The sequence below is a fragment of the Granulicella sp. dw_53 genome (assembly GCF_018449545.1).
GTDB lineage: Bacteria > Acidobacteriota > Terriglobia > Terriglobales > Acidobacteriaceae > Edaphobacter.
Map to the genome: position 1 here is coordinate 115,022 of NZ_JAAVUR010000002.1, position 57,671 is coordinate 172,692.

Here is a 57,671-nt window from a genome sequence, read left to right on the forward strand (position 1 = left end):
CTAGTTATATTTATGACGCTCTGGGTAGAGTCAAAACTCAAATACAACCGGACAACAACACGCAGCAGTGGTTGTATAGTGGTGCCGTCACTACATTTACTGATGAGTCTGAACATGCTTGGCGACGCACTCTCGATACCCTAGGCAGATTGACAAAGGTTATAGAACCGAATGGAGCAGCAACGACCTATAGCTATGATGCACTAGACGATTTGAGGTGTGCAGATCAGTGGGACGTAGGGCAAGTAGGTTTGCCATGCTCCAGTAGTCGCTACCGTCAATTTGTCTACGACTCCTTGTCACGCTTAACGAGCGCCCATAATCCTGAGACGGGAACTATTGTCAATGGGTACGACGGTAACGGAAATCTTTCGGTTAAAACGGATGCTAGAGGGATAACGCAGCTATATCGTTATGATGCTCTCAACCGATTGTTGTCGAAGACATATCGGAATGATCCGTTTGGTACAGCCTCCTCCTGTTATCAGTATGATAGTGCCCCGGGGGGCATCGGCTTACTTGGTGCCGAATGGACCCAGGCAGGTGATTGTCCTGTAGCTGTGCCCACAGCCGGAGCGAAGACCAAACGGACGATTCTGGCTTATAGCCCGGTTGGACGTGTGACAAGCGAGCAGCAGTGTGTCTTGTCGAGCTGTGCGGCTTCGCATACCGTCTCCTATGGATACGATCTAGCCGGTAACCTTACCAGTTCAACGAATGGGACAGGTTTGCTTGTATTCACGAATCAGTACGACGGTGCGAGCCGGCCGCAATCGATAACGGTGACGAGTCCCTGGACTGATATCACACATCCTGCGACGTTGTTCTCCAACCCGGTTTACGGGCCTGCTGGGCTATCGAGTGCGGTGCTCGGCGCAACCATGACCATCAATCGCACCTACGACAATCGTCAGCGGGTTCTCAGTGAGACTGTAAGCCGACCGTAAAGTCCGCTGCCTCCTTGATTCGTATTATTCAGGACTTGTCCCGAAATTGACGGTGCCTTGGTTCACCCAGTACGGAGAGAATATATGTCCCTCTTGAAGCGATCTTTCGGCTTGATCTTAATCGCAGTGTTGAGTCTTGGCGGACACGCGTTTGCTGCCACCACCGGAGCAATTGCCATCACCGGCGGAGAACAATCTGTGGGTGGAACCCTGTGGGACGCCGGGACGCTCACCGTCACGGTCGATGGAACTTATTCCGTGACGATCGCTTATGGTCAGTTCTCTACCGTAGGGTCAGTCGCGTCGGGCCTGGCGGCAAAGATCTCCCAGGACTGTAATGCCCCAGTCAGGGCGAGGGCAAATGGCGCTGTGATCAGCTTCAAGCTGAGAGGCTCAACCAGCTCGGTTACCTCCATTAGTGTTTCGACCACCTATGATAGCTTCAATTTTGCGCATTCCTCCTTTCAGGGAAACGCAACGACTCTGTTGACTCCCTCGGTAGACGTGACCTGTGCCGCAAACCCGCTCATCGTAGAATCTACAACCTCATGTACGGCGATTGTTGGGGGAGCAGCCACTGGAACGATTTCGTTTAGCGTGGACGGAGCACTCTGGGCGAATGTAGCCTTGACTTCAGGAAGTGCTACCGCATCGAACGGTCTTGGCAACGCCGCAGTAGGAAGTCACCTTGTTACGGCGCAATACTCCGGTGACGGGACCTACGCCCAAACAAGCGGTACGTACTCCGTTGTCGTCGCGACGAGCCAGCCTACCTCGGGCCCCATCTACAGCTATAGCATCCCCTCCTCTGGAGGGTATGCCCCCAGCGGCAACATCGTATCCTACACAGATTCTGTCATGGGAACCTGGAATCTAGGTTACGACGGCCTCAACAGGCTGACATCGGCGAATTCGAACACGACAATTTTAGGAAACCAGTATTTTTGCTGGGGATACGACTCCTTCGGCAACCGTACGATCAGCGCCAAGTCGTCATCCCCATGCGTGAGCACTCCCCCTCAGTCGTTACCTACAATCAGCTATGATGTCAACAATCGCGTTATCAGCACTCCGGTTAGTCCATCGTTGGTCAATGTCTATGACGCGGCCGGGAACGTTACGGATGACGGACGGAACCAGTATCTCTATGATGGGGATGGACGGATCTGTGCCGTTCGTTTCTACCTAACTGGAGCCATGACGCAATATCTCTACAACGCCGAAGGACGGCGAGTAATGAAAGGTTCTATTACGTCCTTCAGTTGCGGCGATAATAATGGGTTTGTGGCACAGACTGAAGAGATTCTGGGACCGGGCGGCGAGCAGGTCACGGAACTGGGACCTACAGGAAATTGGCTCCATACCAACGTGTGGAGCGCTGGGAGGCTGCTTGCAACCTATGGCGATGACAACCAGGGCGTTCACTTCAATCTGGCCGATTGGCTGGGGACTAAGCGAGCGCAGGTGAATTACGCTGGACAAATCGATCACGTTTGCCAGAGTCTTCCCTTCGGAGATGATCTCTCGTGTAGCGGAACGGTAGACGAGGCCACAGAACATCACTTCACCGGCAAAGAAAGAGATGCTGAATCAGGACTCGACTACTTCGGAGCTAGATACTACAGCTCGAATGTAGGACGATGGATGAATCCGGACTGGGCGGACAAACCTGAAGCTGTACCGTACTCATCTCTTGACAATCCGCAGTCGCTGAACCTCTACGGCTATGTTCTGAACAACCCTCTCAGCAAGGCTGATCCCGATGGACATGCAGGTTGCCCTCCGGATTGCGGTGATTCGACATGGCCAACTAGCGTCGCATCACCTGCCCCGTCATTGTGGAATCGATTTGTGGACGCCAATGTGTCTTTTCTCCACACTGCTGCGGTCTTGTATTCAGACTTAATGAACCCCACGAGAAATTGTCCTAACTGCAGCATAGGCATAGTTCCGTTGGGAATGCCAGAGGGTCTCGCTGCTAAAGGAGTCAGCGCATACGAAGTTGGCACATATGGCGAATTAGCTCCACGTTCAATTGGTGATGGGCTTGCCATCGACCATATACCGTCAAACGCATCAAATATCGCGCGTGAAGAAGCGCAATTAGGCCGACCGTTGACTGCGCCGGAGAGGGCAGTGGTACGCGATCAGGGGACGGCTGTAGCGGTTCCAAGTGATTTGCATCAATCAACAAGTCCTACATTTGGGGGGAGAAACACTCCTGCCCAAATACAGGCTGACGCAGCCAATCCGCGAGCAGCGGCAGTTCGTGACACTCGAACGATGGTCAACGCAGCAAGTGCGTCTAATAAGCAGGCAGCGCAGGTGGCCGCCCAAAAGATATGCACAGCGATAGGATGCCAATGACCATGAGTACACATTTTAGTTTTGAGCAGCTCGTGTCTCTGTTAGGCCGCTCTGAGAATGACCCGCTAGTAAGAAACTTCTTTGGGCACGAAATATCCAATATCCATCGTGATGAGTATTACGGATCATTGGAGTTCAAGCCTGAAGGGGTAGATGTTGTGTTCAAGGAGGCTCCTTGGGTAGTGCCTTCAGAGAAGATTACTGATCCGAAGATATTATGCGTTGCAGCTTTTCATTTGCACCGTGAAGGCCATGAGGGCTTTTCAGGATATTCGGGGCAATTGCCAGATGGCGTTGCCTTAGGCGATTCCGAGACTGAACTGCTTCGTAAGATGGGAGAGCCCATAAGAAAAGGAGGTGGCGGTACGAGCTCCGTACTGAAGCGATCTATCCCTCGTTGGTTTTGGTTTCCGGTGAGCGAGGCGATCCTCCACGTCCAGTTAGACTCGACGGGGCGGATTGACATGGCGACACTGCAGACTCCTGGGATCAAACTGGGCTGATGGCGAATGGTCCGAGTTTCGACTGCGATTCGCCCATCGAACGAAAGTGCCTAGGTCACAATCGCGAGACTTGGGATATCGATACGATGTGGGGAGGCACAGATACGATGATCTCCGTCGCATGTTCCGCGAGCGCGTGTCTTCTGCGACTTCGTTATACCGGTAAAGAACAGCAAGCAGAAGCGGCTTAGATTGCCTTTCCATCGATGGATCGGGACTCGTAAAGCGGTCTATCGGCGAACCGAAGTAGTGAGCGCCGAAGTTTCTCTATCTTCTAGTTGTCGCTGCCAGAAGCAGCAGCCAAAAATAGGAGTCAGCTTCTAAATGCCGAAGCTATGCGAGTTGACTTTGTCTAATCGGCGCTCCTAGCGATTACTAATAGACGTCTAAGCCATCTTGAAAGATCTATCCTGCAGATGATTTTTGAATGCTTTCCCATGTGGAGATCTATCCGACAGGGAAGAGCCTTTGTGTGATCGTGATGGTTGCTAAGTTTTAGCTGACGCCTTAAGGAAGTCTTAAGGTTCAAACTTTACTCTTTCTCTATGCCTATTTTCGAGGATTCAATTTGCTTCAAGGTGGGCCGCATTCTTATCTTCATTGGATGTTCGCTTATAGGAATGATTTTTTCTGTAGGGTCTGCTCAGTGTCTTGCGCAGGATGTGACAATAGCGCAATCTGCTCCTGTGATTACGTTGGACGAGGCGATTCGGAGGGCTCAATCGAATGAGCCGGTGTTTGCCGCGGCGCTCGCCGATAAAAAGATAGCTGCACTCGACCGCTCGATTGCTCGCACGGCGTTTCTTCCGTCTGCTGTTTATCACAATCAGATGCTCTACACGCAGCCGAACGGCCAGAGCAATCAGGGTGGGCAGGCTGGCTCACAACCTGCTCCGATCTTCATCGCCAACAATGCAGTTCATGAGTACACCAGTCAGGCCGTGGTCAACGAGACGATAGGGCTGCAGCAGGTTGCGGGCCTTAAGGCGGCAACGGCAGTTGCTGCAAGAACAGAGGCGGAATTCGAGATCTCGCGTAGAGGTCTTGTGGCGACGGTTGTAGCACTGTACTACGGTGTGGCGGATACAGAGAGTAAGGCAGCTCTTCTCGATGAGGGTTTGCGGGAGGCGACGGAGTTCACCGATCTGACACGGAAGAGGGAGGCAGCCCGCGAGGCGGCGCACGCAGATGTTGTGAAGGCTCAGCTACAACAACAGCAGCGGCAGCGAGATTTGGCGGATGCACGCTTGTTAGCGGACAAGACTCGACTGGAACTGGCGGTGTTACTCTTCCCCGATCCGCATACACAATATGTCACCGAATCTGGAACAGTTGTGCGGCCACTTCCTGAACGAAGAGAGGTGGAGGTGGCGGCCGGCAACAATAACGCCGAGTTGAAGAGTGCGTTGGCGAGTCTTCACGAGAGTGATGCAGCGGTGCTCTCCGCGCGGGCCGCGTACCTTCCCGATCTCGCATTGAACTTCAACTACGGTATCGACGCTCCGCAATTTGCCAAGCGGGGTCCTGATGATGTTCGGAATCTCGGTTACTCGATGAGTGCGACCGTCGATATTCCAGTATGGGATTGGCTTTCGACTCAAAAGCGGATCAAGCAGAGCAATATTCGACGGGATGCGGTTAAGGTCGCTCTCTCGAATACTCAGCGCCGTCTTATTGCAACTTTGGATGATGCGTATGCCGAGGCCGCTGCGGCGCACGCGCAGATCGATCTCCTCGAGGAGAGCTCTCGCACGGCCGAGGAGAGTCTTCGGTTAACCAAGCTACGGTACAGCAGCGGCGAAGGAACGGTGCTTGAAGTGGTGGACGCGCAGAATGCACTTATCGTGGCGAGGAGTGCAGAGGCGGATGGGACTATGCGCTACGAAAATGCATTGGCAACTCTACAGACTCTGACTGGAACACTATGAGGAAAGCCGTGAGCTTAGGACGACATACGATATTAGTGTTGCGGGAGACTGGTCTATTTGCGCCAAAGATCTGGCTGCTGAGTGGCGCGCTTGCAATTTCAGGTCTCTGTGGATGTAAGAAGACAGCAGAGACCGTGGATGTCTCTGAGGTGAGTGTTAAGGCGGAAAGGCCCGAGCAGGGCGATATCTCCGAGCACATCATGGCCGATGCGACGTTGTCGCCGTTGGCGCAAGCCGCTATCTCGCCAAAGATTACGGCGCCCGTCCGACGATTCTATGTTCAGCGTGGTTCACCTGTTCGGAGCGGGCAACTCCTGGCTGTCTTGGAGAATAGTGATTTGGCCGCCGCCGCTCTCGATAACAAAGGCAGCTATGCAGCAGCACAGGCGGCCTTTCATATGCAGACGGAGGCGCAGGTCCCTGAGGATTATCAGAAGGCGCAGCTCGATGTGGCGCAGAGCAAGGCCACCCTGGATCTGAATCAAAGCATCGTCAGTGCACGTCGGCAGCTCTTCGCTCAAGGTGCTATACCAGGCAGGGATTTGGACATGGCTACCGCTGCTCTCGTTCAGGCGAACGCAGCGTACGATGCAGCGACAAGGCATCTGCAATCCTTGCAGATGGTAAGCAGGAAGGCCACTCTTGAACAGGCTGAGGGGCAACTTACATCGGCGAAGGGTAAGTATGCTGGCGCCGAGGCCCAGGTATCTTACTCTGAGATACGAAGTCCTATCGATGGGATCGTAACCGACCGGACTCTTTTTACAGGTGAGACGGCTGCCGCTGGCAGTGCACTGCTAACGGTGATGGATACGTCGGCGCTACTGGCAAAGCTTCACCTTTCGCAGATCATGGCTCAGCGGCTCAAGCTAGGTGACGACGCGACTGTGATGGTTCCCGGGGTAGCTGAACCTATACCGGCAAGGGTGGCTCTTATTAGTCCCGCGCTGGATCCTGGAAGCACGACGGTCGAGATTTGGCTCCGGATCGACAACCGAGATGGAAGCCTCAAGGCAGGAACGCCGGTGCGAACCTCGATCACCGGCCGCACAGTTCCAGCGGCTATCAAGATTCCGCTGGCCGCGGTGCTGACGGCTCAGGATGGAAGTAAGTCGGTTATGAGGATCGGTTCCGATGGTACGGCCCATCGCAAGAGCGTCAAGCTGGGGATTCAGAATGGCGAGGAGGTACAGGTGCTCTCCGGTTTGGTGATGAGCGACTTGGTCATCACGGAGGGTGCCTATGGACTCGACGATGGTACGAAGGTAAGTGTAGCCAAGGATGAAGACGAGAAGCCTGCGGCTGGCCAGGGTGGACAGTCAAAATGATTCTTCAAGAGAGCAGCCCTGTAGTGCATGACGATGAGAACTTCTGGCTCTTAAGGTACCGAGGACCGATCTTCTTTTTTCTTATAGTGCTATCGCTGGCTGGTGTCTACCTGGCGCAGAGGGTACCCATTTCTGTCTTTCCAGAGACGAATTTTCCGCGAGTCGTCATTGGTGTCGATAACGGAGTTATGCCGGTCGAGCAGATGCAGGTGACTATTACAAAGCCGATTGAGGACGCCATTAATTCGGTCCCGGGGCTACTTACTGTGCGTTCCACGACTAGCCGAGGGTCGGCAGAGATAAGTCTATTCTTCGACTGGAATCAGGATATGTTTCATACGCTTCAGTTGGTGGATGCGGCTCTCAGCAAGGTCGGGCAGGCACTTCCAACGACCGCTAAGATTACGACGAATCGACTTACTTTTGCGACGTTTCCTATCCTTGGTTATAGCCTCAGTTCGGATACCTTGTCGCCTACTCAGCTATGGGAGCTGGCTACCTATCAGTTGAAGCCGCCGATCAATAGGGTGAGTGATGTGAGTACGGTAACAGTGCAGGGAGGGAAGGTCCCGGAATTTCATCTGACTCCGAATCTAGCTCGCATGCAGGCAGCAGGTGTGACGATTCTTGATTTGGTTAATGCGGTGCAAGCCTCCAATATCATCGACTCTCCTGGGCTATACGAAGCTGACCATCAGCTGATCCTGGGCCTCGTGGGAGCTCAGGTGCATGATGCGGTTCATCTTGGTCAATTGGTGGTAAAGATGACAGCGGGCGGGGCGCCGGTAAGAGTCGCGGACGTCGCAACTGTTCAACCGGGGACTCTTCCTGTCTACACCGCTGTGACAGCGAATGGCAGACCATCGATACTTCTCAATATTGCGCGTCAGCCTTCCAGTAACACGGTGGCCGTCGCCGATGCTGTTGCCACGGAGGTGGATCAGCTCAAAAAAGTATTACCCGCTGGGGTTAAGTTAGAGCCGTTTTACGATCAGTCCGCCCTCGTTCGCGAAAGCATCAGGAGCGTGCGGGATGCGATTATGATTGGCTTGCTGCTTGCCTGCATCATTCTCTTTCTATTTCTGGGGGATTGGACGTCATCACTGGTTGCTGGCTTGGTCATCCCAGTAACCGTTGCAATCACTGTGCTTTTCCTGTGGCTCATCGGCCAGAGCTTTAATCTAATGACCCTCGGCGGCTTGGCAGCCGCGATTGGTCTGGTTATTGACGATGCGATCGTTGTCGTCGAAAACATCGTCTTGCATCGCGACGCAGGGGAGAGCCGAACTCAAGCTGTTCGTCTGGCTTTGCGTGAGATTATGGCGCCGTTGATCGGCTCCACCATCACTCCGGTTGTGGTCTTCCTTCCTTTGATCTCAGTCACTGGTGTTACCGGCAGCTTCTTTCGCGCGCTGGCAATCACGATGACGGCTTCTCTATTGACCTCCCTCCTTCTAGCTCTGACCTGGACTCCGGGGCTGAGCCTTGTTCTGCTAAGAGATCGCCGATCTCCCCTTCCAGAAGACACTCAACACGCGCAACCTGGTCCAGGTCGCATTATGAGCCGTGTCCTCCATTGGCATGGAATCGCGCTCGAATGGTCACTCCGGCGGCCAATGGCTCTGCTGGGTATTTGTGTGCTGTTGGTAGGCGGAACGTACGTTGCGTATCGAGGATTGGGTTCCGATCTGCTCCCCGAGATGGACGAGGGCGGTTTTATTCTCGACTACATTATGCCCGCTGGCAGTTCTCTCAGCGAGACGGATCGGGTTCTTACTCATGTCGAAAAAATTCTGCATGACATGCCGGAAGTAGAGACCACGTCGCGAAGGACCGGCCTGCAGATGGGCCTGGCGGCAGTGACGGAGGCAAATACCGGCGATATGACGGTTCGCCTCAAGACTTCACGCAGCCGCGGAATCGATGAGGTGATTGCAGATGCCCGCGCTGAGATCAAGAAGACTGAGCCCGAATTAGATGTGGAGTTCACGCAGGTGCTGCAAGACATGATCGGGGATCTCTCTAACGCTCCGGAGCCGATTCAGATCAAGATCTTTGCAGGGGATCCAGCGCTTCTGCAACAACTGGGACCACGGGTCGCGACAGCCATCGGAAAGATCAAGGGAGTCGTCGATGTGCAGAACGGAATCGACAATACCATCAGCGGTCCAGCGACTAGCTTTGAAGTCGATCCGGTGGTGGCGGCTCGGCTGGGGTTCACGCCGATGGAGGTCGCCGAAGACGCTACTTCTATCTTAGATGGCGTCACGACGACAGATCCGGTGATCGCGAACGGCCACCCCTACACCATTCGAGTGCGGCTCGGCGATGAGACGCGAACGTCCTTAGATGCGATTGAGAATACGGTCTTCAATAGCTCCAGCGGTAAGACTGCATCCTTGGGTTCGCTTGCCCAGATTCAGCAGTTGCCGCCTCAAAATGAGATTCGCCGGGAGAACCTTCAGCAGCTAGTTGTCGTCACAGGACGGTTGGAAGGCTCGGACCTTGGCACGGCGATGGTCCAGGTACAGAAGACGGTCATGGATATGCATCTGCCGACTTCTGTTCGAGTTGAATACGGCGGCACTTATCAGGAGCAGCAGAGGTCTTTCCGCGATTTGCTACAGGTACTGTTTCTTTCTCTGGCTCTCGTTTTTGGGGTCCTGCTCGTTGAGTTCCGTAATTTCTTTGCTCCGCTAGCGATTCTTATCTCTTCGATCCTCTCGATCGCCGGAGTTGTCTTTGCCCTGCTGATCACGAATACGACTTTTAATGTCGCCTCGTTCATGGGCGTCATCATGGTGATCGGTATCGTTGCCAAGAATGGCATTCTCTTGCTCGACGCGGACGAACGGTTTCGTAAGGAAGGCATATCTGCCCGCGATGCGATGGTACATGCCGCGCAACGCCGGCTGCGCCCTATCGTCATGACAGCTACCGCAGCGATCTGCGGCATGCTTCCGCTGGCCTTTGCCCTTGGGGCGGGGTCTCAAATGTTGCAGCCGCTCGCGATCGCTGTTATCGGTGGCCTGCTCATCTCCATGTTGCTGAGCCTGATCGTCACACCAATCGTTTACTACCTTCTTACAAGCGGCCGCGAAGCCACTAAGTTGGAAGCTCTATAGAGCCAGGTAAGGCCCGAAGTTATGCTCCGGGCCTTACCAACAGGAATCATGGAAAGACTACCGTCCTATAACCAGCACAGTAAAGCTCCCAGGGATCACGGCGGGACGTGGATGAGGAACCGCCACAGTGGCCGCAGGAGTAGGACCGAACTCCGCGGTGACTAAGTAGAGGCGACCTGTACCCGGATCGAGAGTCATGGTACGCGCTCCTTTTGCTGTCTTAAGTGTCTGCGTCGTCGGATATTTTCCAGAGCTAGTGTCGACGACAGAGAGCGTCGCATCGCCTCCGTTGGAGGAGAAAGCTACGTTGTATCGCGCGTCGAAGCCTGCGGCATCGGGAGAGTCTCCGATTGTTGGTGTTGCCAGAACTTTGCCGCTGAGGGAGTCCGTTACTGCCATCTTGCCTCCGTCGCAGACCGAGAATAAACGATGTCCGGGTATATCGAACGCGAGACCCGATGGAGATTCGCATCCAGCGAGAGGCCAGTTTTCCAGGACCTTTTTTGTCCGCGCATCCATTTTTACGATCTCATTTTTATCTTCGATGTTGACGTATACAGCTCCTCTCCCATCTACCGCCGGGAACTCAGGCTTGCCCGGGAGGGAGATCGTTGCGACGATCTGACGGCTGGTGGCATCGACCACGCTGACGTTTTTGCTTCTTCCATTGAAGGCCCACACCGTGTGAGTTGATGGTTCAAAGGCGATACCATCTGGGTTGGTCCCTACCGGAATGGTAGCAAGGGTTTGGAGATTACTGCGATCGAAGACAACCACGGCGTTACCTGCGCCGTCACTAATGTAGCCAATTTTTCCATCCGCATCCAATGCGACGCCGTGGGTACTCTTCATGCCAGTTACGGCACCTATGACTTTGCCAGTTTGTATGTCCAGAACCTCTACCCGCGCGTTATGTGTCACGTAAAGTCTGTGTGCAGGTCCATCAGCGAGGAGATAGTCCCAGCTACCTTCGCCGCCAATCTTCCATCGGTCGATGATGTGATATTGGCTCTGACCATGCAACGAAGGTGGACAGAGAATTGCAAGACTACCGAGAGCAGCCAGAGAGAATAAAAGTTTACGAGAACGGGAATGGCGTGACATAAACTGCTCCGAGAGGGGCTCGGCAGAGTGGCGCTGCCGGCAGCACCAGTCTCGCATTGCAAGCTTAAGACAGCCTGAAGGTAAGCGGTATAAATTAGGGCTTTGTCTGAATCCGCGACGGCAATCGAACTGAGACGCGGGTACCTCTGCCAACTACGCTGCTGATCGTAATACTTCCTCCAACCCGATCACATATCGCTTTACAGATTGCCAGTCCCAGGCCGGTTCCGCCGCTCTTGCGATCGCGTGAGGAGTCTGCCCGGAAGAAAGGCTCGAAGATACGTGGGAGAACTTCCTCGGGGATGCCTTCTCCTTCATCTTTAACGGACATCGTCATAAAGCCATCCATGTCTTCCAGGTTGATCGAAACCAAGGATTCGGCAGAGCTGTGTTGCAGGGCATTATGGAGCAGGTTTGAGGCGAGAAGTCTACACTCTTCTCCGTCGATACAGACTTGCGTCGATGTGGTCCTGGTAAGGTTGACAGATATTTTCTTAAGCTCGGCGAGGGAAGAAAAGCGATGAATTGTCTCCTCAGCAAACATTGCCATATCGACTGGTTCATTTGGTAGAGAGATGCGGTGATCTGACTCGTATTCAACTCGCGCTAGAGTCAACATCTCGAGAACGGCACTTTCAAGGCGGCCGCAATCTTCAAGGCACACGGCAAGTCCACTCCGATAGTCTTCTGCAGTGCGCTCTCGCATCGTGAGTAGTTGTAGAGACGATTTTATGATCGCTACATCGGTCTTCAATTCATGTGCGGCGTCGCTCGTAAATCGTCGTTGCTGAGAGAAGGATTGTTCGAGCCGGGCCAAGGTGGTTTCTATTGCTTTTGTGAGTGGTGCGAGCTCGCGCGTTGACCGGGCGATATCGGGTGGATTGAATGACCATTGTTTGATAGAGATTCCGGCAGCCTCAGATGCAAGCTGATGCAGCGGAGCGAGCGCTCGTTGCAGGAACCAAGCAATTAGCACCGCGGTGGTGATGAGAAGGAGCAGAGACAAGAAGGAGTAAAAGCGAACTGCTTCGTATATCTCTCGCCAGACTTGTGTGGTGGGAGAGCCATATAGCACAGTAATATTCCGTCTGATCCCCCCGTGTTCGCCGGGGTCGACAATCCTGACGGTGTCTATTCGCACAAAGCGGTAGTCCAGCTTGTTTATCGTTGTATGGTATACGCCTCTTTTGCTTTTGGACCCGATCACTTCGGCAGTGACTTCTTGCGGCCATGTCTGCGAGTGACCGAGGGTACGGCTGTTGTCTTCCTGGACTGCAAATAGATCGCCACTGGGGACGGTGATACTGCGCGTATCGAGCACCAGGTTATCGTCTGCGTCGTCAGCATCTGCTACAGCTCCCAGCAGAGATTCGGCCCGCCCGTGAAGCATAACGTCAAAGGCGCGAAAATGAATGTGGCGCTCATAAAATACACTCGTCACAGTCACCGCAAGAGCGGCGATTGTCTCTGCGAAGAGAACGCCGGCGATGATCCTGCGGGAGATGGATGTGAATTTCAAGACGAAGGCTCCTGGATTGCATCCAGCCGGTATCCACGTTGACGTACGGTCTCGATCAAGCTTCGAGCGCTATCCGCATTGAGCTTGCGCCTTAGATTTGATATGTGAGCCTCAATGACGTTTGAGTGATGAGCCCAGTTGTAATCATAAAGGTGTTCGAGCAACTCCTGTTTTGATACCAGGGCGCGGGGACGGTGCATGAGGTATTCGAGGATTCGGTATTCTGTCCGAGTTAGGTCCAATAGCCGGCCACTTCGGAGTGCTGTCTGTTCTACCGTATTTATTTCGAGATCGAAGATCTTAAGTTGGGAGCTGGCTCCCCCCTTGCCACGTCGAATCAAGACCTTAACTCGTGCCATCAGTTCTCCCAAGTCGAAAGGCTTGGTCAGGTAGTCGTCTGCACCGGCGTTTAGAAGTTGAATGATGGATTCTGTACCCTCGCGGGCGGTTAAAATTAGTACGGGTGTCATGTTCTTACGGGCGCGAATATGCCGCAACATCGAAAGACCATCCTGTCTGGGGAGCATGAGATCCAGAATAATTGCGTCGTAGTGATCGTTCAGTGCCAGATGCTCTCCTTCTAGACCGTCTCTTGCGTGGTCAACAGCGAAGCCAGCTCCTTCACGCAATGCCGATCCTAGATTTTCGGCAAGTCTGAGCTCATCTTCAACTATGAGAACGCGCAAAGTATCACCATTTGGCAGAAACGAATTTTGTAAGTCATGTCGGCTTGCTCGAAGTTAGAAATCGATATCGCGGCGTGTACGATTAAACGTCTTTGGCCTCTCCAGGCCGATAGAAGGACTATCAACCACTCAAGTGTAACCATCGAGGCAAACAAGCGAAATCAATATGACGCCGGAACCTAGCAGCTCATTCCATAATGCCGAACCCTAGCTTAAGACAACCTGAAGACGAACTCGATTGGCCGATTCGCATCAGAACGGGCCAAGGCGATATGCAGCAATGAAAGAGAGAAGCGCCAGCATTTAAAGGTGTTCAAATCGGCAGGGAAGATTCGGCGCGAGAGGTAGGCCATAAGGCCTACGCGAACCTGTGGAATTTTGCCTATAGTCGACTGAAATGTCGAAGTTAGAGTGGTGGGAGTTTCCGTTCTTGCAAATCGCTTCCATTGCGAGATTTCTTTAGAGATGGCTTATCTCTTATTCGCAGATGGAGCTGTGTGTCTGCTTGAAGGTATCGCCTGCCATCGAGGGTTAGGAGCAGCATGTCGATTGAAACTGTGACTCGAAGCGATCCGCGTTATCGCACCTTAGTTAAAGGCAAAAACTCACGCTTTCCGGCTTCCGAGGCGGATACGGCGAGCCGAATTGAGCTTTGCGACAACGCGGCGGATGTTGCGACGGCGTTGCAAAGGGCGGTGAGTGAAGGACTGCGACCTACGGTGCGAAGTGGGGGACATTGTTATGAGGACTTCGTATACAACAATCCCGGTGGGGTCGTTCTCGATCTGAGTCTGTTCACGGAGACGACGTCTTTGCCTGATTCGCCGAGGTATCGGATTGCGGCTGGTGCGCAGCTTGGAGGCGTCTACTCTGATCTGTACAAGCGCTACGGCGTTACTTTGCCTGGTGGGACGTGCGGTTCCGTGGCGGCTGGAGGACATATCAGCGGTGGAGGATATGGACTTTTGTCGCGGTTGCAGGGGCTGACGTGCGATTGGCTTTCGGCGGTCGACGTGTTGACCGTCGACGCTAAAGGGAAGGTCGTTGAGCGGAGGGTAGACCGCAAGCATGATCCGGATCTGCTGCGTGCGTGCCGCGGAGCTGGCGGCGGAAACTTCGGGATCATTACGAACTACTTCTTTGACGAATTGCCACCTGCTCCGCAGGAGGTGATTACGGCCAGCATCATCTTTTCCTGGCTCGATATGACCGAGGAGAGATTTGAGTCGATTTTGAAGACCTACGGAAATTATTGGGAGACGCGAGGCAAGGACCGGGAGACGTGGGGGTTATTTACGCTGTTTGGTGTGACGCATCGTACGGCGGGCCACTTTGGTATCTCCATTCAGTTCTGCAATCCTGACGGGACGTGTAAGGACCTGAAGGTCTTGGATGAGTTCATCGGTTTATTTCAGGCTTGCAAGCCAGTGCCAAGTACTCCAGGGACAGTTGAGGTGGTTGGAGGTGAGAGGGCGTTGCACCATGGACAGCCCGATGCGTGTTGGGGGCAGCAGATGATGAGTCGTCATCTGTGGTTGGACGCGAACGTTCGGGGGTGGACTGGCGGAGGAGCGGGCGGTGAGCAGAGAGGGAAGTATAAGTCCAGCTACATGCGGCGCAACTTTACCTCTGCGGAGATTGCTTGCTTCTATAAACATCTGACGCGAACGATTCCTGGAGTGGATCTTAGCCGCTCGACGGTCTCGGTGGATTCGTATGGAGGAGCTACGAACCGGAAGGAGCTGATCGAGGAGACGTCTATGCCGCAACGTGACTCGGTGATGAAGCTGCAGTTTATGACGTTCTGGAACCAGGAGCAGGAGGACGCTGCTCACGCGGAGTGGATTCAGGAGTTCTTCGCCGAGCTCTATTCCGGTCCGGATGCTCATGCGCAGTATCGAGGAACTCCTTATTGGAACGATCACTATGAGGGGTGTTATATCAACTATCCGGATAAGGATATGCTGCGTCATTCGTTCTGGCCGCAACTGTTCTATGGTGATAAAGGACTTGTTCCGGCGTTGCAAAGTGTGAAGCGGCGTTATGATCCGAACAACATCTTTCATCATGCCATGTCGATACGCGCATGAGTGAAGTGGCTGGAAGAACAGAGGAGAGACGAGGATGAGGGAGCGCTTGATGTTGAGCCGAAGAGATTTTGTTCGGATGACGGGATGCATGTCTCTTGGTGCGATGAGTCTGCGTTCTCCTTCGCTGATACGAACTGGTGAGCGTCTTCCGCGGTTTGCTTATGTCGGTCATACAGGGTGTTTTCAGGACGGTTCGGGATGCGGCATTGGGGTTTTTGCGGTGGATCGCGAGGGTTGGAGGCAGACTGGACTCGTTGCGAGTCATTCTCCTTCGTTTTTGACGCTGCATCCGAATGAGCGCTTTCTCTATGCGATTCATGAGGTGGATCGATATGAGAATCTGCCGACCGGGATTGCTGAGGCTTTTTCGATCGATGAGAGAGATGGAAGTCTCACGCTGCTGAACCGGCAGCCGATGTCGTTGTCTGCGACTTCGCCCCGGCATGCCGCGGTTTCACCCGATGGAGGTTCTCTGGTGGTCGCGGTGCATGGAGGCGGGATGTATAACGTGCTTCCGGTTGAGGCGGATGGCCGGTTGGGGCGCGTTTCGGGGATCCTGAAGGAGACGGGTTCCGGGCCTTTGGAGGCGCATCAAGAGTCGGCGCATCCGCAGATGGTGGTCTTCGATGGGACCGGGAGGCGAGTGGTCGGCGCTGATCTGGGCAGCGACCGGTTGAGCGTGTTTACGCTGGATGAGGGCGGGCTTGCGGTTACGCAGCGGCGAGAGGTGGTTGCTGGCAGCGGACCGCGTCAGATGGAGTTTCATCCGCGAGGGCATCTGCTCTTCGTGGCGAATGGGTTGGAAGGCTCGGTCTCCTGCTATGGATATGACGTTGCGCAGGGAACGATCTCGGGGCTGAAGCAGCATGTGTTTCTGCATCGCGACCGTGGCGTTGCTGAGGAGAGCAACGTTGTGATGGCGATGCATCCGTCGGGACGGTTCTTGTATACGAGTCGGCCAGAGAGCGGTGAAGGCATTGCTGTCTGGGGGATCGATGCCGAGACGGGAGCGTTGCGAGCTGTTTCGTTTGAGAGCTCTGCGCCGGTGCATGCGATGACAGTGGCGGCGGATGGAGGCAGTCTGCTGGCGGTTAGCCGGGCGGGTGGAGGCGTGGTTCGGTGGCGCGTCGATCCGGTGGGTGGCAGGTTGAGTGAGCCTGTTTCGATGGCTGCTATGCAGACTCCTATGAGTCTGGCTGTGAAGTATCTGTAGACGGGCGTTCGCTGCTCCGCTGTGCCTTCGGGGGGTACCCCCCTTGGGGGGTATTTGGGCGTAAGCGGTTTATTTTCTGCTGTTTAGGCTGGTCATTTGGCCGCAACTCGTTGCATTAACAGGTAGTTATGTCCAAATACGAGATATGCAAGGGGTTAGCTTCACCTGGAATGGATTGAGAAGGAGCCTGTTGCTTTCCGCACTGGGCGGAGTTTTGCTTCTACTTCTATTTTAGCGGGGGGAAGATAACTTAAGTGCCAGTTGGATGTTGTTCATTTGTTTTGGGTTAAGTGGATTTGGGGGTTGACATTGGGTTTTGCTGGGGATTTTGAGGGATTTTTTGTAAGTGGTTGGTTGGGTTGGGGTTGGTTAACAAGGGCGAATACGGGGCCTTTACTGCGTTCATGTGACAGCGCAAACAGGCGACAGCAAGGATGACGGCGTGAAACAAGCAACAGCAAGTGTGGTTGTGGGAGGGTTTGTGGATCCCACCCTTCGCAAGTGCGCGAAGGATGGGGCACCCGGGCGTTGGTGCTGGTCTGTGAAGGGTCAGAACAAGCAACGGCAAGTGCAACCGCAGGTCTTTCGACTGCGCCCTCGCGATGAAGCTGCGAGGGCTTCGCTCAAGATGACAAATTTGTGGGGTCTTTTGTGGTTCTTTTGTTAAAGCGATGTGGTTGAGAGAGGGTGTTTGGTCCCAACCCTTCGCGAGAGACAAAGGCGCGAAGGATCGGGCACCCGGGCTGTTGAGGTTGGGGAGGGCGAGATTGGGTCGGGTGAGGGTATTGATTTTTTGGTTGATTTTGGGTTGGGATAGGAAGACGGTCGGGCTTTTGCCCGATACCCCACCCTATTTGCGATGAGACTGCAAAAAGGGTGGGGCACCCGCTTTTGTGCTGGCTTCGTTCTTTTGTGGGTGGGTTTGTCGCTTGCGGCTAGGTTAGCCTTTGCGGTTGAGCTAACCTTTTGCGGGTGGGTTTGTTTTTGTGGTTGAGTTTGTCTTTTGTGGCTGAGGTTTGGTTGGTTTTGTGGCAGGGATATTGATTGGGAGGTTGGAGCGGATGAGGATTTCTGGGCGGGTTTCCAGGCGTGGTTTTTTGCGGGGTGTGGCTTTTTCGGGGTTGACGGTGGCGGCGGAGCCCTGGCTGGCTTTTGCCAAGGATTTGGATTCGGGCAAGCTGCTTTTGGTGGGGACGCAAACGGATGCGCCCAGTTCGAGCAAGGGGATTTACGCTTACCGGTTTGAGGCTGGGAGTGGGGAGTTGCAGCAGATCGGGCTGGCGGTGGAGGCGGTCGATCCTACCTTTCTGGCGTTGGCTCCTGATGGCCGGATGGTCTATTCAGTGAACGAGGTGGAGAGTTCTGAGGGCAAGGCGGGTGGGACGGTGTCGAGTTTTACGCTGGATAAGAGGAAGGCCAGCATGCGGCTGGTGAACGAGGCCTTCTCCAAGGGGGGCGGGCCGACGCATATTGCGGTGGATCATACGGGGCGGTGTGTCTTCGCGGCGAACTATGGTGGAGGGAGTGTCGCTTCGTTCGCGGTGGGGGCGAATGGCCATCTGAGCGAGGCAGTGTCGTTCTTTCAGTACAGTGCGGATGCGGCGCGGCAGGAGAGGAAGCCGCATGCGCACCGGGTGACGGTGTCGCCGGATAATCGCTTTTTGCTGGTGAACGACCTGGGGCTGGATGAGATACATGTCTACCGGCTGGATGCCGCGACGGCGAAGTTGACTCCCAACGATCCCCTCCATTGGAGGGCGACGGTAGGCTATGGGCCGAGGGCGCTCCAGTTTCATCCGAACGGCAGGTGGGCCTATTGCGTGAATGAGCTGAAGCCGACGGTGAATGTCCTGGGGTGGGACAGCGAGCGGGGTACGCTTACGACGTTGCAGGATATCTCACTGGTTCCGCAGGGATATCACGGAGACGCCGCGCCGTCTGACATCGTCTTCGACAAGGAGGCTCGTTTTGCGTATGTCGCGAGCCGGCTGGACGATTTTATGGCGACGTTCTCGGTGTCTCCGGAGGACGGGAGGCTGACGCTGCTGGAGCATACCTCGTGCGGAGGAAAGAGGCCGCGGCACATTGCGCTGGATCCGAGCGGCGGTTGGCTGCTGGTCGCGAACCAGGATACGGACGAGATCGCGGTGTTTGCGCGGGATAAGAAGACTGGCCGGCTGGCGCATACTGGAAAGAACTTTCCTTTGGCGAAGCCGCAGTGCCTGGTCTTCGTTTAATTAACGGTTGGCGGACGCGCTGGAGACGGCGCAGCCGCTTACGAATCTGGTTTCTCTTCGTATTACTCTTCGTCTGGACTTAAATCTGACGAACCAGCTGTATTGTGCCGATAGTTAAGTAAAACTCTGATTGATAAGGGTTTGTTTGGCTTTTCTTTCGGGTCGCCGTGTGCCTACCTAAAAAGGGCCGATATCTGGAGCGAATTGTTTCCCATTTCGGGAATAATGAGCATGGATCGGGTTTCTATGCAGTAACCGCAACATCTTTTCTACATCTGGTTTGAACCTTGGTTGGCTCACGCGAGGTATTGCCATAAACTTTGCAGGGGATTTAATCTCCGTCCGTTCAAGCATCCAGTTTGAAGATGCGCCGTGCAACGAGGAGAGAAAGATGTACGTTGAGCGACGCATGCGGATCCGGTACTTTCTCGCGTTCTGGCTGTTTGTGCTGAGCGGCGTAGCATTTCTGGATCGCACGAATATCTCCATTGCGGGCCTGCAGATCGATACTGAATATGGCCTGGGAAATCAGCGTCTGGGCTGGATCTTCAGCGCGTTTTTGATCGGGTATGCGGGGTTTCAGTTGCCGGCTGGCTGGTTGGCGGCGCGGTTTGGGCCGAGGCGGGTGCTGACGCTGGGGGTGATGTCGTGGGGGGTGGCGACAGTGCTGACGGCGCTGCTGCCATCCGGGATTACGCATGCGGTGGTGTTGCTGATTGGAATACGGTTTGCGCTGGGGGCGGGGGAGTCGGTGATCTATCCGGCGGCGAACCAGTTTGTGGCACGGTGGGTTCCATTGAAGGAGCGAGGGTTCATCAATGGCCTGATCTTTGCCGGCGTGGGGGCGGGGAGTGGGCTGACGCCGCCGATTCTGACCTGGCTGATTACGCAACAGGGGTGGCGGGCGGCGTTCTGGTTCAGCGCGGTGGTGGGTTTTGCGGCGGGAGCGGTGTGGTGGTACATGGCTCGGGATACGCCGGAGGAGCATCCGGCGGTGATGGCGGCGGAGCTGAGCGAGATACGGGATGGGTTGTCGTTTGGGGCGGTGCGGCCCGCGGCGGCGGCTCCGGCGGTGATCTCGTGGCGGGCGATCTTTCATCGGCGGGATTTGCCGGCGCTGATGGTGGGTTACTTCGGCTTCGGGTATGTGGCCTGGATCTTTTTTAGCTGGTTCTTTCTTTACATGGCGCAGGTGCGCGGCTTCGACCTGAAGGCGAGCGCGCGGTATGCGATGCTGCCGTTTCTTTCGATGACAGTGTGCTGCCTGGCGGGAGGAGCGTTGAGCGACCGGCTGACGGCGGCCTATGGGCTACGCGTGGGGCGGTGCGGGTTGGCGGCGGCGGCATTGTTGCTGACGGCGGTGTTCCTGGTGCTGGGCTCGCAGGTGCGGAGCCCGGAGCTGGCGGCGGTGATTTTGGCGGGTGGGGCCGGCGCGTTGTATCTTTCGCAGAGCTCGTTCTGGTCGGTGTCGGTGGATATCGCGGGGCGGAGCTCGGGGGTGTTTTCGAGCATGGTGAATATGGGGGGGCAGATCGGTGGCGCGGTGACGGCTTCGCTGACTCCGTGGATCGCGCAACGGTATGGCTGGACGACGTCGTTCGCGCTTTCGGCGGCGCTGGCGGTGGTCAGCGCTATCTGCTGGATGACTGTTCATCCTGAACTGCCACTCGAGAGTTGATGAGGTCTTCCGCCGTTATGGACACACAGCAACGCCGTGGTAATGCAGCTCTCAGCCGGATGGTGCTGGTGGCTCTGCTGGTTTGCCGGGGGCTGGCCGCACAGACGGCTGCTCCGCCGGTGAGGGAGCATCCGGTTGCGCTCAACAGTGTGGTTTCGTATGGCCCTAACTCTGCCGTCGATCCGCATATGGATCTGGATGTGACGCTGCCACTGGACGATGGGGGTCCGCTCAGCCTGGATCTAGCGGAGTTTCGCTATCGGCTGGTGGGGTACGACTCGGAGTGGAAGAGCACGCGGATGCACACGGTGCACTATCAACAGCTCGCGCCGGGGCGCTATCGCTTTGAGGTGCAGGAGCGCAAGAACGGTGAGGACTGGCGTTCGCACTCGGTGACGCTCTCGATCGGGGAGCAACCGCAACTGTACCAGACGTGGTATTTCTATCTTGTTCTGTTGCTGCTGGCGGTGGCTTTGCCGGTGTATCTGTACCGCCGGCGTGTGCAGATGATGAAGGGCCATATCGGCATTGTGCTGGAGGAGCGGAACCGCATTGCACGAGAGTGTCATGACACGCTGATGGCTGGGTTTGCGGCGATCTCGTGGCAGTTGGAGGCGACGGCGAAGCTGTTTCACGATGGCGATCTGGTGGGAACTCCGGTGGCCAAGTCGTGCGAGCTGGCGAGAAGCATGGTGGCGCACTGCCAGGCGGAGGCGCGGAGGATTATCTGGGATCTTCGTGACAGCGACGAGGTGACGAATATTCTGTCGCAGGCGCTTACCCGAACGCTTGCCGCGAATCATACGCGAGAGGTGATCGAGACGACGCTGGATGTGGAGGGTGATGAGATGCCGCTGGCGCCGGGATGCGTGCATCACCTGGTGTGTATTGGGCAGGAGGCGATTACGAATGCGATCCGGCATGCCGATCCGACGCAGATCAACGTTCGTCTGAAGTATGAAAACGATGCGCTGAGCCTGTCGATTCGCGATAACGGACGGGGATTCTATTCATCGGACCGGTCGGCGGCGCGGCATGGACACTTCGGGATTCCGGTGATGGAGGAGCGAGCACGTAAGCTGGGAGGAACGTTTCGTCTGCAGACGCAGGTGGGCAACGGTACCGAAGTGATGGTGAAAGTATCCTTCAACGCAATGCAACAGCCGGTGAACCAGGAACACCACGTTATAAGGTGGATTGGAATATGAAACAGATTCGCGTCCTGCTGATTGAGGACCACTTTCTTGCGCGCATGGCACTTCATTCTGTCCTGTCGGGGCATGCGCAGATTGGCATCGTAGGCGAGGCGAGCGATGGCGAGGCGGGGTTGACGATGTATCGCCAGCTTCTTCCCGATGTGGTGGTGCTCGACCTGCGATTGCCGCGGTTGAGTGGCTTCGAGGTGATTGCGGAGCTGCGGAAGGAGTTTCCGCGGGTGCGCATCGTGGTGCTGTCGAACTACCAAGGCAGCGAGGATATCTATCGCGCGGTTCGCAATGGTGCGATGGCTTATCTGACGAAAGATGCGAGTGGCGAGGAGCTGCTGAATGCGATTCAGAATGTGAATCGCGGCCTGCGCTACCTGCCGCATGGGGCGCTGGATCGTCTGGCGGAGCGGATGCCGTCGGTGGATCTGACGCCACGGGAGTCGGAGGTGCTGGCCTGCATTACGCAGGGGCGCAGCAATCGCGAGATCGCCGAGGTGCTGCATATCGCTGAAAAGACGGTGCGCATTCATGTGAGCTCGGTGCTGGATAAGATGGGTGCGCGAGATCGGACGCAGGCTACGATTTATGCGCTGCAACGTGGCTTGATTCATCTCGACTGAGGTTTTCAGGCTGTGATGATGGTGGGGTTGGGGGAGTAGGGCTGCCAGGACTGGCGGCCCTTTTTCGTTGACTGGCGTGTTGCTCTCTAGGCCATTCGACCTATGGGTAAGCACGTCAAGCGCCTGATGACAGCTTCTCCGAAAAGTAATGGAATAGTCACATTCACGAAACACTTCTCATCGTTTGCAGAACAGGAGTCGATCCCTCTTTTGTGAACTGTCCGCATATTACGAAGTTCGACCTATTTGCATCTAAGAGGCCCTATAGTGAAAAAGGCGTTGCTGCTGTTTTGTTGTCTCCCATTTCTGGTATGTACGGCGCTCCTTCGCGGGCAGGCTGCAAACAACACATCGCTGGTTGGTACGGTGACTGATTCGACTGGCGGAGTCGTCGCCAATGCGCATGTTACGGGCGTGAATCGCGCGACGAAGGTCGCCTATACGGGTGATACGAATGGGGAGGGGTACTACTCCATTCCGTTCATTGCTCCTGGCACGTATGACGTGTCGGTTGAGTTGACTGGGTTTAAGAAGACGACGGCTTCGGGCGTTCTGGTGACGATCAATCTGGCGGTTCGTACGGACGTCATGTTGACGCTGGGAGATGCGGCGACCGAGGTTACGGTGTCGGCGGATACGGCGGCGTTGTCCACGGACGATGCGATGCTTGGCGAGACGATCGATACGGGCAAGGTAGAGAACCTGCCCATGAATGGCCGGCATGCGCTGGATCTGGCGGCGACGGCTTCGAATATTACGGTGAGCACGACGAATCCTTTCCTGGGGAATCCGCCGGGAGAGAGCGCGATTGGCGCGGGTACGAGGGCGGTCAACAACAGCTTGACGCTGGATGGTATCTCCATCATGAACAACCTTGGATCGACGTCGGCTGTGTCGCCGAACCCTGACTCGCTCGAGGCGGTTCAGACGCAGAACGGAAATTATCCGGCGCAGTATGGCAGCTATATGGGCGTCCACATCAACATGGTCACCAAGAGCGGTACGAACCAGATTCATGGCACGGTCTACGACTACATTCAGAACGATGCGTTGAATGCGAAGGCGTGGCTTACGGCCCCGGGTGGGCAGAAGAGCTCGCTGAGGTATAACCAGTTTGGTGGTGTCGTCAGCGGTCCGGTGGTGATTCCGTTTCTTTATAACGGACGCGATAAGACCTTCTTCATGGCTTCTTACGAGGGGCTTCGGGATACCTTTGGCACGCTGACGACGGGCACCGTGATGACGGCGGCGATGCGCAATGGAGACTTCTCTGCGTTGCTGGATCCTGCGCAGGTCCCGAGGACCGTCAAGCTTATGAATCCTTTTACCCGGCTTCCTTATGCTGGAAATATTATTCCTATCGATCAGATCTCTCCCCAGGCGCAGAGGGTGTTTCAATATTTGTCGCTGCCAACCCAGACGGGAAAGATCGCGAACAACTTCAACGCGAATGTGCCTTCGACGATCAATATGAATCAGAGCGTCGACCGCATCGACCATAACTTCGGAGAGAAGATCAGGATCTTCGTTCGCTATGACTGGCAGAAGGTGGATTCGGTCAGCGGAGCGATCAACCCAAGCTCGAATGCCTACTCTCCGACCGCATCGCGCAACGGAACCATTGGTTATACCCACACGCTTACTCCGAACCTGGTTAATGACTTCCGGTATGGATACAACATTCTTACGACGCAGCAGTTGAACTTTTTCGCGAAGTTCGGACCGAAGGACGCGGGAAGCCAGTTGGGTATTCCTGGCTTTACGGCGGATGTTACCAATGACAATCCGGGTCTTCCCTCGATCAACATCACAGGCTACCAAGGCACGAATGGCGAAGATGGAAGCAACTGGTTCCAGGATGACCGCACCCTGCAGGGTTACGACCAGATCAGCTATGCGCGAGGTAAGCACAGCTACATGGCCGGAATCGATATCCGAAAGCTGACGATTGGACGTGCCGCGCAGAACGGTCCTCGTGGAACGTTTACCTTTAGCGGAACCTATACAGGGACCATTACACCGACCGGCATCGTTCCGGGCGATGGTGCGGCCGACTTCTTTCTGGGTGCGGCTCAATCGGACATGACGCCCTTCTTTCAAATAAAGGGATCTGTTGGTCAGTATCGCGATGGCTTCTTCGTGCAGGATACATGGCTGATTCTTCCGAAGCTTACGCTGACCTACGGCTTGCGGTACGAACTGCCGACCGTTGCTTACAGTCTCAATGGAAACGGCCGGGTTTTGAACTCGGACTACACGGCGTTGATTCCGGCGAGCACGGCGACTACTGCGACTGCTTATACCCCGGTACCCGGATTCAAGTTCACCAATCCGAACCATAATGACTGGGCTCCGCGTTTCGGCTTTGCTTACCGCGCGACGGACAAGGTTGTTGTGCGCGGCGGTGGCGGCATCTACTACAATGCCAACCATCTGAATGGATTCACGCTGGCAAGCACCAACTATCCGTTCTCCGCGTCGGTTGCCTATAACGGTGTAACTGCTCCGGCGGCACCTAATGTAACTTTCGCTACACCTACTCCGGGCGCGGGAGTCACTACTCCTGTTGCCGGCACACCCAATTCGTATGTGAGTGCGTTCACAGATAATCCCCATCTGCCTACGCCGCGTCTCTACCAGTGGAATCTCGATGTAGGTACTGAGCTCTGGAAGAATGCAGGTTTCGAGTTGCAGTATCTTGGATCCCGAGGCATCCACCTCGACGAGAGCTTCTACCCGAACCAGCCACAGCCTGGCGCAGGCAACGTAAATGCACGCCGTCCTTTCCAGCTCTTCGGACAGATTCGTCAGATTCAGAACGACAGCTTCTCGACTTATCAAGGGCTCACTGCGATTCTGCGTCAACGAGTTACTCATGGACTTAGCATGAACTTGGGATATACCTGGTCGCATGCGCTGGATACCTCCGCCGATTCAAACGGTGGTGGCTCCGCGATGTTCCAAGGCCATTTGAAGCTGGACTATGGAAATTCGAACTGGGATATGACGCATCGGTTCGTCGGCGTAGTTACTTATGCGCTGCCTGAACTGAACACGCGTAGCCTGCTGGTACGAGAGACGCTGGGCGGGTGGCAGGCTAATAGTATCGTCACGCTGCAGACAGGTCTTCCAATCAACGTCACTATCGCAACGGACATTGCGAATGCAGGCAATGTAGGAGGGCCACAGCGGCCTAACTTCGTCCATATCGCCCACATGAGCTGCGATCGCGACGCCGTTGTCGCACGCGGTAACAAAGGGTGCCTGGATGCGACTGCCTATGCGCAGCCTTCGGCCTTCACGTATGGCAACCTGCACCGGAATGATGTCCATGGCCCAGGCTACGAGAACGTCAATCTCTCTGTCTTCAAGAACTTTGCGATCGTCGAGAATGTGAAGTTTCAGTTCCGCCTTGAAGGTTTCAATATCTTCAACCACCCCAGCCCGGCGAACCCGGCGGCGGGAGATCTTGCTCTAGGAGGATCGAGCTTCGGTTCGATTACCTTGGTTCAAGGCGCAGCGCGTGTTCTCCAACTTGCGGGCAAGATCAACTTCTAAACTTTTTCATCTCTAGCCAGCAGCCGGTGGATCGCCACCGGCTGCTGTTTTTCTTTGGCTCTGTTCTGGTCTGACTCTCTGGAAGAGTGGGACCTTCAGCAGGCTCTGACGATCTTCAGTTAGCATGCTTTTAGAGTCGTGTCCTACAGCTACAGGAGAATTGCTCAAGTCATGCAGGAGCCAAAAATGAGTTTCCGTTCGCCTTCGTCCTTGTCCTTCAAACTTCGTACGGCTGCGACGGTTTCTACTGTCGCCGCAGTGCTTCTGACGGTTACGCACATCGTTCGCGCGGATGAACAGAAGTCCGCCGCAGACTATGCCGCCGATCCGGCTGCGATGATCGATGCTTATCGACACGTCGAAGCAGCTTCGGTCTCCGATGCGATCGAGCAGACGCTTCACAAGAAGAGCTATATGTCGCATCGCATGCAGGCGATCTTCCCTACGAAGTTCGCCGGGATCGCGCTGACGGTGAAGCTGGTGAAGCAAGAGAATCATGATCCCGATGCGCTCTCGGGGATGCTCAAGGCGATCGATTCGGGCGGTCCGGGTTCCGTGTATGTGATGACCGTTGAAGATGGAGCGGACATTGCCGGCATGGGCGGCCTGATGGGGACATCGATGTTTGCGCGCGGGTTTGCGGGCGCGGTGGTCGACGGCGGTGTGCGCGATCTGCCACAGTTGAAGAAGATTGGCTTTCCGGTCTATGCGCTTGGTCCGGTGCCTTCCACGTCGGTTGGACACTATCGCTTCGGCGGGATGAATGTACCGGTCGATTGCGACGGCGTGAGGGTGAATCCGAACGACATCATCGTTGCGGACCAGGACGGCGTTGTGGTGGTGCCGCGTGCCCAGGCGGCGGAGGTTTTAATCGCTGCCCAGAAGCTGGATAACAGCGAGCACTCGATGTATCCGTTCATCGAGAAGTTTCACTCCATCGTGGAAGCGGTCAAACAGTTCGGAAGAATCTAGAGAGATTCGAGACTGAACGGTCGGTCGTCATTTCGCCATTTGTGGGCGGTAACCGGGCTGAAGTGTGTCTTAATGCGTTGAAAGAAGGGCGAGAGGATCGTCCATAAGGCATTAGCCCTATGACAAGCGGCTCTGGTTCATTTCAGATGATGATCATCTGAATGCTTGAGTTTGAGGTGCCGGAGATTCAGAGTTCTCTCTCTAAGATCCGCAGATTCGGAGGTTGGCGATGCCGATCGACGATCGATGCCAATTTCATCCTGTTCCGACGCGGGCAACCGGGACCCTTTCGTTCTACTATTATCGGCATCGAGCTGGTTAGAGATAGCTGGTTAGAAATATCTGAGGAGGAATATCACCATGGAGCAACAATCAAGAAGAGGTCTTCTAAAGAGCGCGGCCAAGGCGGCGGTTGTAGCTACGGGAGGGGCCGTGATGGCGCAGGGAGCTTCCGCGCAGGTCTCGGGCAAGCTGGAGAAGAAGTCTTACCCACCGAGGACGCCCCTAGCCGCGGATGCGAAGACTCCGGCGAAGGCGCCTTTGTTTTCGGGAGCGGTCTCCTACGGCAATCTGCTTTTTCTCGCCGGCGTGGGCGCTCACTTTCAAGGCACGATCGAGCAGCACACACAGCATGTCCTTGACGAGCTGGAGAAGAAGCTCATCAGCGCTGGCTCGTCGTTGGAGAAGGTCCTCAAGGTGAATGTGTACCTGAACGACCTGAAGGACTACGACGCGATGAACAAGGTGTATGGAGCCGCGAAATGGGGCGATACACCACCGGTAAGAACGACGGTCTCTCCTGCTGCTGGCATCCCCGGCAACTCGCTGGTTGAGATCGATATGATCGCTTACATTTAGCGGATCGTAGCTCGAAGAGCGATGCGGGCCCGGTATTAGGCTTTGTATCGGGCTTTGCATCGCTCTTCGGAGATGGCTTCCATTGGGCCGTCTGAATCAGCAGTAACTCCGGGCTTTATTACTTATCGAGAGAAGGTCGAACTCATGTCTCCGCTGAATACGTCAAAATGGTCCCGAAGAGAGATACTCAAGCAGTCGGGGATGCTCTCTGCTCTGGGAGCGGTCTCCGCAGCGTCCCCACTTCCTGCGAGCGCAGCCGGACTTGCCGATCAGCCGAAGCGACCTATGCTCGTCAAAGATGGCGACATCCATGACAACCTGTTTACCCGCATCGGCGTTCGTCCGATCGTCAATGGCCATGGCACTTACACGATCCTCAGCGGATCGTGCTCGTTGCCCGAGGTGAAGCAGGCGATGTTCGATGCGTCGTTCTACTTCGTGCAGATGGACGAGATGATGGACGGCATTGGAGCGCAGTTGGCCCAGTTGACCGGCGCGGAGTGGGGGATTACGACGACGGGTTGTGCTGCCGCCATCTGTCTCGCGACGGTGGCCTGCGTTGCAGGTACTGACATCGAGCGTTGCCAGGCGTTGCCCTACATCAAGACGCGGGACCAGGTCATCATTCCTAAGCACTCGCGCAATGCTTACGATATCGGCGTTCGTATGAGCGGTGTAGAGGTGATTGAGGTGGATTCGGCGGCGGAGTTCCGCGCGAAGCTCTCCGAGCGTACGGCGATGGTATATATCCTCTCCGGACCTGAGTCCGTGACCGGGCCGATGAGCATCGCGACGCTTTGCGCTATCGCCAAGGAGAAGAACGTCCCTGTCTTTGTGGACGCCGCGGCGGAGGAGCCGGTGAAGCCGAATATCCATCTGGCTGCGGGAGCTTCGCTGGTGGCTTACTCGGGCGGCAAGTGTATGCGGGGACCGCAGTCTTCGGGCATGTTGATTGGGAAGAAGGATCTTTGCAAGGCTGCGTATTATCAGGCTGCTCCGCACCATTGTTATGGGCGCGCGCTGAAGTGCAGCAAGGAAGAGGCGATGGGGCTGCTGGCCGCGGTGCGGCAGTGGTACAAGCGGGATCACGCTGCGGAGCAGGCTCAGTGGATGGCCTGGATGCAGCATATCGCCGACCGCTTGAAGGGGCTGCCATCGTTGACCGTCGAGGTGGAACCGGCGGGGACCGACCTCTCTAACCGATGCCCGAATCTGCATCTTCGCTGGGATGCCAATGCGTTGAAGATTACGGGAACGGAGCTGGTGGCGCGGTTGGATGCGGGTTCGCCACGCATCGTTCTTACGGGAGGGCAGGGCCACCGTCCGGAGATGATGCAAAGCTCGATCAGCGTGACTTCGTACATGATGCAGCCGGGCGACGAGCGGATCATCGCGGACGCGTTGTACGAGGCGTTCAGCAAGCCGGGTTCTTATGAGAATCCAGTTGTGCCTGCAGGTCCGCCTGCTTCGGTTCAAGGGAAGTGGGGAGTGAGCATCCAGTATCTGCGCGGAGTCGGTGAGCAGCACTTTGTGCTGGAGCAGAAGGGTAGCGAGGTTACGGGCGACCACCATGGAGAGATCTATAACGCTAAGTTCAACGGTAGTATTCATGGCGATCGGATCGAACTGCGGAGTGTGATGCAGGTGAGTGGAAACGAAATTCGTTCCACGTTCAAGGGAACGATTCAGGGAAGCAGAATGGCCGGTACGGTGAACATGGGCGAGTATGGCGAGGCGAACTGGAGTGCAGTGCGCGCTTAGGCGTTCTTCGTCGCTAAGGCTTCCTGAGCGAGAGTTGTTCTGATGGATTGTCTCTGCTGCACGTACTGCCTTCATGCGACGACTGAAGTAGAAGAAGCAGCTTCCGGTTTGGGTGGGTTGTCCTGGCGGGAGCTGGTTGGAAGCAATAGGTCCTCTCGTTTCGCTCGCTAGGGTTGGCCTGCCGCCGGAGTTAAGGAGTGTTAGTGAAGCAACGCATGCGGGTCCGGTATTTTCTCGGGTTTTGGCTGTTTGTATTGAGTGGTGTAGCGTTTCTGGACCGTACGAACGTCTCTATCGCTGGCCTGCGCATCGATATGGAGTATGGCCTGGGCAACCAGCGCCTGGGTTGGATCTTCAGCGCGTTTCTGATCGGATATGCGGGCTTTCAGCTTCCTGCGGGATGGCTGGCGGCACGGTTTGGGCCGCGGCGTGTGCTTACGTTTGGAGTGCTGTGGTGGGGCGTGGCGACGGGACTGACGGCACTTTTGCCGTCGGGGGTGCGGCATGCGGTGGCGCTGCTGATCGGGATTCGGTTTGCACTGGGGGTCGGCGAGTCGGTGATCTATCCGGCGGCGAACCAGTTTGTAGCGCGGTGGGTTCCGTTGAAGGAGCGAGGGTTCATCAATGGGTTGATCTTTGCCGGAGTCGGGGCGGGAAGCGGCCTGACGCCGCCCTTGCTGACGTGGCTGATTACCCATCATGGCTGGCGAGCTGCGTTCTGGTTCAGCGCGGTGGTGGGTTTCGCCGCGGGTGCGGTGTGGTGGAAGATGGCGCGGGATACTCCGGAGGAGCATCCGGGTGTTACGGCGATGGAGCTGAACGAGATTCGCACTGGCTTGTCCTCCGACTCAGCCGCGCAGACGCAAGCGACGGAGGGGGCTGCGCCGATCTCGTGGAGGGCGATGCTTCGCCGCCGCGATCTGGCTGCGTTGATGGTGGGGTACTTCAGCTTCGGGTATGTGGCTTGGATCTTCTTTAGCTGGTTCTTTCTTTACATGGCACAGGTGCGTGGATTCGATCTGAAGTCGAGCGCGCGATATGCGATGCTGCCGTTCCTGTCGATGACGGTGTGCTGCCTGGTGGGCGGAGCGCTCAGCGACAAGCTGACCGCGGCGTACAGTCTGCGGGTGGGCCGATGCTGGCTGGCTTCGGTGGCGCTGCTGATGACGGCGGTATTCCTAGTAATGGGATCGCAGGTCCACAGTCCGCAATTGGCGGGGATCATCCTGGCTGGCGGTGCCGGGGCGCTGTATCTCTCGCAGAGCTCGTTCTGGTCGGTGTCGGTGGACATCGCGGGGCGAAGCTCGGGGGTGTTCTCGAGCATGGTGAACATGGGCGGACAGATTGGCGGCGCGGTCACGGCTTCGCTGACTCCGTGGATCGCGCAGCGTTATGGGTGGACGACCTCGTTCGCACTGGCTGCTGGGCTGGCGGTGATCAGCGCTCTCTGTTGGCTGACGGTCCATCCTGAGCTTCCGCTCGATGCGACTGTTCTCTCGTCGAAGTCCTGAGCGACTCAAGCACGGCCAGATGAAGCTGTCTATCCGCAGGGAGGGTTTTTCTCCTGAGGTTCATCCTGTCGAAAGAAGCCAGCCCATAACGGTAGCGTTTACGCAATTCACATTCCCGTAACACTCTATTCAACCTTTTGTTACGGTGAGTACGGCATCCTTGCTCTGACCCCACATTGCTTGCGATTTCACGTTGCGAGTGGCTAGCGCTCCCAGGTTCTTCGTGTGGGTATGTCTGTTTTGCTTTGTGTTGAAGGCTTAGAGAGAGCGGTCCGTCCATAGCATTTGCAGGTCTTGGGCTGAGTAATTAGATAAAACAAGGATCGAAAGGCTGGAAAATGAGAGTTGATAGAAGAGGTTTGGCAGGGTTGGCTAAAAAGTTTTCCCAGCATGCCTTCGTTGTACGCATGCTGCTGGCTGTTCTTTTGATGACACTTCCGATCGGAAGCGCGATGGCCCAGTTTGAGTCGGCTTCGGTGCTTGGGTACACGCGGGATTCGTCCGGCGCGGCGATCTCCAACAGTGCGGTAACGCTAACTAACACAGCGACGGGAATTGCGCAGACGAAGACCTCGGATGGCGAGGGCCGCTTCGAGTTTGCCAGTGTGCCGATCGGAACTTACCAGATCGTGAGCGAGGCTCCGGGCTTCCAGAAGACGCAGACGCAGACCTTCACGGTAACGACGAACGCCCGTCAGAGGGTCGATGTGGCGATGAAGGCCGGCTCGGTGAGCGAGACGGTGACGGTCTCCGGTGCGGCGACTGCCCTGGAGACAGAGACGAGTTCGCGCGGTCAGGTGATTGCGACACGCGAGATCGAGAACCTGCCGTTGAATGGCCGGTCCTATGCGGACCTGGTGCTGTTGGCGCCGGGCGTGCGCAAGTCGGCGCTTGAAAATCAGACTGCATCGAGCCGGGAAGCTTCCTTCGACGTGAACGGCCAGCGCTCGGCGTTCAACAACTTTTTGCTGGATGGTTTGGATAACAACAACTACGGCACCTCGAACCAAGGCTTCGCGAATGAGAATATTCCGCCGTCGCCGGATGCGGTGAGCGAGTTTCGGGTAGAGACGAACAACTACTCGGCGGAGTTTGGACGCGCTTCGGGCGCTGTCATCAACGTGTCCACGCGGCGTGGCACCAACCAGTTTCATGGCAAGGCTTACGACTATCTCCGCAACACCAGCCTGAATGCGATCGGGCCGTTCGTGCCGGTGGGCAACGTGAAGCAGGTCTTCATTCGTAACCAGTTCGGTGGCACTTTTGGCGGACCGATCTACAAGGATCACACCTTCTTCTTCGCAGACTATGAGGGACTGCGGCAGATCTTCCGTAATCCAGTCTCGACTGTAACGCTGCCGGATGCTGAGCAGCGGAACGGAATCTTCCTGCTGCATCGTGTCGACGGCACCACCGCTCCCATTCCGCTTTATAATCCTCTCACGGGAACTTCATACACCAACGGCATCATTCCGGGGACGCAGTTTGGAAAGGCCGTCCTGGCAGCTTTGCCAACGAACACGCTTCAGGGTGGCGCGGTGAACAGCGCCACGATCTCGAATAACTACAGTGCTTCGCCGCGTGGAACGATCCAGGACGATAAGGGCGATGCCCGTATCGACCATACGTTCAATGCCAAGTGGAGTATCTTCGGCCGCTACAGCGAGCATCAGGGAACGATCTTCGATCCTCCGACGGTCCTCGGCCGTGCGGGTGGTAACGGCAATGCAAACGTCAAGCTTCTGAACCGTCAGATCGCCGGCGGCGCGACCTGGGTCATTTCCTCTAATAAGCTGTTGGATATTCGCTTTGCCTATACCAAGAACCAAGGCGCGAAGACCCCGTTTGGCCAGGGAGATCCTTCCCTGCTGACGGAGAACGGCATCACCAACGGCATCCCGACGGACCCGAGCATCGTGCGCGATCTAAACGGACAGTCGGTAACGGGCTTTACACAGTTCGGCGCTCAGACCTCGAGTCCTCAGTTCCAGAATCCGGAGATCTACGATCCCAAGGGAAACTTTACCTGGGTACGTGGAAAGCACTCGATGAAGTTCGGCTATGAGTATGAGGCCGTCAACACGCAGGTGAACGACTTCAATCCGAGCTACGGGCAGGATAACTACGCCAGTCAGTATGCAACTGGGCCGACGACGACAGTTGGTAACGTCACGACTCCTTTCTACGCTCAGTGTCCCAATACCAGTGCGGCGAATACCAACTGCATTCCTGTTGACCCCGCGAATACAAATGGGGCGGCGACGCAGATTGCCCAGGCGCGGGCGTTGACCGACTTCCTGCTTGGCAACCGCTCGTCTTACTCGCTGACTAACTTCACGATCGTCAATCTGCGGCAGCGCTTCAACTATATGTATGTGCAGGATGATATGAAGTTGTCGCCGACGCTGACGCTCAATGTTGGTATGCGCTATGAGATTGCGACTCCGCAGTGGGAGCGCGATAACAAGCTGGCGAACTTCGATCCGACGACGAACTCGCTGATCCAGGCGAAGGGCGGCAGCATCTACGATAAGGCTTTGGTGCACGTTCCGCTCAAGAACTGGGGGCCGCGTTTTGGCTTCTCGTACAGCGCTACTCCAAAGACCGTTCTCCGCGGCGGCTACGGCATCAGCTACACGCAGTACAACCGTGCCGGTGGTGAAAATAACCTGACCTACAACGGCCCGAACGTAGTAAACGCTTCGATCAATAACAATAATTCGCTCTATCCTACTGCGGCCAGCCGTTGCACTAATGACACGCAGGATCAGACGTTGTGCTTCCGGCAGACGCAGCAGGGCTACGCTATTGGCTTGACCGCTCCTGCGAACTTCAATCCGCTCAAGGTCACTTCCCGCTACATTCCGAAGAACTTTGCTACGGGCTACGTGCAGAGCTACCACATCGGATTCCAGCAGCAGCTCCCCTGGGGAGTGGTGGCCGATGTTGCTTATGTTGGAAACAAGGGCACGCACCTGCAGGTACTGGCTGACTACAATCAGGCGACTCCCTGCTTGACTGCTACTTGCACTGCGTATCAGACACGTCGTCCGGTGCAGACCTTCGGCGATATCGAGATTGCTTACGGTGGCAACTCTTCGAACTACAATTCTTTGCAGGCGAAGATTGAGAAGCGAGCCGGCGCGTTGTATGTGTTGAACTCGTTTACTTATAGCCGAACGTTCGATCTGGCCTCTGGTCACCTCGATACTCCGAACAACGACAACTCGCGGATCAACTTTGCGAATCCCCGGAATGACTATGGTCCTTCCGCGTACGATCAACCGCTGAACGATACGACCTCGATCGTCTATGACCTTCCTTACGGCCATGGCCGCAAGTACGGTGCGCAGTCGAACTTCCTGGTCAACGCGGTGCTGGGTGGATGGCAGACGACGGTAATCAATACGATGACCAGCGGTCAGCCCTTCAACCTTACCTACACTACATCGTCGTCCAACCCACTTTTCACAACGGATCTGGTGACGTTGCGGCCGCAGTTGACGATTGCCTCGGCGAATATCAAAAATCCGTCATCCAAACGCGTCAAGTCAGCGACTGCGCTGGGTGGATACCTGGATATCACCAACCTGAAGGTTCCGTCAGTGGCGTTGGGCAATACCACTCCCTATGGCAATGTATCGCGCAACAAGCTGCGATCCTATGCCTTCTTCAATACTGATTTCGGATTGCACAAGCAGTTCGGTCTGTGGAACGAAGCTTCCAAGCTGGAGTTCCGTGCCGAGGCTTTCAATGTCCTGAATCAGGTCAACTACCAGGCTCCGGATGGCAATATCTCCAATGGCAGCTTCGGTACGATTACCAGTGCGTTTCCAGCACGTCAAATACAGTTGGCTGCGAAGCTGATCTTCTAACTGTTCTGAATGGATCGTACGAACGGCGCGTCTTTTACAGGACGCGCCGTTCGCGCTTTTGTAACGAGTGTTCTGTAGTGTGAATAAAGAGGAGTAGTAATGAGGATTGATCGGAGACAGTTTGGAGTGCTGGGAGCACTGGCGCTGGGAGCGGGTTACACAGAGCGGGCGTGGGGCGCGAAGGCGGCTCCTGTTGCTGCGAGTTCTTTTCGATTTGCGGTGATTGCGGATCCGCACATCATCGATGAGTTCTATGTTCCGGGCAGTGAGAACGGGGTGGAGGACAATACGACGATTCTGCAGACGGCCGATCATCTGACGGCGGCCCGAAGCGTCATCAACTCTATCGGCACAGGCAGCGGGCAAAAGATCGAGCAGACGTTTGTGGTCGGGGATGTGTTTCATAACTATCCGTCGGCGGACTATGACTTCTACTTCAAGAACAAGACCCGGATCGATCATGCGAAGGAGATCCTGGATGGGTTTGCGATGCCGGTGCATGTCGGGTTCGGAAACCACGACTACGACGAACACCAGAAGCCGGGTGTGTCGCGGGAGATGAGCCATCGGCTGTTCGAGGCGAAGCTGAAGACGAAGCCCTACTATGCAGTGGACTATAAAGGCTTTCGATTTCTGCACTTGAATAACTTTCTGGGTGTGACGTGGGATCCCTCCAGCCCTGCAAAGATGCGGGGATTCGGGTCCTTCGGCGAGGAGCAGTTGAATTGGGCGGAGGCGCAGCTTGCAGAGCGGAAGCCCACGGTGGTCTTTGTGCACTATCCGCTATGGTTGACGACGCCGACGGAGATGAAGGACTATGGCCTGCATCCGCTGTTGCTGAAGTACCGGGATACGATTCAGATTGTGATCTCGGGACACTGGCATAAGTGGATTGACTTCGCACATACGTATGGACCGCAGCATACGGTGATGGCTTCCACACGCTACGACCAGAACGCTCTGATGGTCTTCGAAGCGGATGAGAAGAAAGGTACGGTGCGGTGGACAAATAGCGAAGATGTGGAGTGGTCGACGCATTACAGCAAGCCATACCGGGTGGGTGTTTAGTTCTGAACCAAAGAACGAAGTAAGAGGAGCGGATGATGATAGCAAGCAAGGTAGTTGCGTTGGGCCTGGGAGTTGCGGCTTGCAGCGTTGCATTGGGGCAGGGGATGAGTACGGCGCAGCAGGACAAGACGGTGCGGATCAATCAGATTCAGGTGATTGGAACGCATAACAGCTATCACATGGGCTTTGCGCCGAGTGAACGCAAGCTATTGGAGAAGTCGGCTCCTAATTTTCTTAGCGGTCTTGACTATGGGCATGCGACGTTGTCGGACCAGTTGACGGCGGGAGTGCGGCAGTTGGAGATTGACGTCTTCCGCGATAGCCAGGGTGGACGATTTGCTCATCCGAAGATCGTCAGGGATGTGGCTGAGGCTGGCTTGCCTGCGGATCCGGACTTCGACCCGCAGCACCAGATGGACAAGCCGGGGCTAAAGGTGATGCATGTACAGGATTTGGACGAGCGAAGCCGCTGTCACACATTTGTGCTCTGCCTGACAGAGGTACGCGCGTGGTCGAAGGCGCATCCACAGCATCTTCCTATTTTTCTGCTGGTTGAGACGAAGGGCGGAAAGACGAAGCCGGGTTCGGGCCTGGTGGAGGTGGAACCGTTTGCGGCAGCCGAGGACTTCGACGAGTTGGATGGGGAGATTCGGTCGGTATTTTCAGCCGATGAGATGATCGTCCCGGATCAGGTGCGGGGCAAGGCGGCTACTCTGCCGGAGGCGATCGCGAAGGGTGGATGGCCCACGCTGGCGAAGGCCCGGGGGAAGGTCGTGTTTCTGATGGACCAGCGGGCGACGGAAGGGATTTACACGCAGGGGCATCCGGCACTGAAAGGACGGGTGCTGTTTACGAATGCGGTGGCTGGAGCTCCGGATGCTGCATTTATCGAGGAGAACGGTGGGACGCCGGAGGAGATCGACCCGCTGATCAAGCAGGGATACCTCATCCGGACGCGCAGCGATGAGCCTACCCAGCAGGCGCGGAAGAACGACACGGCGCGCCGGGATGTTACGCTGCGCACCGGAGCACAGATGATCAGCACCGACTATCCCGTGTCGGAGCCGGCGAGCTGGACGGGGTATTCGGTGGGGCTGCCGGGCGGGTTGGTGGCGCGATGTAATCCGGTGAACAAGCCTGCGGGGTGCGTGGATGGGCTGCTGGAGCCGGTTACGGTGCAGGCGGCGCGCTAAAGAGGCGGTTCGGAGAGGTCGAAGGGTTGCAAATGGTGGGTTTTAGGGCGTCGCGCAGCCTATAATGGCCTATGGCAACCCTTCAACCGGCCTCTCCGGAGGCTGGCCCGTCGGCTGGCGTTCCGACGGGGACGGAGATCGAGGCTGTTCCGCCCACGGAGGCGGGGATAGAGCTGGAGGCAGCACTGCCGGTGGGCGTGCGCCTGGAAGATGACGAGATCAGTCCTGTAAGCGGTAGGTCGGATCCAGAGGCGGTAGCGGGGATTGGGCTGGATGGTCCGGCGGGCGAGCTGCTTCCTCATCCGGTGGGTGGGAGTGTTCCAAGCGACATCGGCGAGTCCTCTGCGGCGCATCTGGTGGGGACGTCGGAGGCGGAGATTCATTCCGTCGATACGAAGTTCGCTACGCTGCTGACGACGGTGCATGAGAACCGGCCTGGGGACGATCTGGAGATTATCCGCAAGGCCTGGGCCTTCTGCCTGCAGCAGCATGAGGGACAGAAGCGTGCGAGCGGCGAGCCTTATGTGATTCATCCGCTCGAGGTTGGACAGGTGCTGGCGGAGCTGAGGATGGACTCTACGGCGATTGCAGCAGGGCTGCTGCACGATGCGGTGGAGGACACGGATGTCACTTCGGCTGAGATCGCGAAGCAGTTTGGAGAGCAGGTCGCGCACATCGTCGAGGGCGTGACGAAGCTGGACAAGATCAAGTTTGCCAATCGCGAGGATCACCAGGCGGAGAACATCCGCAAGATGCTGCTGGCGATGGTTACGGACATTCGGGTGGTGATCATCAAGCTGGCGGATCGGCTGCATAATATGCGGACTCTGGAACATCTGAAGCCGGAGAAGCAGCAGAAGATCGCACGCGAGACGCTGGATATCTATGCTCCGCTGGCGCATCGCTTAGGAATGGGTAAGCTCCGCGGCGAGTTGGAGGATCTGGCGTTTCGCTATACAGATCCGTATGCGTACGAGCAGCTTTCGACCGAGGTAGAGTCGCTGCGCGCGGCTGGTGAGGAGTTCCTGAGCAGAATTGTGAAGGAGCTGGAAGCGAAGCTGAAGGAGCATCAGATTCAAGGTCGTGTGGAGTCGCGTATCAAGCGGCTTTATTCGATTCAGCAGAAGCTGCAGGACCAGAAGATTCCTGTGGACCAGGTGTTCGACCTGCTGGCGATCCGGGTGATCTGCCAGACGGTGCAGGATTGCTATGCGCTGCTGGGGCTGCTGCATAGCATCTGGCGGCCAGTGCCGGGGCGGATCAAGGACTTTATCGCGATGCCGCGGCCCAATCTGTATCAGTCGCTGCATACGACGCTGATCGCCGAGGGTGGACATCAGTTCGAGGTGCAGATTCGTACGGAGGAGATGCATCGCGTGGCCGAAGAGGGCATCGCGGCGCACTGGAAGTACAAGGCTGGCGATACCGTTACTGCCAAGGATGAGCAGCGGCTGGCTTGGGTGCGTCAGCTGATGGAGTGGCAGCGGGAGATGACCGATCCGAACGAGTTCATGTCGACGCTGAAGATCGACTTGTATCCGGAAGAGGTCTATACGTTCACGCCAAAGGGCAAGGTTGTGGTGCTGCCGAAGGATGCGAGTCCGATCGACTTTGCCTACACGATTCATACCGAGGTCGGGAATACGACGATCGGTGCGAAGGTGAATGGACGGATCGTTCCGCTGCGGACGAAGCTGCGCAACGGCGATATCGTCGAGATCTCGACGCAGACAGGACATGCTCCGAGCCGCGACTGGCTGAGCTTTACGAAGAGCTCGCGAGCGCGCAACAAGATCAAGCATTGGCTGAATGAGCATGAGCGGCAGCGAGCTCTGGAGATCGGGAAGAAGCTGCTGGAGCGCGAGGCGCGGAAGTACAAGCTGTCTTTGGGAAAATTCGCCGAGGCGGACTATCTGCGGGTGGCGGCGGAGTATGGGCTGGGGTCGCAGGCGGACTTGCAGGCGGGCGTCGGCTTCGGAAAGTATTCTGCGCGGCAGGTGCTGAACAAGCTGGAGCCGGGATCGACGATGGCGGTGGAGCCTGCGTTGCATGAGAGCGGCGTTGCGGGCGCTGTTGGGCAGATGTCGGAGGCGGTGAAGCGGGTCTTCTTCGGCAAGGGATCGGACTCGCTGCAGGTGGAGGGTCAGGACGATCTGCTGGTGTACCGAGCGCGTTGTTGTAACCCAATTCGCGGTGAGGAGATTGTGGGTTATGTGACGCGCGGCAAGGGCGTCGCGGTGCATGCCAGAAGCTGTCCGAATGTACAGAATTTGTTGTACGAGTCGGACCGGCGAATCCAGGTGGAGTGGTCGCCGCTGGCGTCAGAGCCGGGCAAGGTGAAGCAGCAGACGTATCCGGTGAAGCTGACGATTATCTGCGACGACCGGGCTGGGATGCTGAAGGAGTTTACGGCGATCATCTCGGATGATGGCACGAACATCCGCAGCATGGACTCGAAGGCGCTGGAAGATGAGACGGCGCAGGTGGACTTCGTGATCGAGACGGTGGATGTGCGGCACCTCAACAAGATGGTGCTGAACCTGCGCAAGGTTCCCGGGGTGCGGGATGTGCAGCGGGTACAGAAGATCTAGGGACCCCCCTCCCCCCCTTTTTGCTTAAAGTCCTCGTTCTATTTGGTTTCGTCCTGGACTTCTAGCGGGGAGCTTTCGCGAGCCGAAGCTGTGTGCGCCGAATTGGTAAAGAACGTCGAGTCTCCGCGCTGAGCGTTTTTTTATCTCTTCTTCTATTTTAGTTGGTTTGCAGAAACTAAAGTGCCACTGGTAACTCTATGGCTGTAAATGGTTTAGGTGGTTTTGGGGCTTGACATGCGATTTTGCTGGGGAAAATGCAAATAATAAAGCCTTCGCTTGTCGTTACGGGCGTAGATGTGGGGTCATGCATGCTCTGGCTACTTGAGGCATGAGGGTGTGATCCATAGCTTGTTATTTCGAATTGCGTTTTCCTTGCTTTTGGTAAAGCAAGCATCCTGTAGCCAAGGATATCGATTGAGTGGAACAGACCAAGGCTGCCAATGTTCTCGTCCCTTCGCATACTCGCTGAGTGACTTGGCGATTTATCACAAGCCGACATCCTACAACCGTCAGTTTTGATTAAGGGAAGAGCGCTTGCATACTTAGACCACATGTAGCTAGACCGCAGCCCCTCCAACAAATGTGCAGCGCCCCCTCTCGCGAATGATGTAACCTTCCATGCGAAGCTCGTAAAGAGCCTGCCTCACCGTCAGGCGGCTGACTTGAAATGCGGCCCCCAGCCGCGTCTCCGATGGAATCAGATCACGGGTGGCAAGGTCACCATGTTCAATGCGATCCAATACGAGGTCTTTGATCTGCCGATATAGGGGAACGAAGCTCTGGCGATCGAGCCTGCAATCCGTAATCGCCAATCTCGCTGGCGGGGTTTCATGGTGCACCAAGATTTCCTCCTCTTCACAGTAAGCCGTTCGCATTACGTTTTTCTGCGTGATGCTGCTAGTCCCCACGCAAGGCGATGATGGGGTTGATCTTCGCTGCGCGCATGGCGGGGAGAGCGGATGCAGCGAGCGCAAACGACAACATGGCGACGGCAGATAGTGTCAGCACAAGTGGATCGAAAGGGCTGACTCCAAAGAGAAACGTACGCAGCAGGTGAGATACAGCGGTTGAGGTGAGCAGACCCAGGAGACATCCAACGGCGCCGAGCTTCACTGCCGAGGTAAGAACAAGGTGGAGTACTCCCGTGCGCTGGCAGCCGAGCGCCATGCGTATCGCCAACTCCTGCTCTCGCAAGGCAACCGAGAAAGCGATGACGCTGTAAATCCCCAGCACGGCCAGCAGCAACGCAATTATCGCGAAGGATGAAATCAACACCGTGTTGAACAGGCGTGGAGCTTCGCTCTCCGAGATCACACTCTCCATCGTCTGCATGTCGACCAGGGGGAGCTGAGGATCGATCTTTCGGGCGGCGGCCACAAACGGGTTCTCCAACTGCTCCGGAGGAGTCTCGGTATGCAGGACGATACATCCGTAGGTTCCGGTCAGTTCACCGGCCGGAGCAAACGCTCCTTCCGAGATGACCTGTTGGGTTACAGGCTGATAGAACTGTTCTGCTGTCTCGCCGTCGGCCGATCCCAGCTTGACGTCATCCACGACTCCCACGACGGTCAGCCAGGGAGTCGGCGTCTCCGGCATCCCGCGGCGCAGCCTTTTTCCGAGAGGGTTCTCGCCGGGCCAGTAGTGCTCGGTCAGCTTCCGGTTCACGATCGCGACGAGTTGGGAGTCTGCCTTGTCCGACTCCGTAAATACTCGTCCGCGCAACAAGCGGATGCCGAGCGCCTGGAAGGGATCACCCTGCAACAGCGATACCGTTGCCATATTCAGTTCCGCGTCTTTGCGAGGGACAACGCCCTCCACGGTGATTGCGATTCCTCCGTTATTCCCTGAGCCGGGCCGTGAGGAGGTTATACCTGCGGCTTTGACTCCGGGCAGTTGCCGCAGACTGCGCAGCAGATCGTTCGTCACGTTGTCGATTCCGAACTGTGTCGCATACCGCTCTTTGGGGAGGACATAGTATGCGGTGAGCGTGTGATCCACCCGAAATCCGGGATCGATCTGACGCATCTTTTCGAAGCTGCGCAGGAGAAGCCCAGAGGCCGTCAACAAGACCAGGGCCACTGCGATCTCCGCGATGACGAGCGCGGAACGGAGCCTTCCGTGTCCACTTCCTGCGGTGCCGGTTCTTCCACCCTCCTTCAGGGTGTCGTTGACGCTGGTCCGTATGGCCGCGAATGCAGGCGCCAGGCCGCAGACCAGACCGATCAAAATAGCCAGCGCGAGAGCAAAGCCTACCACGGGCCAATCCAGCGTAATCTCACGAATTCTCGGCAAGGTCTCCGGCAGGAGGCTGATGCCGATCCGGATGCAGGCGGTAGCGAAGACCAATCCGACGAGGCCTCCCGCGATGCTCAGCGCCAGGCTTTCCACCAGCGCCTGCCGTAACAGCATCCCGGTACTCGCTCCCAGGGCAAGGCGGACGGCGATCTCTCTTCTTCTCCGGATCGAGCGCACCAGAAGGAGACCGGCCAGATTCGCGCATGCGATCAGCAAAACCGTCACGACCGCAATCAGTAACGTGTGCACCAGCGGACGGGCCTGTGTCACGGTGTCTTCATGCAGGAGTTTTACCTGCGATTGAATGCGCAGGCTCCGCATAAATCCCGGGTAGTTCCTCATCGTCTCTTCGGCGACGAGCTGGGCATCTCTCTGTGCTTGTGCTGGCGTAACGCTGGGTTTGAGACGGCCTGCCATGCGAAAGTTCCACGATGCCGCGTAGCCCGCGGTGAACTCTTCCGGGCGCAGGCTCAGCGGAATCCAAAGTTCACTGCTGTTTAAATGCCCCGGCACCAGGGGAAATTCAAAATCGCGAGGCATGATGCCGATCACGAGATAGGGTTGGCGATCCAGAAGGATCTTCGTGCCAAGAATCTTCTCATCTCCATGAAAGCGGTTGCGCCACATGGTATAACTCAAGACGACGACCGTCTGATGCTGGTCGTCTTCCTGCTGGGTGAACCAGCGGCCCATCAGTGGGTCCGTAGCCAACGCCGAAAATATTTCACCACTCATTCTCGTCGCATAGATGTGCACGGGATCGCCGACGCCGGCCAACTCGCGACCGATTCGCTGATAGCCGCCGAGATGGAGAAAGCTGTGCGTGTCCCGCATGTAGTTGCGGACGTCCGGCGGGGTGACAGTAGGCTGGGTCCAATGCGATCCGACGAGGTCATCGCCAAGGATGACGAGGCGATCGGGATCGGCGAACGGAAGCGGACGCAGGAGAACTCCCTCGACGATCGAAAAGACGGCTGTCGTCGCGCCAATTCCGAATGCCAGCATAAGGATCGCCGTGAGCGTGAAGCCCGGGGACTTCCGCAGGTGGCGCAGGGTGTACCGAATGTCCATCACGATGGTGGCCAGCCCTTGGAAGGCTCGTTCGTCGCGGTGCAGTTGCTTCGCCTGCTCTACTCCTCCATAGGCGCGCCGGGCGGCGCGGCGAGCTTCCTTCGGAGTCATCCCCTGACCCAAGAAGTCGTCTTCCAGCAACTGAAGATGAGCTGCGATCTCCCGGTCCAGCTCGGCCTCTGTGCTGGAGTTAGTGAAAAGGCTAAGGAACCTGAGAAAAATTCGCCTTAGGTCTTTCATCTTTAGAGCTCCTCGACAAGAAGCTTTTCGACGAGCCCGGACATTCTTCTCCACCGCTGCGTCTCTTCCCCAAGCGCCTTCTGGCCAGTTCGAGTAATCGCGTAGTACTTCGCTTCCCGGTTGTTTTCCGTTTTCCCCCAGGTTCCTTTGATCCATCCGTACTGCTCGAGACGCACAAGCGCTGGATAGAGCGTGCCCTGATTGAGGCTGAGAAGATTGCCGGATACGTGCTCCAACCGGCTCGCTATCTGATAGGCGTGCTGTGATCCCATGCTGACAAGCGTACGAAGGACAATCAGGTCCAGCGTCCCCTGAAGAAGTTGAATTGGTTCGTTCTCTTTACTTGGCATCCAAGTGCTCCCTTGATGAGGCTCGTCCTTCGAGCACTTGTTTGTCAAGTGAAATATTGATGAGCAATGCGATGACGAGAATTGTCCATTTGCGGCACCTGTCTTTACGCCTTATAGATAGCCTTTTATTTTGATTTAGCTAGTTTGGATTGAAGTCAATTCAATGCTGAGCCACTCGGTTTGATACTCAGTGATTCGCACCAGCCGCACGATTCCACACTTTCGTCTGGCTCGAAATCATTTACACGTTTGATCAACTCTTGGACTGCAGAGACTTTGTGAACTCGGGGATGTTGAGTCGATTGGGGTGTTCTAAGGTGCTTCCGAAGTGGTGTTCCCACAGGCGTGCTCCCAGATTGCCGGAGCGGTCCAATGATGATCCGACTGTGAGCCACTTCAGCAGGGTTGGGTGTAGGCCGGCGTCGAACAGTGCGAAGCCTGCGGCGAGGACGCAGGTGTCGGTCTGGGTGCCGCAGACGAGGATGCGGTCGGTTTGCAGGCTGCGAAGGTATTCGATCGCGGCTGGTGGCGGGAGGTAGCCGTGCTTTATGAAGACGCGGCCGGTGGGTATGAGGCTTTCGTCGGCCTTTCCGGGTTTCCATCCTAGCTGTCGTTCAAAAGGTGTTACAGATTCATCGTGTCTCTCGACGGTGGCTACGCTGGGGAGGATGGCGCTTAGGGCCTGGATGCCGTGGAGGATTTCGATTGGTATAGGAAAGCTGGGCTGAACGTCGACGATGAAGAGGGCTTGTTTCATACTGGAGTCCAGAGTACCGCAGTCGAGGGCTAGGTTATTTGGCGCGAGAGTGCTGCGCTATGGCCAGGAACTGCCGCGCTATTCGCCATGAAGCTTCAGACCTAGAATTCCTGCGACGATGAGGCCCAGGCAGGCGAGTCTACTGAAGGATGCAGACTCGCCGAAGAGCAGGATGCCCAGCGCTACTGTGCCCACTGAGCCGATGCCTGTCCATACTGCATATGCCGTACCTAGCGGCAGGCTGCGCGTCGCTGTGCCTACGAGGCCGAGGCTTAGGACGATCATGATGGCCGTCGCTATCGATGGCCATAGACGCGTAAAGCCTTCGGAGTACTTCATCCCGATGGAGAAGCCTGTCTCGAACACACCGGCGACTACGAGGATCGCCCAGGCATGTTGTTTCATTCTGTTTCTCCGTCAACGTCTTCTTGCGGGTTCGTTGTGGTGTGCTTAGGAGGCGGTTGCGATCGCGAGATGTGCGGGCGCTTTATATGTGCCTGGCGTGTTGCGGAATGCGATGCTCAGGCGGTTCCACGCGTTGATGGTTGTGATGGCGAAGCTCAGGTCGGTGAGTTCCTTCTCGGTGAAGTGCCTGCGTGCCTCTTCGTAGACTGCATCGGGTACGTGTCCTTGTGTTATCAGGGTCAAAGCCTCTGTCCAGGCTAGTGCGGCGCGCTCGCGGGCGGTGTACCAGGGGCACTCGCGCCAGGCGTCGAGTGTGTAGAGGCGCTGCTCGGTCTCTCCGATTGCGCGCAGGTCTTTGGAGTGCATGTCGAGGCAAAACGCGCAGCCGTTGATCTGTGAGGCGCGTAGCTTGATGAGGTGAAGCAACTTCGCCTCCAGGCCACACTCGCGTAGATAGGACTCAAGACCGATCATTGTTTTGTATGCATCCGGGGCTGCTTTGAAGTAGTTCAAACGCTGTTCCATATTTATCTCCTCGAAGTCAACGTTAGGCTTTCTGTGGATTAGAGAGAAGGTCCATAATGTGAGGGTGGATTGGTCCACTTTCGAGGAGCCTGGAACGAGCGATGACTAAGGAAGAGACATTTCAGGATCTCTCGTTGAACGCGCCTGCTGGCAAGCAGGATCTCTGGCGGTGGCTGTATACGGAGCTGCGCGGCGCCATTCTCGACGGGCGCTTGAAGCCGGGCGCGAGGATGCCTTCGACACGCAACCTTGGGAGGCAGTACTCGCTTTCGCGGGGAACGGTTGTCTCGGCCTTCGATCAGCTACAGGCGGAGGGATACACGCGGACAGAGGTGGGGGCGGGAACTTTTGTGGCCTCGGGGGTTCCGGATGGGCTGTTGTCGAAGGCGCGTAAGTCCGCGGCGCTTGCTCTGCCTATCTCGAAGGCTGCGCTCTCTGGACGCGCACAAAAGTTCCTGAAGGATGTGGAGGTGATGCCGGCGTTGCACTCGATCGGCAAGGCCTTCCGCGCGTATGAGCCGGCCATCGATCTCTTTCCGGTAGAGCTTTGGGCGCGGGTTGCTTCGCGGGTGTTACGCAGGGCTCCGCGGTCGCTCTATGGTCATGGCAATGCCGCTGGCTATCAGCCGCTCCGCAGGGCCATCGCGGAGTATGTTGGCGCTTCACGCGGAGTGCGTTGCTCTCCGGAGCAGATCATTATTACTTCAGGCGCACAGCAGGCGCTCGATCTTATTGGCCGTTTTCTGCTGGCTCCTGGCGATAAAGTTTGGATGGAGGACCCTGGTTATTCGCGTGCGCTTCAGGCGCTGCGCACTGCGGGTGCGCGGATTGTTCCGGTGCCTGTGGATGGGGAGGGGCTCAACGTGAAGGCGGGGCGGAGGCTTGCGCCTAAAGCGAAGCTTGTCTATGTCACGCCGGCAAATCAGTTTCCGATGGGGGTTACGATGTCGGCGGACCGGCGTTTGGAGCTGCTGCGCTGGGCTGCGAGCGCGAATGCGTGGATCATCGAGGATGAGTACGACGCGGAGTACCGCTACTTTGGCCGCCCTATTGCTGCTCTGCAGACGCTCGACAGCTCGGGTTGCGTTCTTTATGTCGGCACGTTTACGAAGATGCTCTTCAACGCGCTGCGTCTGGGGTTTATGGTCTTGCCTGAGCGGCTGGTTGAGGCGTTTGCGTCGGCTCGCAGCATTGTCGATCTTCATCCGCCTACGTTGGATCAAGCTATTCTTGCGGAGTTTATTACGGAGGGGCACTTCGGGCTGCATCTCCGGCGCATGCGGCAGATTTATGCGGAACGGATTGACGTGCTCAAGACTGCCGCGGATAGACAGCTCGATGGGCTGCTCGACGTTGTGCACGCGGGTGCGGGCATACGCACGCTTGGGTGGCTTAAGACATGGAAGTCGGATCAGGATGCGGCTCAGCAGGCGCAGCGGTACGGGCTCGAGGTCACTCCGCTTTCGATGTTCACGACGAAGTATGTACAGCCTCCGGCTCTGATGCTCGGCTTCGCAGGCTGCAACCCGGCGGAGCTGCGACGTGGGGTGTCGGTGCTGGCGACCGCTTTGCGCTCGCGCTAGGTGGGGATATTATGGGGGCGGTTTTTACGAAAGAAAGTATTGTGAGATTTTATTTCTTCGCCTATAGTGAAGATATGGGCGAGCATAGTTATCTCGGCGAGTTTGAGTTGATGGTTCTGCTTACGATCGTTCATCTGGGGGACGAGGCCTACGGGGTTCCGCTGTGCCGGGAGCTGTCGCTGAGACGGGGCTGGGAGGTTTCGGTGGGGAGCGTTTATGCTGCGTTGGATCGGCTGGAGACCAAGGGCCTGGTTGTCTCGCACCTGGGGGAGTCCACGCCGGAACGAGGCGGCCGTGCGAAGCGATACTTTCGGGTGACGCAGCAAGGGCTGCGCAGCGTTCACGAGACGCGCAAGGTACTCAGCGAGTTGTGGCAGTCACTTCCGTCTCTTGGGGAGGAGTTCGTATGAAGCCAATACCTTCGGTCGCTGTCGCAACCTGGATGCTGGAGCATCTGACCTTCGGATCGTGTGATGCGTCGCTCGCAGGAGATCTGTTGGAGGAGCTGCGGGCCGGGCGCTCGGCGGGGTGGTACTGGCGGCAGTCACTCTCTGCCATTGCGGTTACGCTTCTTAGTAAGTCGCGTGCTTATGTTTTGCCGTTGGTGTTTTCGATTGGGTGGAGCACCTTGTATCCCGCGTTGTGGCCTTCCATTTTGAGAAGCGAGGTGGCTCAAAATTTATGGGAGCGGATGGGGGAGCGGGACTGGCCCTTCTCGACCGGGTTGCAGTTTGTGAACGGAGTTACTCCCACGGTGTTGTTCGTCTGGATTGGCTTTTTCGTCTATTTGACGACGCGCAATCGAGTGCCGCAACGGCTCTCTCTTTTTCGGACTCTGGTGAGTCTGTCGGTTGGCTTGAATGTGCTCTTCGTTGCTACCATCGGCGTCCATCTAAGAGACCACGGCCTGGATGTGAATGATGCGTCGCAGGAGAACTTCAACACTCATTTTGTGGCACTCAGCGTTCCGTTGGCTTTGAGCTTGTTCTCGGCCCTCCTGTGCGCACTTCCTCCTATGCGGCGGCGACATAGCGACGCGAATTCTATCGCTGTCTAAGGCCGGGACGATTTCGTTCAACTATCGATGTGCAGTGCATGGTGCCTTCCATGTTCGAGACAGACTATCGACAGTCCGTTGGTGAAGACGCTTACGAGACGGATCGTGGCCGGCTCTGGTTGGCGTTGGCCACTGGGCTGAACCTTGCGGTCGCTGCCTGCTTCCTGATCTGCAAGTCGCCGGAGACTTATACTCTCTCGCTGGGGACGAGGCTTCGTTTCTCTGTCATCTATCTTTTGATTGCGTGTCTTATCGGCGCGGCAGGGACGTGGATGATGCTTCCGCGTGGCTCGCGCGGGCAGTTTCGCAGTCTGCTTCGTTGTGGAGTTTGTGGCTGGGTGTTCTTGCCGGCCATTGTCTTGTTTCTCCAGCAGAGATCCGTGTGGGCTAGTTTGGTGGCGGTGGTGTCGGCGATGTTGATGGCGGCAGCTATCTTTCGCTATATGGAGGCGATGTCGAAGGAGCCTGACGGACTCGTGCTTCAACAGAGTTCCCAGAAGAGTCTCTTCACTTCGGAGGTGAATCTTGCGCCGACCTCGTGGGTTCCTTTTGGGCTCTCGCTTTGTCTCTATGGGGCGTTTCTTTCGGCTGCTACTGGAAGGATGAAACTCTTTACGCTGCTGCTTGCGGTGGTTGCTCTCTTTCTGGTCTTACAGATCAGAGCGGCTTATGTGAGGGGAGGACGACGGCAGAGAGGAATCGATCCACGATTCCATCCTTACCTCTTGATCGTTGTGGCGTTCTGTTGCGTGTTCGTGGCGTTGTCTGCTCCGGCGAGTGCTTCGCGTGGCGGGCTTCATGGGTTGCGTCGAGCCCCGGCCAGTCCTGGAATAACGAAGGTACAGGCCTCGTCCGACCGTCCCGCCAGCGGATACCAGACCATCGTTCTATGGCCGATCGTGCAGAAGGAAGAGAAGGTCCTCCACACGCCTCCGCGGAGTAGCGACATGCCGTCTCCGGGGCTGGCGAAGCCGTTGGTCATCCGCTTCAACGGGCCGTACTGGTATATGAAGTTTAGTGGGGATGCTCCGGGGCCGAACTCGCGTACGACGCATGGCGATCCTCTGAAGGTCAATGTTCGCTCGACGGATCGAGGGCCTTTGTTTATGGAGGCGCATCAGAGGCTGGGCGAACCGATGGCCTTGAGCTGCTGTCGTGAGATGCAGGTGGTCTTCAAGAACGATCCCTCGCTTGGGGCTATCGCGGTGGGGCTCTCGCTTACGGATTCGCATGCCAAGGGGAGGCGGACTCAGAATCTTGGGATAAAGTCGATTGCGTTGAGTGGTGTCGATCCGCTGCCGGGTAGTACAGCGCCGGTTGAGGAGACGCTGGCTTTTCAAATTCCGAGGCGTGGGGTGATCAAGCAGTTCGATGAGATTACGGTGGTTCTTTTGCCGGATGCGAGGCGTGCGACTGCTGGGCGGAAGGTGGCGGTGGAGCGGTTTGTGATTCTTCCGAACTAGGTTGAGTGTGATCACGCGTCACTTCAGTGTGTGTCAGTCATCTCGAAGGTGTCGGACGAAGCCGATTAGAGAGGCGAATGGACTTACGAGCGCCACGAGCACAACCAGTGCAGTTGAGGTCAGCAGCAGGATATCAATTTTCGAATCCAAGATGTGTGTTGGTAGGGTGTCATGCCAAGTTGTCGCGATGATGTCCCAAGCTAACAGTGCCACCATCGCGATAGCGCTTGCCCGAAAGGATTTGATTCCGAGAAGAACAGCAGGAAACGTTAATAGGAATGTGACGGCACTCCATAGTGGAGCAAAGCCGGAGCCGACGAAGCCCCCGATGAATGCGACGAATGCCGTCAATAAAAGAGCGGGAATCCAAAGTAGGAGATATAGGGCGCTCGCTAAGAAGATTTGCGCCGATCGATTTGCGACTGCGTCCATGTCCAAGAGGATAGGGGGCCGCGACTCTTTCAACAAGAGTGAAGCGGTGAGTTTGGGGTTTGTGGTTAATTGAGCCTCTGGAGGTTGTCTCCACAGAGGGTTGCGTAGTTGTGAGAGCGGTGGGTCTCTCGCTTACGGATTCGCAGGGAGTTTTGAGGCTAGGAAAGAAGGCGGTGGGATAAGGTCTACATCCCACCCTTCGCGAGAGGCAAAGGCGCGAAGGATGGGGCACCCGGGCTTTGGGGCTTAGTGGAAAGGTGGTTATCCTTTCTGTTTTTCCTTTCCTAGCGGTTGGGGTTTGGAAAGGAGGGCGGTCGTGCTTCGCACGATACCCCACCCTATTGCGGTGAGACTGCAAAAGGGTGGGGCACCCGCTTTTGTGGCGGTCCGAGTGTTTTTGGGATGCGGGTTTTTTAGGTGGTGGGGGTGGTTTGAGTTTTTTTCAGGGGTGGTTCGGTGTGGCGCTCGCGGAATTGGTTGGCGCGGGAGAACTCGTCGCGCAGCTCCGGGGTGCGGAGGTTTTCGCGTAGGTGGGCGAGGCGTTGTTCGAGGGCGAGGAGGGTGTCGGCGATGGGCGCGGTGTTGGTCATGGCGACGTCGCGCCACATGCTGAAGGGGCTGGCTCCGAGGCGGGTGGTCTCGCGCAGGGCGCGGCCGCCGATCTCGGAGATCTCCGGGGCGTCGCCGAACTTGTCTTCGAGGAGGGCGGCGAGGGCGGTGGAGAGCATCTGCGGGAGGTGGCTTACCCAGGCGCAGAGCTCATCGTGGCGTTCGGGGTCGAGGTCCATGGTGCGGGCTCCGAACTTGCCGACCCAGTCGCGCCACTCCTGCTCGATGAGGGTGGTGTCTTCGTAGATGGGGGTGAAGAGCCACATGGCGCGGACGAAGAGGAAGGCCTCGGCGAGGGTTGCGCCGCCGGACTCCTTGCCGGCCATGGGGTGGCCTGGCAGGAAGCGTGCGCGGTTTGGGCCGGAGAAGAGCTCGCGGCCGAGGGTGGAGATCTCGAGCTTGGTGCTGCCGACGTCGGTGAGGAGCTGGTTGGGGCGAAGGGTGGGGGCGAGCTTGTGCATCCAGTCCTTGATGGCGAGGACGGGGACGGCGAGGATGATGACGTCGGCGTCGTGGACGCCGGAGCGCTCGCCGTAGGAGTTGAACTTCGGTTCGGCGATGGCGCTGCGGTTGAGGGCGGCGAGGTACTCCTGGCGGTCGGCGTCGATGCCGTTGATGTCGCCCTCGAAGCCGGCGGCGCGCAAGGCGAGGCCGATCGAGGATCCGATCAGCCCCGTTCCGATGATGGTGATGCGCTCGATCATTGTTATCCCGCAGCGAAGAGTCCGGGGCGGAGGCCCCTTGGATTGACGACCGTTCTCGTAGGGCTAAAACCCTACGCTTAATCCTAAGCGCTAATCCCAATTGCCACGGTTAATCAAACGGGGACCAGAGTGCTGGCTTCGGTCTACGCTACAGACCTGCCGACGACGGGCGCCAGGAGGCGGAGCTGCGCGACGAGGTCTTGCAGTTGCTGGGGGTAGAGGCTTTGGGCTCCGTCGCTCATGGCCTTGTCGGGGTTGGGGTGCATCTCCATGAGGAGGCCGTCTGCACCGGCGGCGACGCTGGCGAGCGCCATGGCAGGAACCATGTCGCGGATGCCGATGCCGTGCGAGGGGTCACCGAAGACGGGGAGGTGGGTGAGCTTCTTGAGGACGGGGATGGCGGAGATGTCCATGGTGTTGCGGGTGTAGGTCTCGAAGGTGCGGACGCCGCGCTCGCAGAGCATGAGGTCGTAGTTGCCGCCGGAGAGGATGTACTCGGCGGAGAGGAGGACCTCTTCGATGGTGGCGGAGATGCCGCGCTTCATGAGGACGGGCTTGCGGACATGGCCGAGCTCGCGGAGGAGGTTGAAGTTCTGCATATTGCGCGCGCCGACCTGGAAGCAGTCGATGTAGGGCAGCATGAGGTCGATCTGGGAGATCTCCATGACCTCGGTGATGATGAGCAGGCCGGTCTCATCGCCGACCTCGCGGAGGAGCTTGAGGCCCTCGAGGCCCATGCCCTGGAAGCTGTAGGGCGAGCTGCGCGGCTTGAAGGCTCCGCCACGGAGGAACTGGGCTCCGGTGGAGGCGACTTGCTTGGCGCTGGTGAGGATCTGTTCGCGGGACTCGACCGAGCAGGGGCCGGCCATGATGGTGAGCTCCTTACCACCGACGACGACGCCGTTGGGGAAGGTCACTTTGGTGCCTTCGGGGCGGAAGTTGCGGCCGGCGAGCTTGTAGGGCGAGGAGATGCGGTAGGCCTCGTGGACGCCGGCGAGCACCTTGAACTCCGTGACTTCGAAGTGGTCGGGTGTGCCGACGCCAGCGAGGATGGTCTGGGATGCGCCGGTGGTGCGGTGGACGTTGAAACCGAGCTCGACCATGCGCTCGATTACCTGTTGGATGTTTTCCTCGGTGGCCTTATCCTGCATTGCGACGATCATTGGATTTCTTTCACTCTCTTTATTCGTAACTGTATTCGATACAAGCTGAATCTTTTACTGTGCTGCAAAAAGTTTTGGCTCCGAGGGCAGATGGCACGAACGACTAAGGCTCGCGGCGTTGGAGGGTGCGCATGACGTCGATGATGCGCTCGTAGACGTGGAGCAGCTCGGCGTCAGCCAGTGGGCCGGGGTTGTTGCGGCAGACGTGGTCGAAGACCTGCTGCTCGCGCTTCGGTTCGTAGACGGGAAGGGCTGCGGAGTGCTTGAGCTCTCCGATGGCCTTTGCCGCCGCGGCGCGTTCGTTGATGAGGCGGACGATCTGCTCGTCGAGCTCGTCGATTTTCTGGCGCCAGTCGCCGATTTCCATGTATTAACCTCGTTCCGGTTTTCGTACGTAATGATTGCAGCAGCTCCTGGCTGCCGCGGGAACGTTCCTGCCTTAATGATACCCGCGTGACTGTACGGCGAGCCACGGTCTGGCATGGGCAGGATAGTGGTCATGCTCTGAGCCCCGCGATGAATTTGCCTACCGCTGCGGCGGCTTCTTCGGGTGGCGTCTTCTCAATGAGGGAGACGATGGCGCTGCCGATGACGGCTGCATCCGCGAACTCGCCTACGGCTTTGACGTGCTCGGCGTTGGAGATTCCGAAGCCGAGCGCGATAGGCAAGGTGGTGAACTGACGAAGGCGGGCGACGAGAGGTGGAGCGTCGCTGGCGACCTGCTGACGTGTTCCGGTGATGCCGAGCCGGGAGATCGCGTAGACGAAGCCGCGGGAGGCTTCGCCGATGGCCTTGAGGCGGGCATCGGGGCTGGTGGGCGCGGCGAGGAAGACTGGCGCGAGCTGGTGAGTGCGCATGGATTCGAGGTACTCGCCGGCCTCTTCGACGATCATGTCGGTGAGGAGGACGCCGTCGGCTCCGGCCTCGGCTGCGGCGGTGCAGAACTTCTCCATGCCCATGCGAACTACAGGGTTGAGGTAGGAGAAGAGGATGATGCCGGCGTTGGGGCGTGCGGCCCGGAGCTCGGTGGCGATGGCGAGGACGTCGGTGAGGCGGGTGCCGCGGGCTACGGCGCGTTCGCTGGCGCGTTGGATGACGGGCCCGTCGGCGAGAGGATCGCTGAAGGGAACGCCAAGCTCGATGACGTCCGTGCCGTTGTCGATCGCGGCGAGCGCGATGTCGCGGGTGATTGCCAGGTCGGGGTCGCCTGCGGTGAGATAGATGACTATCCCGGGCTTGCCATGAAACTCAAGTGCCACACGTCCTCCATTGCATTTTGTGCTGTCGTTGTCGTGGTTGCTAGATCGATACGATTGGGCTGGCTTCCGCGCCTTTGAGGTCGAGCTCGCGGGCGAGGATGCCGATGTCTTTGTCGCCGCGTCCGGAGAGGTTGACCATGAGCACGTCGGTCTTCGCCATGGTGGGGGCGAGGCGCATGGCTTCGGAGATTGCGTGAGCGCTCTCCAGTGCGGGGATGATGCCTTCGGTGCGGGAGAGCGCGACGGTGGCCTTGAGGGCGTCGGTATCCGAGCAGGAAGTGTAGGTGGCGCGGCCGGAGTCGTGGAGCATGGCGTGCTCCGGGCCTACGCTGGCGTAGTCGAGACCGGCGGAGACGGAGTGGGTGCTGCTGACTTGCCCGGCGTCGTTTTGCAGCACATAGGAGTAAGTCCCTTGGAGGACTCCGGGGAGGCCGCCGCCGATCTTCTGGAAGCGTGCGGCGTGTTCGCCGAGAGCGGTGCCGCGTCCGCCGCCTTCTACGCCGATGAGTTGGACGTTGGAGTCGGAGAGGAACTCATAGAAGGCTCCGATGGCGTTGGAGCCGCCGCCGACGCAGGCGACGATGGCGGCGGGGAGCTTGCCCTCCTGCTCGAGGATCTGAATGCGGGCCTCGCGGCTGATGACGCGCTGGAAGTCGCGCACCATGGTGGGGTAGGGATGCGAGCCGAGCGCGCTGCCGAGGACGTAGTAGGTGTTGCGGACGTTGGTGACCCAGTCGCGCATGGCCTCGTTGATGGCGTCCTTAAGGGTGGCTGAGCCACCGGAGACGCCGCGAACCTCCGCACCGAGCAGGCGCATGCGGTAGACGTTGAGCTCCTGGCGGCGCATGTCTTCCTCGCCCATGTAGATGACGCACTCCAGGCCGAGCAGAGCGCAGACGGTGGCGGTAGCGACGCCGTGCTGGCCGGCGCCGGTCTCGGCGATGATGCGCTGCTTGCCCATGCGCCGGGCGAGCAGACCCTGGCCAAGGGCGTTGTTGATCTTGTGCGCGCCGGTGTGGAGGAGGTCTTCGCGCTTGAGGTAGATCTTGGCTCCGCCAAGCTGCTCGGAGAGGCGTTTGGCGAAGTAGAGGGGGGTGGGGCGTCCGCAGTAGTGGTGGAGGAGGCCGTCGAGGGTGGTCTGGAACTCGGGGTCTGCCTGGGCCTCGGCGTAGGCGGCTTCCAGCTCTTCGAGGGCGGCCATGAGCGTCTCAGGGACGTAGCGGCCGCCGTAGGCTCCGAAGCGGCCAGGGACGCCCTGGACTGGATTGAGAGGCGGATTGACTGTTGCTGTGCTCATTGGAGTGTTCTCCTTGGGCTGGGCCGTACGTTTACGCAAACGAAAGCCGCGACTGTGGGTCGCGGCTCGTGTGGATGTCGAATCAACTGAATTCTTTCAGCAATCACTCAGATGAAGCTACTCCGCCGATGCCGCTACCGTGCGCCAGTAGCGGAACGTAAACCAGAATCGGCTGGAATTAGTGATCATCTTGAGTTCAACGATACATGGACTGGCGCGGGGTCCGCAAGGGCGGTCTGGCCAGTGACCGCATTCCAGGTGGAAGCGACTGATTTTGCAGGGCCAAGGCAACCATTCCGGCGGGCTACCGCGTAGTTTTTGCTTTTTTCTTGAGTTTTTCGTGGGATCGAAGCCGATTACGGCATCCAACCTGGAAAGAACAATAAGGAGAATGGCATGAAATTCAATCGAATCGCAGCTGTGGTCCTGTTTAGTTCTGTCGTGTCTTTGCCGATGGCTGGTTATGCGCAGCGCAGTGAGAGCGCTCAGGAGGCGCACGACCGCGCCGAGCGCGAGCAGACCGCCAAGGATCATCGAAATCATACGGGCGCAAAGGTCGTCGGAGGATCGGCGGTCGGAGGCGCAGTCGTCGGCGGTGTGCTGGGCGGCGGAAAAGGTGCTTTGATCGGCGGTGCGGCGGGCGCAGGCGGAGGCGCGATCGCCAACAAGGTCCGCAAGGATAAGGCTGTCAAGAAGCGCGAACAGCGGGACGATCGCCGGGATTATCCGCGCTAGTCTTTCGAGTCAGTCTTCACTCTCTTTATGAAATTGCTACAGAGCTAGAAACGTTATCGATGCTCTGTACTCCACAGGTTTCATTCGGCTCCTCAACCATGCGTACCGGGTTGGGGAGTTTTTTTGCCTACTCCCAGGAGGTGTAGCGCTTCGCCCAGGTGGAGTTGGGGTATTTGCTCTGCAGGGTGAGAAAGAGTTGATGGTTGAGCTCGCGGGTCTCGGAGGTACGGGAGCTGTTGCGCAGGGCGCGCGTGGCGAAGCCGAGGAGCTCGGCGTTGTCGGGGTCGTCGGGATGTGCCTTCACCCATGCGAGAGCCTGACGGGAGAAGTAGTCGGCTGCTCCGGGGATGTGCTGGAGGGCGAGTACTTCGCGGGCGGCTTCTGCGGAGTCAGCGGAGGTGAGAAATGAGGGCGAGGGGAGCTGGGAGGCCGAGACGATGGGCTCGAAGAAGAGGGCTGGTTTGAAGTTGGGGGACTCCGGGGTGACGAAGCGTATCTCTGGCTCGACTGCCATCAAGTTTTGAGGATTGGATGGAACGGGTGTGGACGATGCAGCGGGGATGGGTGGCGGGATGTACTGGGTATTTCCCGCCCACCAGTTATCCCGCAGGAGGCTGTAGGTGGCGAAGCCGGTGGAGCGTTGGTTGCCGGTGCGGACGAGGGGTTCGGTGGAGGGGAAGCGCATGAGCAGGAAGAGGCCCTGAAGGTGGCGCTGTTCTGGTGTGGTGGCGGCGTTGTAGCGGTCGAGCCAGGGTTTCATGGCGGGTTGGCAGCCAACGAGGACCGGTGTGAGGGCGGCGGCGGTGGCGGGGTCGTCGAGCAGGACGGCGCGGGTGAGAGTGGCATTGGCGAGCTGGAAGCGGAGGTTTGGCGGCAGAGCGTCAGAGACGGCGGCCTCGCGCAGGAGGCGAAGGGGCAGGCGCTGATTGAGGATTGCGGCGGCCTCTGAGTCAAAGAGGGGAGTATGAGCTGCGTCCAATTTGGGACCGCAGAGTTCGGGCGTGGGGATATCCGTGGGCGCGCCGATCGTGCCTTCGTAGTCGGACCCGCTGGGGAGGCGAGGCGCGGCTTTGAGGAAGTCGGTGAGGGTCGGGGCGGTCCGGCTGAGTAGTCCGGCGAAGAGGTTGATGGTGGAGCGGGACTCGGATCGTTCGACTGTAGGCAGGATGGCGAGGAGCTCTGTGCGCGTAGCAGGGGCAGCGGCTTTGAGCCGGAGACTGTTGTAGGTCGCGGAGGTGTAGGCGGGTGAGTTTGCGGGAAGAGCAGCGGCAGCAGTGATGAGTTCGGCGGCGAAGGGGTCGCTGGATTGCGCCAGTGTGAGAGCGGCGACGAGCCAGGCAGGCTTCTTCGTGGACTGCCACTGGGTGTAGGCGGTCTGGGCAGCGGTGTGTTGGATGGCCAGCCGGCTTTGAGTTTGAGCTGGGAGCTCGGGTGGCGTGGACTCGTAGAAGCTAGGTGGCGGTGGAGTGGTTGGGGTGCTGATGGTTCCGAGGAAGCTCAGCAGCCCGGCGGGATTGGACTTTACGGCCCCCTGTGGAAGGGTCCTGGTTGGCCTGGTGAGGATATAGGTCAGGTCGATGAGATTGTGGCGAAAGTCGAGGCCGTGGGGATCGGAGGAGAGGCGGGTGGCGAGTCTCTGCGCCTGTACGTCGGGCTCCGCGCGTGCGGCTACGAAGTCGCGGAGTCCGTTCGTTGCGGAGTGGGTCGATTGGAGGTTGGGGTCATGGAGGATGGCGTCAAGTTGCTGAAGTGCGGTTCCGAATCCTGCGTGGAGGCGCTGCTGTTC

The 57,671-nt window shown here is 57.3% G+C and carries 41 protein-coding genes (2 of these 41 running past the window's edge); 26 read left to right on the forward strand and 15 right to left on the reverse strand.

The genetic code is table 11. From position 1 onward, the window contains the following. From HB393_RS03420 to HB393_RS03445, 6 genes are all read left to right on the forward strand, one after another. Nucleotides 1–947 carry the end of a hypothetical protein gene (locus HB393_RS03420; RefSeq protein WP_213803761.1) on the forward strand. 1,903 nt of this gene lie to the left of the window's left edge, so only the last 947 of its 2,850 coding nucleotides appear in the window; its start codon lies beyond the left edge, outside the window; the stop codon is at nt 945–947. Nucleotides 948–1,031: 84 nt separating this feature from the next. Next, a complete protein-coding gene (locus HB393_RS03425; protein ID WP_213803762.1) occupies nt 1,032–3,314 on the forward strand; it encodes an RHS repeat-associated core domain-containing protein in 2,283 nt (760 codons plus the stop codon). Between the two features lie 2 nt (nt 3,315–3,316). Then, on the forward strand, nt 3,317–3,817 hold the full coding sequence (locus tag HB393_RS03430) for a hypothetical protein (protein ID WP_213803763.1): 501 nt from the start codon (nt 3,317–3,319) through the stop codon (nt 3,815–3,817). 620 nt (nt 3,818–4,437) lie between these two features. Beyond that, nucleotides 4,438–5,745: a TolC family protein gene (locus HB393_RS03435; RefSeq protein ID WP_213803764.1), complete on the forward strand. Its 1,308-nt coding sequence runs from the start codon at nt 4,438–4,440 to the stop codon at nt 5,743–5,745. An 8-nt stretch (nt 5,746–5,753) separates the two neighbouring features. Then, nucleotides 5,754–7,073, forward strand: a complete 1,320-nt coding sequence (locus HB393_RS03440) for an efflux RND transporter periplasmic adaptor subunit (RefSeq protein WP_345945009.1) — start codon at nt 5,754–5,756, stop codon at nt 7,071–7,073. After that, the gene (locus HB393_RS03445; protein ID WP_213803766.1) at nt 7,070–10,198 is read left to right on the forward strand and encodes an efflux RND transporter permease subunit; all 3,129 of its coding nucleotides are present in this window, start codon (nt 7,070–7,072) and stop codon (nt 10,196–10,198) included. The genes HB393_RS03440 and HB393_RS03445 overlap by 4 nt, the downstream gene beginning before the upstream one ends. Nucleotides 10,199–10,255: 57 nt before the next feature. Here HB393_RS03445 and HB393_RS03450 read toward each other — a convergent pair whose 3' ends face one another. The 3 genes from HB393_RS03450 to HB393_RS03460 all read right to left on the reverse strand — a co-directional run bounded on the left by HB393_RS03450 (nt 10,256) and on the right by HB393_RS03460 (nt 13,507). Then, nucleotides 10,256–11,302 carry a YncE family protein gene (locus HB393_RS03450; protein WP_213803767.1) on the reverse strand — a complete coding sequence of 349 codons (1,047 nt, stop codon included), beginning with the start codon at nt 11,300–11,302 and terminating at the stop codon, nt 10,256–10,258. A 94-nt stretch (nt 11,303–11,396) separates the two neighbouring features. Further along, nucleotides 11,397–12,821, reverse strand: coding sequence for a HAMP domain-containing sensor histidine kinase (locus HB393_RS03455; RefSeq protein ID WP_213803768.1), 1,425 nt, complete (start codon nt 12,819–12,821; stop codon nt 11,397–11,399). After that, nucleotides 12,818–13,507 (reverse strand): response regulator transcription factor, encoded by a 690-nt coding sequence (locus HB393_RS03460; RefSeq protein WP_213803769.1) that lies wholly within the window; start codon nt 13,505–13,507, stop codon nt 12,818–12,820. Before HB393_RS03460 ends, HB393_RS03455 begins: the two co-directional genes overlap by 4 nt. 542 nt (nt 13,508–14,049) lie before the next feature. On the opposite strand from HB393_RS03460, the gene HB393_RS03465 reads away from it, so the two are divergent. From HB393_RS03465 to HB393_RS03535, 15 genes are all read left to right on the forward strand, one after another. Next, the gene (locus HB393_RS03465) at nt 14,050–15,597 is read left to right on the forward strand and encodes an FAD-binding protein (RefSeq protein ID WP_213803770.1); all 1,548 of its coding nucleotides are present in this window, start codon (nt 14,050–14,052) and stop codon (nt 15,595–15,597) included. Between the two features lie 34 nt (nt 15,598–15,631). Next, nucleotides 15,632–16,810 carry a beta-propeller fold lactonase family protein gene (locus HB393_RS03470; protein WP_213803771.1) on the forward strand — a complete coding sequence of 393 codons (1,179 nt, stop codon included), beginning with the start codon at nt 15,632–15,634 and terminating at the stop codon, nt 16,808–16,810. Between the two features lie 1,061 nt (nt 16,811–17,871). Beyond that, on the forward strand, nt 17,872–19,047 hold the full coding sequence (locus HB393_RS03475) for a lactonase family protein (RefSeq protein ID WP_213803772.1): 1,176 nt from the start codon (nt 17,872–17,874) through the stop codon (nt 19,045–19,047). A 391-nt stretch (nt 19,048–19,438) separates the two neighbouring features. Next, nucleotides 19,439–20,725 (forward strand): MFS transporter, encoded by a 1,287-nt coding sequence (locus HB393_RS03480; RefSeq protein WP_213803773.1) that lies wholly within the window; start codon nt 19,439–19,441, stop codon nt 20,723–20,725. Between the two features lie 17 nt (nt 20,726–20,742). Then, on the forward strand, nt 20,743–21,933 hold the full coding sequence (locus HB393_RS03485) for a histidine kinase (protein ID WP_213803774.1): 1,191 nt from the start codon (nt 20,743–20,745) through the stop codon (nt 21,931–21,933). Beyond that, nucleotides 21,930–22,553 carry a response regulator transcription factor gene (locus HB393_RS03490; RefSeq protein WP_213803775.1) on the forward strand — a complete coding sequence of 208 codons (624 nt, stop codon included), beginning with the start codon at nt 21,930–21,932 and terminating at the stop codon, nt 22,551–22,553. Before HB393_RS03485 ends, HB393_RS03490 begins: the two co-directional genes overlap by 4 nt. A gap of 267 nt (nt 22,554–22,820) precedes the next feature. Further along, nucleotides 22,821–26,111 (forward strand): carboxypeptidase regulatory-like domain-containing protein, encoded by a 3,291-nt coding sequence (locus tag HB393_RS03495; RefSeq protein ID WP_213803776.1) that lies wholly within the window; start codon nt 22,821–22,823, stop codon nt 26,109–26,111. Nucleotides 26,112–26,297: 186 nt separating this feature from the next. Continuing rightward, on the forward strand, nt 26,298–27,083 hold the full coding sequence (locus tag HB393_RS03500) for an RraA family protein (protein WP_255550768.1): 786 nt from the start codon (nt 26,298–26,300) through the stop codon (nt 27,081–27,083). Nucleotides 27,084–27,443: 360 nt separating this feature from the next. Further along, a complete protein-coding gene (locus HB393_RS03505; RefSeq protein ID WP_213803777.1) occupies nt 27,444–27,941 on the forward strand; it encodes a RidA family protein in 498 nt (165 codons plus the stop codon). A gap of 144 nt (nt 27,942–28,085) precedes the next feature. Beyond that, the gene (locus HB393_RS03510; RefSeq protein WP_213803778.1) at nt 28,086–29,702 is read left to right on the forward strand and encodes an aminotransferase class V-fold PLP-dependent enzyme; all 1,617 of its coding nucleotides are present in this window, start codon (nt 28,086–28,088) and stop codon (nt 29,700–29,702) included. Between the two features lie 197 nt (nt 29,703–29,899). Next, on the forward strand, nt 29,900–31,213 hold the full coding sequence (locus HB393_RS03515) for an MFS transporter (RefSeq protein ID WP_213803779.1): 1,314 nt from the start codon (nt 29,900–29,902) through the stop codon (nt 31,211–31,213). A gap of 368 nt (nt 31,214–31,581) precedes the next feature. After that, nucleotides 31,582–35,088 (forward strand): TonB-dependent receptor, encoded by a 3,507-nt coding sequence (locus HB393_RS03520; RefSeq protein ID WP_255550769.1) that lies wholly within the window; start codon nt 31,582–31,584, stop codon nt 35,086–35,088. A gap of 99 nt (nt 35,089–35,187) precedes the next feature. After that, complete coding sequence (locus HB393_RS03525) at nt 35,188–36,156, forward strand: metallophosphoesterase (RefSeq protein ID WP_213803781.1); 969 nt, start codon at nt 35,188–35,190, stop codon at nt 36,154–36,156. Nucleotides 36,157–36,188: 32 nt separating this feature from the next. Next, complete coding sequence (locus HB393_RS03530) at nt 36,189–37,349, forward strand: phosphatidylinositol-specific phospholipase C1-like protein (RefSeq protein WP_255550770.1); 1,161 nt, start codon at nt 36,189–36,191, stop codon at nt 37,347–37,349. A 71-nt stretch (nt 37,350–37,420) separates the two neighbouring features. Further along, nucleotides 37,421–39,940, forward strand: coding sequence for a bifunctional (p)ppGpp synthetase/guanosine-3',5'-bis(diphosphate) 3'-pyrophosphohydrolase (locus HB393_RS03535; protein ID WP_213803782.1), 2,520 nt, complete (start codon nt 37,421–37,423; stop codon nt 39,938–39,940). A gap of 557 nt (nt 39,941–40,497) precedes the next feature. Here the strand turns inward: HB393_RS03535 and HB393_RS03540 are convergent. The 6 genes from HB393_RS03540 to HB393_RS03565 form a co-directional block, all read right to left on the reverse strand. After that, nucleotides 40,498–40,779: a GntR family transcriptional regulator gene (locus tag HB393_RS03540; protein WP_345945048.1), complete on the reverse strand. Its 282-nt coding sequence runs from the start codon at nt 40,777–40,779 to the stop codon at nt 40,498–40,500. Between the two features lie 58 nt (nt 40,780–40,837). Further along, nucleotides 40,838–43,546, reverse strand: a complete 2,709-nt coding sequence (locus HB393_RS03545; RefSeq protein WP_218623879.1) for an ABC transporter permease — start codon at nt 43,544–43,546, stop codon at nt 40,838–40,840. Between the two features lie 2 nt (nt 43,547–43,548). After that, nucleotides 43,549–43,896 (reverse strand): PadR family transcriptional regulator, encoded by a 348-nt coding sequence (locus HB393_RS03550; RefSeq protein ID WP_213803730.1) that lies wholly within the window; start codon nt 43,894–43,896, stop codon nt 43,549–43,551. Nucleotides 43,897–44,149: 253 nt separating this feature from the next. Further along, entirely contained in the window at nt 44,150–44,653 is a 504-nt protein-coding gene (locus HB393_RS03555) for a cysteine hydrolase family protein (RefSeq protein WP_213803784.1), read from the reverse strand. 78 nt (nt 44,654–44,731) lie between these two features. After that, a complete protein-coding gene (locus HB393_RS03560) occupies nt 44,732–45,058 on the reverse strand; it encodes a multidrug efflux SMR transporter (protein WP_213803785.1) in 327 nt (108 codons plus the stop codon). Nucleotides 45,059–45,103: 45 nt separating this feature from the next. Further along, complete coding sequence (locus HB393_RS03565; RefSeq protein WP_213803786.1) at nt 45,104–45,583, reverse strand: carboxymuconolactone decarboxylase family protein; 480 nt, start codon at nt 45,581–45,583, stop codon at nt 45,104–45,106. Between the two features lie 101 nt (nt 45,584–45,684). On the opposite strand from HB393_RS03565, the gene HB393_RS03570 reads away from it, so the two are divergent. From HB393_RS03570 to HB393_RS03585, 4 genes are read left to right on the forward strand one after another with little or no spacing between them, the layout of a single operon-like run. Then, the gene (locus HB393_RS03570) at nt 45,685–47,166 is read left to right on the forward strand and encodes a PLP-dependent aminotransferase family protein (RefSeq protein ID WP_213803787.1); all 1,482 of its coding nucleotides are present in this window, start codon (nt 45,685–45,687) and stop codon (nt 47,164–47,166) included. A 41-nt stretch (nt 47,167–47,207) separates the two neighbouring features. Next, a complete protein-coding gene (locus HB393_RS03575; RefSeq protein WP_345945010.1) occupies nt 47,208–47,576 on the forward strand; it encodes a PadR family transcriptional regulator in 369 nt (122 codons plus the stop codon). Next, nucleotides 47,573–48,223, forward strand: coding sequence for a hypothetical protein (locus tag HB393_RS03580; protein WP_213803788.1), 651 nt, complete (start codon nt 47,573–47,575; stop codon nt 48,221–48,223). The genes HB393_RS03575 and HB393_RS03580 overlap by 4 nt, the downstream gene beginning before the upstream one ends. Nucleotides 48,224–48,273: 50 nt before the next feature. Next, nucleotides 48,274–49,686 (forward strand): hypothetical protein, encoded by a 1,413-nt coding sequence (locus HB393_RS03585; protein WP_213803789.1) that lies wholly within the window; start codon nt 48,274–48,276, stop codon nt 49,684–49,686. An 845-nt stretch (nt 49,687–50,531) separates the two neighbouring features. On the opposite strand, the gene HB393_RS03590 is transcribed toward HB393_RS03585, so the two are convergent. From HB393_RS03590 to trpB, 5 genes are all read right to left on the reverse strand, one after another. Then, nucleotides 50,532–51,431, reverse strand: coding sequence for a prephenate dehydrogenase (locus HB393_RS03590; protein WP_213803790.1), 900 nt, complete (start codon nt 51,429–51,431; stop codon nt 50,532–50,534). A 143-nt stretch (nt 51,432–51,574) separates the two neighbouring features. Then, the gene (gene aroF / locus HB393_RS03595; protein WP_213803791.1) at nt 51,575–52,594 is read right to left on the reverse strand and encodes a 3-deoxy-7-phosphoheptulonate synthase; all 1,020 of its coding nucleotides are present in this window, start codon (nt 52,592–52,594) and stop codon (nt 51,575–51,577) included. A 103-nt stretch (nt 52,595–52,697) separates the two neighbouring features. Further along, nucleotides 52,698–52,961: a chorismate mutase gene (locus HB393_RS03600; protein WP_213803792.1), complete on the reverse strand. Its 264-nt coding sequence runs from the start codon at nt 52,959–52,961 to the stop codon at nt 52,698–52,700. A 130-nt stretch (nt 52,962–53,091) separates the two neighbouring features. Continuing rightward, nucleotides 53,092–53,853 carry a tryptophan synthase subunit alpha gene (trpA, locus tag HB393_RS03605; protein ID WP_213803793.1) on the reverse strand — a complete coding sequence of 254 codons (762 nt, stop codon included), beginning with the start codon at nt 53,851–53,853 and terminating at the stop codon, nt 53,092–53,094. A gap of 40 nt (nt 53,854–53,893) precedes the next feature. Beyond that, complete coding sequence (trpB, locus tag HB393_RS03610; RefSeq protein ID WP_213803794.1) at nt 53,894–55,150, reverse strand: tryptophan synthase subunit beta; 1,257 nt, start codon at nt 55,148–55,150, stop codon at nt 53,894–53,896. Between the two features lie 396 nt (nt 55,151–55,546). Here trpB and HB393_RS03615 point away from each other — a divergent pair, with 396 nt between their 5' ends. Next, complete coding sequence (locus HB393_RS03615) at nt 55,547–55,885, forward strand: hypothetical protein (protein ID WP_213803795.1); 339 nt, start codon at nt 55,547–55,549, stop codon at nt 55,883–55,885. 127 nt (nt 55,886–56,012) lie between these two features. On the opposite strand, the gene HB393_RS03620 is transcribed toward HB393_RS03615, so the two are convergent. Continuing rightward, nucleotides 56,013–57,671: the 3' portion of a hypothetical protein gene (locus HB393_RS03620; protein WP_213803796.1), read on the reverse strand. The gene runs 822 nt beyond the window's last position; the window shows 1,659 of its 2,481 coding nt (coding positions 823–2,481); its start codon lies beyond the right edge, outside the window; it ends in the stop codon at nt 56,013–56,015.

What these genes read in the sequence shown, in the direction of transcription:
- HB393_RS03530 (WP_255550770.1), top strand. Translation starts at nt 36,189, where the DNA reads ATGATGATAGCAAGCAAGGTAGTTGCGTTGGGCCTGGGAGTTGCGGCT.
- HB393_RS03500 (WP_255550768.1), top strand. Translation starts at nt 26,298, where the DNA reads ATGAGTTTCCGTTCGCCTTCGTCCTTGTCCTTCAAACTTCGTACGGCT.
- HB393_RS03435 (WP_213803764.1), top strand. Translation starts at nt 4,438, where the DNA reads ATGATTTTTTCTGTAGGGTCTGCTCAGTGTCTTGCGCAGGATGTGACA.
- HB393_RS03430 (WP_213803763.1), top strand. Translation starts at nt 3,317, where the DNA reads ATGAGTACACATTTTAGTTTTGAGCAGCTCGTGTCTCTGTTAGGCCGC.
- HB393_RS03615 (WP_213803795.1), top strand. Translation starts at nt 55,547, where the DNA reads ATGAAATTCAATCGAATCGCAGCTGTGGTCCTGTTTAGTTCTGTCGTG.
- HB393_RS03555 (WP_213803784.1), bottom strand. Translation starts at nt 44,653, where the DNA reads ATGAAACAAGCCCTCTTCATCGTCGACGTTCAGCCCAGCTTTCCTATA.
- HB393_RS03445 (WP_213803766.1), top strand. Translation starts at nt 7,070, where the DNA reads ATGATTCTTCAAGAGAGCAGCCCTGTAGTGCATGACGATGAGAACTTC.
- HB393_RS03535 (WP_213803782.1), top strand. Translation starts at nt 37,421, where the DNA reads ATGGCAACCCTTCAACCGGCCTCTCCGGAGGCTGGCCCGTCGGCTGGC.
- HB393_RS03425 (WP_213803762.1), top strand. Translation starts at nt 1,032, where the DNA reads ATGTCCCTCTTGAAGCGATCTTTCGGCTTGATCTTAATCGCAGTGTTG.
- HB393_RS03450 (WP_213803767.1), bottom strand. Translation starts at nt 11,302, where the DNA reads ATGTCACGCCATTCCCGTTCTCGTAAACTTTTATTCTCTCTGGCTGCT.
- HB393_RS03585 (WP_213803789.1), top strand. Translation starts at nt 48,274, where the DNA reads ATGTTCGAGACAGACTATCGACAGTCCGTTGGTGAAGACGCTTACGAG.
- HB393_RS03560 (WP_213803785.1), bottom strand. Translation starts at nt 45,058, where the DNA reads ATGAAACAACATGCCTGGGCGATCCTCGTAGTCGCCGGTGTGTTCGAG.
- HB393_RS03545 (WP_218623879.1), bottom strand. Translation starts at nt 43,546, where the DNA reads ATGAAAGACCTAAGGCGAATTTTTCTCAGGTTCCTTAGCCTTTTCACT.
- HB393_RS03550 (WP_213803730.1), bottom strand. Translation starts at nt 43,896, where the DNA reads ATGCCAAGTAAAGAGAACGAACCAATTCAACTTCTTCAGGGGACGCTG.
- HB393_RS03565 (WP_213803786.1), bottom strand. Translation starts at nt 45,583, where the DNA reads ATGGAACAGCGTTTGAACTACTTCAAAGCAGCCCCGGATGCATACAAA.
- HB393_RS03525 (WP_213803781.1), top strand. Translation starts at nt 35,188, where the DNA reads ATGAGGATTGATCGGAGACAGTTTGGAGTGCTGGGAGCACTGGCGCTG.
- HB393_RS03570 (WP_213803787.1), top strand. Translation starts at nt 45,685, where the DNA reads ATGACTAAGGAAGAGACATTTCAGGATCTCTCGTTGAACGCGCCTGCT.
- HB393_RS03490 (WP_213803775.1), top strand. Translation starts at nt 21,930, where the DNA reads ATGAAACAGATTCGCGTCCTGCTGATTGAGGACCACTTTCTTGCGCGC.
- HB393_RS03480 (WP_213803773.1), top strand. Translation starts at nt 19,439, where the DNA reads ATGTACGTTGAGCGACGCATGCGGATCCGGTACTTTCTCGCGTTCTGG.
- HB393_RS03470 (WP_213803771.1), top strand. Translation starts at nt 15,632, where the DNA reads ATGAGGGAGCGCTTGATGTTGAGCCGAAGAGATTTTGTTCGGATGACG.
- HB393_RS03475 (WP_213803772.1), top strand. Translation starts at nt 17,872, where the DNA reads ATGAGGATTTCTGGGCGGGTTTCCAGGCGTGGTTTTTTGCGGGGTGTG.
- HB393_RS03485 (WP_213803774.1), top strand. Translation starts at nt 20,743, where the DNA reads ATGGACACACAGCAACGCCGTGGTAATGCAGCTCTCAGCCGGATGGTG.
- HB393_RS03510 (WP_213803778.1), top strand. Translation starts at nt 28,086, where the DNA reads ATGTCTCCGCTGAATACGTCAAAATGGTCCCGAAGAGAGATACTCAAG.
- HB393_RS03580 (WP_213803788.1), top strand. Translation starts at nt 47,573, where the DNA reads ATGAAGCCAATACCTTCGGTCGCTGTCGCAACCTGGATGCTGGAGCAT.
- HB393_RS03465 (WP_213803770.1), top strand. Translation starts at nt 14,050, where the DNA reads ATGTCGATTGAAACTGTGACTCGAAGCGATCCGCGTTATCGCACCTTA.
- HB393_RS03600 (WP_213803792.1), bottom strand. Translation starts at nt 52,961, where the DNA reads ATGGAAATCGGCGACTGGCGCCAGAAAATCGACGAGCTCGACGAGCAG.
- aroF (WP_213803791.1), bottom strand. Translation starts at nt 52,594, where the DNA reads ATGATCGTCGCAATGCAGGATAAGGCCACCGAGGAAAACATCCAACAG.
- HB393_RS03590 (WP_213803790.1), bottom strand. Translation starts at nt 51,431, where the DNA reads ATGATCGAGCGCATCACCATCATCGGAACGGGGCTGATCGGATCCTCG.
- trpB (WP_213803794.1), bottom strand. Translation starts at nt 55,150, where the DNA reads ATGAGCACAGCAACAGTCAATCCGCCTCTCAATCCAGTCCAGGGCGTC.
- HB393_RS03505 (WP_213803777.1), top strand. Translation starts at nt 27,444, where the DNA reads ATGGAGCAACAATCAAGAAGAGGTCTTCTAAAGAGCGCGGCCAAGGCG.